We start from the raw sequence: 56,506 nt of genomic DNA, 5'->3' as shown, positions 1-56,506 counted from the left end.
AACGCGAATCGCTACGGTACGGTTGTCCAGGCCCCAGCACGGCGAGTTCGGCACGTAGAACTGTGCGCCGAAACGACGGTAGGAGTTGACGTTCGGGCAGAGGAAAGCCATCTGCGCCGGTAGGGTCTCGAGCACACCGCCGATCGCGTGACGCAGTGCGGCGTTCTGCTCGGGATCCTCGCTGGCAAAAATGTTCTTGCCGTCTTTGTCGAGAATCGAGATGTGGACGTGCAGACCATTACCCGCCTGGCCTGGGTAAGGCTTGGCCATGAAGGTGGTGTCCATTTCATGGTCGTAGGCGATGTTCTTGATCAGGCGCTTGAGCAGGACCGCGTAGTCGCAGGCCTTGATCGGGTCGGCCACGTGGTGCAGGTTCACTTCGAACTGCGCCGGGGCACTTTCCTTGACGATGGCGTCGGCCGGAATGCCTTGCTCTTTGGCACCTTCCAGAATGTCCTGGAGGCAGTCGACGTATTCGTCGAGGTCGTCGATCAGGTAGACCTGGGTCGAGTGCGGACGTTTGCCGGAAACCGGCGAGCGAGGTGGTTGCGGACGACCGTTCACGTTCTCCTGGTCGATCAGGTAGAACTCCAGTTCGAACGCGGCGCAGATGGTCAGGCCCATTTCGTCGAACTTGCGCACCACATTGGCCAGAACTTCACGCGGGTCGGCGAAGAATGGCTCGCCTTCGAGTTCGTGCATGGTCATCAACAGTTGCGCGGTCGGGCGCTTCTGCCATGGCTCGTTGCACAGGGTATCGGGGATTGGATAGCAGATTCGGTCAGCATCACCGATGTCCAGGCCCAGGCCGGTGCTTTCCACCGTCGAGCCGTTGATATCCAGAGCAAATAGAGAGGCCGGCAGGTTGATGCCTTTCTCGTAAACCTTGTGGAGGCTGGTGCGTTCGATGCGCTTGCCGCGCACCACACCATTCATATCCGCAATCAGAAGGTCAACGTACAGAACCTCAGGATGTTCCTTAAGGAACGCGTTCGCTTCGTTAAGCTGAACGGCACGCGGGGGTACCGACATGATGCAACACCTTTGTTGTTAAAAATATCAATCATTGATCTTTTCTGGTTTCAGTCAACCCGAACGGCATGCCGAAGTCAAGCGAGGCCTTTTTTGCCCTAAAAAAGCGCTCGTGTGGCTTTTTTGAGGCACTTTGGGGCGATTTTACTCCGCTGGACGTATTGGCGGCCGCGAGCTTGAGCGGGCCGTGTTGTATTTTTTACGGGGGTGTTGTGTAAAAAAATGAACAAGGCTAAGCTCGAATCAAACCCATAACAGCAATAATACCGGGGTGCTTCATGTCTCGCCTGCCGATAATCGGCGTCACCGACTGCTCAAGACAGCTCGGTCGGCATGTTTATCACATCAGTGATGACACGACCGTCCGTTCCGTGGTCTCGGCGCTTGCGGTGATCCTCCCATCCGCGACGGTTCAACCGTCCCCGTCCGATATTCTGGACGGTCGCGATGGCACCCCCATTACGGTTACTCCATTCAATATAGAACCGATTCACAATAGCGGCCTGACCATCGTTCGGGGCATCGCTCGTGATTCTGCACGCTCGGCTTCTGCGGCAGTGTTGGCAAACACCATAATCTGCCGCAGAAACGCTCTACAACGCGACGCCGATGCGTCAAACAACGCCTGACCTTAAAAGGGTCAGACAACTCAAGCCTAGAGGCATTTATGAGTAACAACCTCGACCAGCTCACCGATTGGTTGAAAAACCACAAGATCACAGAAGTCGAATGCATGATCGCCGACTTGACCGGGATTACCCGGGGCAAGATTTCGCCGACCAACAAATTCATCGCCGAAAAAGGCATGCGCCTGCCAGAAAGCGTTCTGCTGCAGACCGTGACCGGCGATTACGTCGAAGACGACATCTATTACGAACTGCTCGATCCGGCTGACATCGACATGGTCTGCAAGCCGGACGCCGACGCCGTCTACGTGGTGCCATGGGCCATCGAGCCGACCGCCATCGTTATCCACGATACCTACGACAAGCAAGGCAACCCGATCGAGCTGTCGCCGCGCAACGTACTCAAGAAAGTCCTGAAACTCTATTCCGACAAAGGCTGGCAGCCCATCGTGGCGCCGGAAATGGAGTTTTATCTGACCAAGCGCAGTGACGACCCGGATTACCCGCTGCAGCCGCCGATCGGCCGCTCCGGTCGCCCGGAAACCGGTCGCCAGTCGTTCTCCATTGAAGCTGCGAACGAATTCGATCCGCTGTTCGAAGACGTCTACGACTGGTGCGAGCTGCAGGACCTGGACCTCGACACGCTGATCCACGAGGACGGCACGGCGCAGATGGAAATCAACTTCCGTCACGGCGATGCCCTATCCCTGGCCGACCAGATCCTGGTGTTCAAGCGCACCATGCGCGAAGCCGCGCTCAAGCACGACGTGGCCGCGACCTTCATGGCCAAGCCGATGACCGGCGAGCCGGGCAGTGCCATGCACTTGCACCAGAGCATCATCGACATCGAGACCGGCAAGAACATCTTCTCCAATGAAGACGGGACCATGAGCCAGTTGTTCCTGCACCACATCGGTGGCTTGCAGAAACTCATTCCCGAACTGTTGCCGCTGTTCGCTCCGAACGTCAACTCGTTCCGCCGCTTCCTGCCCGATACCTCGGCGCCGGTGAACGTGGAGTGGGGCGAAGAGAACCGCACCGTGGGCCTGCGGGTTCCGGATGCCGGGCCGCAGAACCGTCGGGTGGAAAACCGCCTGCCGGGCGCCGATGCCAACCCGTACCTGGCGATTGCCGCGAGCCTGCTCTGCGGGTACATCGGCATGGTCGAAGGCCTGAATCCGAGTGCGCCTGTGGTAGGGCGTGGCTATGAACGCCGCAACCTGCGCCTGCCCCTGACCATCGAAGACGCGCTGGAACGCATGGAAAACAGCGCGACCATCGAGCGTTACCTTGGCAAAAATTTCATCACTGGCTACGTCGCGGTCAAGCGGGCCGAGCATGAAAACTTCAAGCGCGTGATCAGTTCGTGGGAAAGGGAATTCCTGCTCTTTGCCGTCTGATGCGCCGGGCGCCGCCGCAGTCGAGCGGCGCCTTCACCTGATTTTTTTTAGGAGATTCACATGACCAACAACAACCCGCAAACCCGTGAATGGCAAACCCTGAGCAACGATCACCACCTGGCTCCGTTCAGCGACTTCAAGCAGCTGAAAGAGAAAGGCCCGCGGATCATCACCAACGCCAAGGGCGTTTACCTCTGGGACAGCGAAGGCAACAAGATCCTCGACGGCATGGCCGGCCTGTGGTGTGTCGCAATTGGTTATGGTCGCGATGAACTGGCCGATGCCGCCAGCAAACAGATGCGCGAGCTGCCTTACTACAACCTGTTCTTCCAGACGGCGCACCCGCCGGTACTGGAACTGGCCAAAGCCATCGCCGACATCGCGCCGCAAGGCATGAACCATGTGTTCTTCACCGGTTCCGGCTCTGAAGGCAACGACACCATGCTGCGCATGGTTCGTCACTATTGGGCGATCAAGGGCCAGCCGAACAAGAAAGTCATCATCAGCCGCAAGAACGGCTATCACGGTTCCACCGTGGCCGGCGCGAGCCTGGGTGGCATGACGTACATGCATGAACAGGGCGACTTGCCGATCCCGGGCATCGTCCACATTGCCCAGCCGTACTGGTTCGCCGAAGGCGGCGACATGACCCCGGAAGAGTTCGGTGTGTGGGCGGCCAATCAGCTGGAAGAAAAGATTCTGGAAGTCGGTGTCGACAATGTCGGAGCCTTTATAGCCGAGCCGATCCAGGGTGCCGGTGGCGTGATCATTCCGCCAGACACCTACTGGCCGCGCATCAAGGAAATCCTCGCCAAGTACGACATCCTGTTCGTGGCTGACGAAGTGATTTGCGGTTTCGGTCGTACCGGCGAGTGGTTCGGCAGCGATTTCTACGGCCTCAAGCCAGACATGATGACCATCGCCAAAGGCCTGACCTCGGGCTACATCCCGATGGGCGGCCTGATCGTGCGTGACGAAGTGGTGGAAGTCCTGAACGAAGGCGGTGATTTCAACCACGGCTTCACTTACTCCGGTCACCCGGTGGCAGCTGCGGTGGCGCTGGAAAACATCCGCATCATGCGCGACGAGAAAATTATCGAGCGCGTTCATGCAGAAACGGCACCGTATTTGCAAAAGCGCCTGCGGGAACTGAACGATCACCCGCTGGTGGGTGAAGTTCGCGGGGTGGGTTTGTTGGGGGCCATCGAACTGGTCCAGGACAAGGCCACGCGCAAGCGTTACGAGGGCAAGGGCGTCGGCATGATCTGCCGCCAGTTCTGCTTCGACAACGGCCTGATCATGCGCGCCGTCGGCGACACCATGATCATCGCTCCGCCACTGGTGATTACACCGGCGGAAATCGATGAACTGGTGACCAAGGCTCGCAAGTGTCTTGACCTGACCCTGAGTGCATTGCAGGGCTAAGTGCTAGGCTCTGAGCGGAAGTCCGAAGTTCTGCATATGAAGTTGGAACTTTCGCTCAGAACTGTCAGAAAGCATGACCGTTTCCTTGAAAGACCGATGTGGATCTTGCCAGACTAGCCGCGGTTCCAGTTGCCCGGGTTCGGCCGCTGAACAAGTGGTTCAAAAAAGAAAAATTTGGAGCATTACGCATGAAGGCACTAGGTAAAAAGCTCGCTGGCAAGACTCTGCTTGCCATGTCCGTGATGGGTTTGATGGCGGGCGCGGTTCAGGCCGATGACAAAGTACTGCACGTGTACAACTGGTCCGACTACATCGCACCGGACACCGTCAAGAAGTTTGAAGACGAGTCGGGCATCAAGGTTGTCTATGACGTCTTCGACAGCAACGAAACCCTGGAAGCCAAGTTGCTGGCAGGCAAGTCCGGTTACGACATCGTTGTACCGTCGAACAACTTCCTGGCCAAGCAGATCAAGGCTGGCGTCTACCAGAAGCTGGACAAGTCCAAGCTGCCTAACTGGAAGAACCTGAACACCGACCTGCTCAAGGCCGTTTCCGTGAGCGACCCGGGCAACGAGCACGCCTTCCCGTACATGTGGGGTTCGATCGGTATCGGCTTCAACGCCGAGAAGGTCAAGGCAGCACTGGGTGCCGACGCACCGACCAACTCCTGGGATCTGCTGTTCAAACCTGAAAACGCCGCGAAGTTGAAATCCTGCGGTATCAGTTTCCTCGATTCGCCAACCGAGATGATCCCGGTGGCGTTGCACTATCTGGGCTATCCAACCGACAGTCAGGACAAGAAACAACTGGCCGAAGCCGAAGCGCTGTTCCTGAAAATCCGCCCTTCGGTAGGTTACTTCCACTCGTCCAAGTACATCTCTGACCTTGCCAACGGCAACATCTGTGTGGCCGTGGGTTACTCGGGTGACATCTACCAAGCCAAGTCCCGCGCGGAAGAAGCCGGTGACAAGGTGAAAGTCAGCTACAACATTCCGAAAGAAGGTGCCGGCAGCTTCTACGACATGGTCGCCATCCCTAAGGATGCCGAAAACGTCGAGGGCGCCTACAAGTTCATGACCTTCCTGCAGAAGCCGGAAATCATGGCTGAAATCACCAACGCCGTACGCTTCCCGAACGGTAACGCGGCCGCCACGCCGTTGGTTGATAAAGAAATCACTGCTGACCCAGGCATCTACCCGCCAGCGGACGTGCTGGCCAAGCTGTACGCGATTGCCGACTTGCCGGCCGCGACCCAGCGGATCATGACCCGCAGCTGGACCAAGATTAAATCGGGTAAATAAGTAAAACCCTGTAGGAGCGAGCTTGCTCGCGATGAACCTGAGAGCACCGCGGGGTGTCAGGCACCCCGCGTCATCGTTGACGACCATCGCGAGCGGGCTCGCTCCTACAAGGGTCTGTATAAAAGTTTTGCTGGAACGGTTTTTCGAGGGTAAGTTGCGCGCCGGTTTTGTTGCCGGGCAACCACGGTTGTCATGTAGCGCGGGGCAACTTGGGCCCAACTAATTTCAGAGGACCTCCACGTGCCTATTTTTTCTTTGTTACGCAATGCCATGCTGGTGGGCGCCGGGCTGACGATGGCCGTCAGTGTCCAGGCCGCCGGTACCGTGCATATTTATAACTGGTCGGACTACATCGGCGAGACCACCCTGGCGGACTTCCAGAAAGAGACCGGGATCAAGCCGGTTTATGACGTTTTCGATTCCAACGAAACCCTGGAAGGCAAGTTGCTGGCCGGGCGTACCGGCTACGACGTGGTCGTGCCGTCCAACCACTTCCTCGGCAAGCAGATCAAGGCCGGAGCTTTCCAGAAGCTCGACAAGTCGCAGCTGCCGAACTATTCGAACCTCGACCCGGTGCTGCTCAAGCGTCTGGAGCAGAACGATCCGGGCAACCTGTACGCCGTGCCGTACCTGTGGGGCACCAACGGCATCGGCTACAACGTCGACAAGGTCAAGGCTGTGCTGGGCGTCGATACGATTGATTCGTGGGGCGTGCTGTTCGAGCCGGAGAACATCAAGAAGCTGCAAAGCTGTGGCGTCGCGTTCCTCGATTCCGCCGATGAAATGATGCCGACAGTGCTCAACTACATGGGCCTGAACGCTAACAGCACTGATCCCAAGGATTACGAAAAGGCCACCGCCAAGTTGCTTGCCGTGCGCCCTTACGTGACCTACTTCCACTCATCCAAGTACATCGCGGATCTGGCCAACGGCGATATCTGCGTGGCGATCGGTTTCTCCGGCGACATCTTCCAGGCCAAAAACCGCGCCGAAGAAGCCAAGAAAGGTGTGAACATCGCCTACTCGATCCCGAAAGAAGGCGGCGCGCTCTGGTTCGACATGCTGGCGATTCCGAAGGACTCGGCCAACGTCAAGCAGGCTCACGCCTTCATCAACTATTTGCTCAAGCCTGAGGTCATCGCTCAGGTCAGTGATTACGTCGGCTACGCCAACCCGAACCCCGGGTCGGACAAGCTGATGGAACAGTCCATTCGCACCGATGAAGCGGTTTATCCGCCGCAAGAGGTACTCGACAAGACCTACGTGTCGGTCGAGTTACCGCCGAATATTCAACGTTTGATGACCCGCAGCTGGACCAAGGTCAAGTCGGGTAAATAGCTTCAAGGCTCAAACTATCCAAGGTTGGCTCACCTTGAGCGAACTGCACTCTTTTTTTTTGGGAGTTTCGTAAATGGCAGTTGCCTCCGGCGCCTATAAGAAAGCCCTCGAGGGCGACCAGCAACCTAAACAGGTGCTGGTCAAAATCGACCGGGTCACGAAGAAGTTCGACGAGACGATTGCCGTGGACGACGTGTCCCTGGAAATCAAGAAGGGTGAGATCTTCGCCCTGCTTGGCGGCTCGGGATCGGGCAAGTCCACATTGCTGCGCATGCTCGCAGGTTTCGAACGGCCCACGGAGGGGCGCATTTTCCTCGATGGCGTAGACATCACTGACATGCCGCCCTACGAGCGGCCGATCAACATGATGTTCCAGTCCTACGCCCTGTTCCCGCACATGACCGTGGCCCAGAACATCGCTTTCGGCCTCAAGCAGGATAAGATCCCGGCGGCTGAAGTCGACGCCCGCGTCGCCGAAATGCTCAAGCTGGTACAGATGAGCCAGTACGCCAAGCGCAAGCCGCATCAGTTGTCCGGTGGGCAGCGTCAGCGTGTGGCCCTGGCCCGTTCCCTGGCCAAGCGACCGAAGCTGTTGCTGCTCGACGAGCCGATGGGCGCACTGGACAAGAAACTGCGCTCGCAAATGCAGCTGGAGCTGGTGGAGATCATCGAGCGTGTCGGCGTAACCTGCGTCATGGTGACCCACGACCAGGAAGAGGCCATGACCATGGCCGAGCGTATCGCGATCATGCACCTGGGCTGGATCGCCCAGATCGGCAGCCCGATCGACATCTACGAAACCCCGACCAGCCGCCTGGTCTGTGAATTCATCGGTAACGTGAACATCTTCGAAGGCGAAGTGATCGACGATGCCGAAGGCCACGCGATCATTACCTGCAAAGACCTGGATCGTCAGATCTACGTCGGCCACGGCATCAGCACTTCGGTGCAGGACAAGTCGGTCACCTATGCGATCCGTCCTGAAAAACTGCTGGTCACCGCCGACATGCCGACCTGCCAGTACAACTGGTCCAGCGGCAAGGTGCACGACATCGCCTACCTGGGCGGGCACTCGGTGTTCTACGTCGAACTGCCAAGCGGCAAGCTGGTGCAGTCGTTCGTGGCCAACGCCGAACGTCGCGGGCAGCGTCCGACCTGGGGTGATCAGGTCTACGTGTACTGGGAAGACGACAGCGGCGTGGTGCTCCGCTCATGAACATGCGCAAATTCAAGCGTCGACTCAATCGAATAATTCCCGGTGGCCGTCAGATGGTCATCGGGGTTCCCTTCATCTGGCTGTTCCTGTTCTTCATGCTGCCGTTCTTCATTGTTTTGAAGATCAGTTTCGCCGAAGCGGACGTGGCCATTCCTCCCTACACCGAAATCTACAGCTACGCCGAGCAGAAGCTGCAGTTGCTGCTTAACCTGGGCAACTACGCGATGCTGGCCGGTGACGAGCTGTACATCGCCGCTTACCTCGGCTCGTTGAAGATGGCGCTGTTCAGCACCATCCTCTGCCTGCTGATCGGCTACCCGATGGCCTACGGCATCTCCGTTGCCCGCAAGGAAGTGCAGACGGTGCTGGTGCTGCTGATCATGATGCCGACCTGGACCGCGATCCTGATCCGCGTGTATGCGTGGATGGGCATCCTCAGCAACAACGGCCTGCTCAACGGTTTCCTGATGAGCATGGGCTTGATCGACGAGCCGCTGCAGATCCTCAACACCAACCTGGCGGTCTACATCGGTGTGGTTTATTCCTACCTGCCGTTCATGATCCTGCCGCTGTACGCCAACCTGGTGAAGCACGACCAGAGCCTGCTGGAAGCCGCGTCCGACCTGGGTTCGAGCACCTTCAACAGCTTCTGGAAAATCACCGTGCCGCTGTCGAAAAACGGCATCATCGCCGGCTGCATGCTGGTGTTCATCCCGGTGGTGGGTGAGTTCGTGATTCCGGAACTGCTTGGCGGCCCGGAAACCCTGATGATCGGTAAAGTGCTCTGGCAAGAGTTCTTCAACAACCGTGACTGGCCGGTGGCGTCTGCCCTGGCGGTGGTGATGCTGGCGATCCTGATTGTGCCGATCATCCTGTTCAACCGCAGTCAGGCCAAGGAAATGGAGGGTAAAGAATGAAGCGCTTCCGTTTCTCCAGCCTGATGCTGGTAGTGGGTCTGTTGTTCATCTACCTGCCGATGCTGATCCTGGTGATCTACTCGTTCAACGCCTCGAAACTGGTGACGGTGTGGGGCGGCTGGTCGATCAAGTGGTACGTCGGCCTGCTCGACAACTCGCAACTGATGGGGTCGGTGGTGCGCTCGCTGGAAATCGCCTGCTACACGGCGGTGGCGGCGGTGGCTCTGGGTACCCTGGCGGCGTTCGTGTTGACGCGTATTACCCGCTTCAAGGGCCGTACCCTGTTCGGTGGCCTGGTCACCGCGCCGCTGGTGATGCCTGAGGTGATCACCGGTCTGTCGCTGTTGCTGCTGTTCGTGGCCATGGCGCAGATGATCGGCTGGCCGCAGGAGCGCGGCATCGTCACCATCTGGATCGCCCACACCACGTTCTGTGCGGCCTATGTGGCGGTGGTGGTTTCGGCGCGCTTGCGCGAGCTGGACCTGTCCATCGAAGAGGCGGCCATGGACCTGGGCGCGAAACCGTGGAAGGTGTTCTTCCTGATCACCATCCCGATGATCGCGCCGTCATTGGCGGCCGGCGGCATGATGTCGTTCGCCCTGTCGCTGGATGACCTGGTGCTGGCGAGCTTCGTGTCGGGCCCGGGGTCCACGACCCTGCCGATGGAAGTGTTCTCGGCGGTACGTCTGGGCGTGAAGCCCGAGATCAACGCCGTGGCCAGTCTGATCCTGTTGGCGGTGTCGATCGTGACCTTCCTGGTCTGGTTCTTCAGCCGTCGCGCCGAAGAAAGCCGCAAGCGTGCGATCCAGCAAGCGATCGAAGAAGCTGCCGCTGATTCGTGGAAGCAACCGGACGTGCGTCGCGCGCAGGCACCGGAAGCGGCTTGAGCCTGATGCCAGGTTGACCACAACTTTGTGGCCAACCCGGTCCATATGTGGGAGCGGGCTTGCTCGCGAAGAGGGAGTGTCAGCCGACATCATAGTCGCCTGACACACTGCATTCGCGAGCAAGCCCGCTCCCACATTTGTTTATGCGATCCATGGGGATCGGCGAATGACCTCGACGAAATTCATCGGCTTGAATCCCGGTTCCTGATCCACCAGCACATCCGTCTTCACATTCCCGAACGTAGTCTGTGGACGATGACGCAAGCCATCGGCAAACGCGCAGATGATGCACTCCTTGAACCCCTCGCCCCGTGGATGCGCATGCACCACCGCTTCACGCTGCACGGTGGAGAACGCCGCGTAGTCCATGCCCAGCACGTCCATCTCGACTCCAGCCGTTACCAGTGCCACGGTGGGCCGCAAGTGCTGAGGAACGCCCGGTGTGGTGTGCAGGGCAATCGATAGCCAGACCTGTTCGATATCGTCGTCGCTCAGCCCGTAAGGCTTGAGAAATGCGGCTGCCGCATTGGCTCCATCGACTTCGAAGCGCTCGTTGTCGCTTCGGTGACCCTCCACCAGGCCCAGGTCGTGGAACATCGCGCCGACGTACAGCAACTCCGGGTTGTAGGCCAATTGCTTGCGCTCACCGCTCAGGGCGCCGAACAGGAATACCCGACGTGAGTGGTGGTAGAGCAGGTCCGATTCGATGTCACGGATGTATTCGGTGGTGGCCTTGGCCAGCGCGCTGTCGGGGATCCTGATGCCGGCGATGGTGGTGCTCATGGAGTTTTCCTCGTCGTGAACGCCTGGGTGGCGCTGAGGGTTTCAGTCTGTTCCGCCCCTCGAAACCGGACAATCGCGCCATGGCTGCGATCCCGGCCAATGAGCATGCATATCGCGCCAACCTCGCTTGTTGGAGCTGGATTGGCTAGGGTGCATGCAGCCCCTGTAGGAGCGAGCCTGCTCGCGATGGCGTTCAACGATGACGCTGGCTGCCTGAATGAACGCGGTGTCCTCACGTCCATCGCGAGCAAGCTCGCTCCTACAAAGGGACGGTGCAATCAGATCCAAAGGAGGCGATTCACGTCATGAGTAAAACCATCGCCATCGTGGTCTTCGCCGGCGTCCAGTCGCTGGATGTCACCGGGCCCATGGATGTGTTTTCCGAGGCCAATCGATTCCTTGCCCCGCAGGATCACTATCGGCTGGAGGTGATCGGCGTCGAGCACGGGATGATGGCGTGCTCCAACGGTTTGGCACTCAATGCCCATCGGCATTTCAGCGAAGCGCTCGAGGCGTACGACTTGTTGTTGGTGGCTGGCGGGCCGCAATTGCCGTTCATGAGTTTCGGCGTGGCGTTCGACACCTGGCTGCGCGGGGCCTGCGGGCGGGCGCAACGGTTTGGCTCGATCTGCAACGGCGCCTTCATGCTCGCACGGGCGGGGTTGCTGGAGGGGCGCACGGTCACCACGCATTGGCAGGACGCATCGGATCTGGCGGCGCTGTGTCCCTCGTCCCGGGTGGAAGCGGATCGTCTGTACGTTGAGGACGGCGATCTGTTCACCTCGGCCGGGGTCACAGCGGGGATCGATCTGTCGTTGTATCTATTGGGCCGGGATCACGGGCCGGAAGTGGCACTGAATGTCGCCAAGCGGCTGGTGGTGTTCACCCAGCGTTCGGGCGGACAGTCGCAGTTCAGCCCGTTCCTCACGCCCCACGCCGAACCGACTTCGGCGGTGGCGATGGTCCAGCATTACGTGCTGGCCAACCTGACGGGCGATTTAGCCATCGCTGACCTGGCCAATGCGGCCAACATGAGTGCGCGCAATTTTTCCCGGGTGTTTGCCAGGGAAGCGAAAATCACCCCGGCCGAGTTCGTCGAGCGCGCGCGGGTCGATGCGGCGCGGGTGATGCTCGAAAGCACGCGTGCGCCGCTCAAGACCGTGGCCTATCAGTGCGGTTTCCGCGATGCCCAGCACATGCGCAGTGTGTTCAATCGCAGATTGGGGGTGACGCCGCAGCAATTCAGGTTGAATTTTGCGGCGATGGTTTGAGCTGACATTTTTGTTGCCTGTGAGGGCCTCTTCGCGAGCAAGCCCGCTCCCACATGAGATCGCGTTCCAATGTGGGAGCGGGCTTGCTCGCGAAGAGGCCGGTCCAGCCAATGCAAAATTACTGAGCAGCCCGCGCCGGCAACAGCTTCAACGTACTGCGCGTATTGGCCGTGACTTCTTCATCATTGAGATGCGCCTGGAAATACATCCCTTCGATGTAGGCCTCGGCTTGATCATCATAGTGATTGTCGAACACTACACCGCTCTGGCCAACCGGGTTAACGGTCAGGCTGTGGGCCGGGTCGGCGAAGTCGATCAGGCGCCGGGTCGAAGGGCCGTAGGTGACGGGCCAGGGTGCCGGGCCAATCTTCGCCGAGAGGTTGTTCGGCACTTCATGGCTGCCGGGGGCGGCGAAGGGGCCGACGTTGAAGACCAGGTCCAGCGGCTTTTGTTGGCCCAGCGGATGACCATGGGTCAAGGTGTGCGCGCTACCCCACCGCCATTGCGAGGCGTCTGCGCCGAGGGTGCTCTTGAGGTGTGCGAGGCTGGCTTGCCAGGCGGCCTTCACCGTGTCGGCGCGGGCTTCCTTGCCGAGGGTGCTGCGGTTGTCCCACCACGGTGAATCGGCGCTGGCGGCCAGGCGGGGGAGTGCGGCGTCGATCACCCGGGTCGAAAGCAGCGTTTCGAAGAATTCGTTGCCCAGCTCATCGTGCATCGTCGCGTCAGCCAGATTGAACAGGAACTGGTTGAACAGCGTGGCGCTGGTGGAGTCGAGCGGGTAGTCGCCTTTCCACTGGGCCAGTTGCTCCACCAGTTTGAGTTCGGCGGGGTCGCTCAGCACTTCGCGCAACACCGGCAGCAGCGGCGCCAACAAGCGCGGGCCGTAGGCGGTGGTAGTGCCCAGCTGCAGTTTCTGGCTGTTTTCCAGGTCCCATTTCACGGCTTTGTCGCCGAGCTGGCGATTGAGCTGCTGACCACGATCGGCAAGGTTGTAATAGCCGGGAATCTCCATACCGGTCGGCGACACCGGCTGGAAGTTGGCCGATACGATGTAGCCCCGCGCCGGGTTTTCTTCCTGAGGGTTGGCGCTGAACGGGTAGAAGCCATCCTTGTCGGCCTCGGCGGTGCTGCCGTCGAGGATGAACCATGGGCATACACCCGCCGGACGTTTCGGCAGTTGCGCCGCCGCCCACCAGCCGATGTCACCCTTGGCATTGGCCCATACAACGTTCAGGCCCGGTGCCTGGATTTTTGCTGCGGCACTGCGGGCCTTGGCCAGGGTGTCGGCGCGGTTGAGCTGGTAGAAACCGTCCAGGATCGGGTTCTGGCTTTCGAGAAACGCCCACCACATTGCAATCGGTGTCTTGCCGACGCCGCTGCCCAAGGCATCGTTGACGATTGGGCCGTGGGGCGATTGACGCAGTACCAGCGTCACCGGTTCCTGGCCCTTGACCGCAATCTTCTGTTCGCTGGTGACCATGTCCACCCACTTGCCGCGATACCAGACCTGATTGGGGTTGTCCGGGTTGACCTTCTCGGCGATCAGGTCGAGGTCATCGTTCTGGAACATGGTGATGCTCCAGCCGAAGTCGTTGTTCATGCCCAGGGAGGCGAACGGCATCAAGGCCTGGTAGTGGCCGTAGAGTTCAAAGCCCGGCGCGGAGAGTTGGGCTTCGTACCACACCGACGGCGCGGAGAAACGGATATGCGGATCACCCGCCAGCAGAGGCTTGCCGCTTTGGGTCCGGCTGCCCGCGACGACCCAGGCGTTACTGCCCTCGAACTGGGGCAGGCCGTTGTCAGCCAAGGCCTGTTCGCTCAGGCGGGCGAGGGCGTTGAGGTCTTTCCAGTCGGCGCTGGCCAGGGAAGGTGCGGTCCCGTCGAGCACGCCTTTGGACTGCCAGTCGAGATCGAAAACGCTCAGGTAGTCAGGGCCCAGTTGATCGCGCACGAACGTCAGCAAGGGTTCGGTACGAAATGCTGCCGCAAAACTGTAGGCCATGTAACCGGCGATGCTGATGGTGTCCTGGGCGGTGAACGGGCGTTTTGGAATGCCCAGCACATCGAACTCCACGGGTTTGGCGTGGCTGTCCTGATACTGGTTAATGCCGTCCAGATAGGCCTGCATGGCGATGAAAGAGGGTGACTGTTTGTCGAGATTGGCGAAGTAGGTTTCGGCGCGTTCGCGAATGCGCAGGCTGCGCATCAGTTTGTCGGTGTCGAGCAGCTTCGGTCCGAGCACCTCGGCCAGTTCGCCACGGGCCAGACGACGCAGGACTTCCATCTGGAACAAGCGGTCCTGGGCATGCACGTAGCCGAGTGCGCGATACAGGTCGGTTTCGTTGTCGGCGCGAATATGCGGAACGCCGCGCTCGTCGTAGCGCACAGTGACTGAGCCTTGCAGGTGTTGCAGTTCCACCATGCCCTGGCGTGACGGCTGCTTACTGTAGAGGTACCAGCCGGCTCCGGCGGCCAGCACGACGATCAACAGCGCGAGAGCGGTCAAGCTGCGTTTCATGGGGACTCCTTGTTGTTATTGTGATTCCAGGTGCCACTGTGTAACACGACGCGCCGGTTTGGCGCATCGCCCGTAGGAGGGATTCGTATTGGCGTGTCTTTGCTTACTTCGCCGGATCGACAGGCCACGGGCAGTAACACCCCACGGCCAGTGTGTGCGTGGCGCTCACCGCTCGGCCTTCATCCAGCGCTTGCAGGATGGGTTCGATAAAGCTGTTGCCGGAGTTGCAGGTCAGGCCTTCGCTGTAGGGGCCGAAGTAGGCCAGTTTGCCGCTGCGGTCCCAGATCGCCACGGCCGGGCTGGCGGGGATCTGTTCGGAACCGTGCAGGACGTCGATGGTTTTCAGGCGGTTCAAGGTGCCCGGTAACTGGCCATGGCTACCGGGTTTTTGCACGGCGTAGAATTCCACGCCATGGGGTACATAGCGCTCGACCAGTTCGGTAAGGTGTTGCTGATTGCCGACGTTGCACGGGCAGGCCGGGTCCCAGAAATGCACCAGGCGGATGGCGCCAGGGCCTGCGAGGTCATCGGGAAGGCGCAGCGGATCACCCGAAAACATTGCCGTGTGCTCGCTGAACGCCCGCAGGTAACGCCCCTGGAACCAGTCGTAGGCCGCCCACAATACGCCGGCACACACCACGGCGAGCAGGCTGGCAAACAGGGTGGCGCGAAGGGGCGGGTGCATCGGTTCAGTCCTCGAAGGTCGGCTAGCTTGCCATGCTTGCCGCGACAGATGAATATCGCAGGCCTATAAAGTCCGTTTCACGCTCTGGAATCGTCCATGCCGGCCACTTTCGACCCCGATCTTCTACGTGCAAGCTTGCTGCCACTGGCGGCCGGACAGCCGTTGTCGGCTCAGGCGAAGGCCTACCAGCAGTTCTACGGGCTGGATTTTGCGCCGCGTCAGCTGCGCAGCGGTCTTGGGCGCTTCGAGGTCGATGGATACGAGCTGGTCAGCCAGTTCTGGTGGCCCGAGCGGGCGAAAGCGACGCTGTTTGTCATCCACGGCTTCTACGACCACACCGGGCTCTACCGGCATGTGATCGAGTGGGCACTGGACCAAGGCTTTGCGGTGATTGCCTGCGACCTGCCGGGGCATGGTTTGTCCAGTGGCGAGCGGGCGAGCATCAAGGATTTCGCCGAGTACCAGGACACGCTGCAGGGGTTGTTCAGCGAGGCGCAATCCCTCGATTTGCCGCAACCGTGGCACCTGTGCGGACAAAGTACTGGTGGGGCGATCGTGATCGATCATGTGTTGAATGCGGGGGCGAGCAGCCCGGCCCAGGGTCAGGTGATCCTGTTGGCACCGTTGGTGCGGCCGCGGGCGTGGGGTTGGTCGCAGCTGAGCTATTACTTGCTCAGGCCTTTCGTCAAAGCCATCGCCCGGCGCTTCAGCGAGAACTCCAACGACCCGGCCTTTCTGCCGTTCCTGCAAGCCGATCCATTGCAGCCGCTGCGTCTGCCGACGGCCTGGGTGGGCGCGCTGGCACGCTGGATCAAACGCGTTGAAGCGGCGCCGGTCAGCACCAGGCGGCCGCTGATCGTGCAGGGGCAGGCGGACATGACCGTGGATTGGGAACATAACCTTGAAGTGTTGCGGGGCAAGTTTGATAGGCCGCAGGTCCTGATGTTGCCTGAGGCGCGGCATCATCTGGCGAATGAAACACTGGTGATGCGGCAGGAGTATTTAGGGTTTTTGACCAAGCGGATCAAGGGTCGGAATCTTTAGTGACAGTTCCGGCCCCTTCGCGGGCAAGCCCGCTCCCACAGGTTTCGCGGTGATCACAAAATAGTGGGTTGACTCAAAACACTGTGGGAGCGGGCTTGCCCGCGATAGCGATCTGTCAGGCGCCGATAATCATTGGCTCAGGTTCGAATTGCTCTGCCCCACCGCCAACCCCGCGCGAATCGCCGCCAGTGCCGCCCGATAGTAAGCCTGGCCTTGCGTCGATTCGGCAAAGGTCGCGAACTCTTCCAGCTCGTCGTCCGACAGGTCGCGATAGACATACAGCAGCGTGTTGTTCAGGTCGCTGCCAATCTGGTCCATCAGGCGCTGGCGCTGGCCGTTGAGCATGCCCTGGGCCTGACCGGCACCGAGCAATCCCGGGATCATCGAACTCAGGCTGTCGGCGGCCACACCGGCAATCGCCAGACTGACTTCCGCGCCGGCCTCGCGAGCAGGCAGCGCTTGTGCCAGATGGCCGATGATCAGCAGGCGGCTGTCACTGGCCTGCATCTTTGGCAAGCCTTTGGCATTTTTCGCCAGTTGGTCGCGGCGTGTCGCCAGCAACTCGGCAGCGACGATTTTCTTGCCCAGAGGCGACTGGAAAAACGTCAGTGCAGGTTTTGGATCGGCGAGGTTCTTGCGCAATTGCGCTTCGGCGCGCTGGTCCACGGCCTGGGCGGAAAATCGCTGATTGCTGTTATTGACCAGAGCCTGATACACCGCCGGAGGCAGGCTGCCCTGATAGCGTTGCTGGGCAGCCGAGAGGGCGTCGTTGAAATGCGCGCGTTGTTGCGGCCAGCCGGCGACCTTGTACAACTGGTCGTGGCCGTCTGCCCAGGCGGGCAAAACGCAGAACATCAGCAGTGATAAAAGCAAACGGCGCATAGGGACTCCAGTCAGCAGGCGACTATTCTCCGTGTGGCATCCGTACTTGTCGAGAATTCGTATCAACCCGCTGCGCGGCTCTGTCGGATTTTCGGGCACAGGAATACTATGCGCGCCATGCAAATATCCTCTGATCACCCGCTGCTGTTACGAATCGTCGACGACCTGGCCGAGCATGGCTGGTCGCAGCAGAATATTTTCCTGCCTCAGGACCTGACCCGAGCGCTGGCGGCCGAGTGTCGCAAACGTGCTGCCGAGGGTGAACTGGCTCCGGCCGCCGTGGGCCGAGGGCCGTCGTCGGAGATCCGCGAAGGGATTCGTGGCGACCATATCCAATGGATCGACCCCGGCCAGGCCGAGGCTTGCGACAGCTATCTGAGTTTGATGGACAGCCTGCGCGAGGCGATCAATCGTGGTCTGTTTCTCGGCCTTGAGGATTTCGAAAGCCATTTTGCGATGTACCCGCCCGGGGCGTTCTACCTCAAGCATGTCGATCGCTTTCGCGATGACGACCGGCGCATGGTTTCAGCGGTGGTTTACCTCAATGATGGCTGGCTTCCCGAGCACGGCGGCCAGTTGCGCATGTACCTCGACAACGATCGCGTCCACGACGTGCAGCCTACCGGCGGCTGCCTGGTGGTGTTTCTTTCCGGAGAGGTTCCCCACGAAGTCCTGCCCGCGACCCGCGATCGTCTGTCGCTGACGGGCTGGTTCCGGCGGCGCGGCAACGAGCCGTTCTGATCATGCAGAAAATTCTCGTCAGCCGCTGCCTGTTGGGCCACCGCGTTCGTTACGACGGCGGGGCCAGCGGGCCGTTCGATCAGCTTCAGCAATGGCTCGACGAAGGTCGGATCGTACCGTTGTGCCCGGAGGTCGCCGGTGGTTTGCCAACGCCTCGGGCGGCAGCGGAAATTTCAGGCGGGCAGGGCGCACAAGTCCTCGATGGCCAGGCCGCGGTGATCACCACCGAGGGCGAGGATGTCAGTGCACAGTTTTTGTCGGGGGCGTATCAGGCGCTGGAACTGGTGCAAAAACACGGCATCCGCATTGCTGTCCTCAAGGCCAACAGCCCGTCCTGCGGCAACCTGCTGACCTATGACGGGACGTTCAGCGGGGTGAAGGTCGATGGCGAGGGCGTGACGGCGGCGCTGCTCAAGCGTCATGGCGTGCAGGTGTTCAGTGAGTTGGAACTGGCTGAAGCGGCTCAGGCATTGGCTGCGCAGGACTGACCAACACAACCCCCCTGTGGGAGCGGGCTTGCTCGCGAATGCGCCGGGTCAGTCGATATTAATCTTGTCTGACACACCGCCTTCGCGAGCAAGCCCGCTCCCACAAAGGATCTCACCCCTCATCAAGGTTTCGGCACTTCGCCCGCATCCGCCCCCAACCACTTCTGCTCCAGCGCGTGCATTCGCCCATCATCCTTGATTCGCTGCAGGGCGCTCTCCAGGCTGGCATGGAACGCCGGATTTCCCTTCTGAAAAGGAATCGCCAGGCTCACGACCGGGTTGGTTTTGGGCTTCTCTTCGGTCAACGACTGCACCAGCAGAATGGAACGCGGTTCTTCTTTTTGCGCGATCAATTGCGCACGGGCTTGAACGTAAGGTTCGCTGAAATCGAAACGATCCCTGAGATCCGGGGTCACTGCTATGTGGTTGATAGCGATGTCGTATTTGCCGCTTTCGACGCCGGTCAGCAGATCGCTGCCGTCGGTGACGACAAAGTCGGCCCGGACATCGAGTTCACTTGCCAGCAGTTGGCCCAGTTCGACTTCGAAGCCGGCGAGCTTGTCGCCATCCTTGAAGTTGAAAGGGGGAGTGTTGGCTTCAACGGCTATGCGCAACTCGCCCCGGTCGTTGACGTCATCAATCAGTTCGGCATGAGCCAAAGGGCTCAGAAGGGGTAGCAGGCAGATCAGGCCAGGCAGAAAGCGCATGGTCACTCCTTTGAATTTATTATCGCGACCCTCTGATTCAGGCTCGCTTTGCTAAGGTTGTCGAGTGCCTTCGACAACGAATGGCCATGAAGTTGTCATGGTCACGCGGATTTTACGAAAAAACTGGAGAAGAGAATGAAAACCTTTATGTCACGTGCTGCTTTGGCTGGCCTGTTGATGGGTGTTTCGGTGCTGGCCAGTGCTGCAACGCCGGCTCCGGAAGGCGCTAAAGTGTCGATCGTGTCTCCCAAGGACGGCGCGAATATTCCACAGACTGTCGTCGTCAAGTTCGCTGTCGAGAATATTGCCTTGGCACCGGCGGGCGATCCCACCAAGAACACCGGACATCACCATTTGCTGATCGATGTCGATGAGTTGCCAGCCGCCGGAGTACCGATCCCCAAAGACGCCAATCACCAGCATTTCGGGGCCGCGCAGACCCAGGCTGAAGTCACGCTCACGCCGGGCAAACACACCCTGCAGCTTGAACTGGGCGATAGCAACCACATGCCGTTCGATCCGCCGATCGTTTCCGAGAAGATCACCGTCAACGTCAAGTAACGTTATCGCGTCAATGAAAAAGGGAGCCCGAAGGCTCCCTTTTTTGGCTCAAGCCGCAATCAGAACAACACACGACTACGGATGGTGCCTTTGACGTGTTGCAGCTTCTCTTGCGCCAGGTCCGAGTACTCGGCGTCGACGTCGATCACCACGTAGCCGACCTTCTCGTTGGTCTGCAGGAACTGACCGGAGATGTTGATGCCATTTTCGGCGAAGACTTTGTTGATCTCGCTGAGTACACCCGGAATGTTTTCGTGGATGTGCAGCAGGCGGTGCTTGCCAGGGTGAGCCGGCAAGGCCACTTCCGGGAAGTTCACGGACGATACCGACGTACCGTTGTCGCTGTACTTGACCAGTTTTTCCGCGACTTCCAGACCGATGTTGGCCTGGGCTTCAGCGGTAGAGCCACCGATGTGCGGGGTCAGGATCACGTTGTCCAGGCCACGCAGCGGGCTTTCGAATTCTTCGTCGTTGGAGCGTGGCTCCACCGGGAATACGTCGATGGCCGCGCCGATCAGGTGCTTGTCCTTGATGGCAGCCGCCAGGTGGTCCAGTTCGACCACGGTACCGCGGGCGGCGTTGATCAGGATGCCGCCTTTCTTGATGGCGCGGATTTCTTTCTCGCCCATCATCCACTGGGTGGCGGCGGTTTCCGGTACGTGCAGCGAAACGATGTCGGACATCGCCAGCAGCTCGTGCAGGTTGCCTACCTGAGTGGCGTTACCCAATGGCAGCTTGGTGATGGTGTCGTAGAAGTACACCTGCATGCCCAGGCCTTCCGCCAGGACCGACAGTTGAGTACCGATCGAGCCGTAACCGACGATGCCCAGCTTCTTGCCACGGATCTCGAAGGAGTTGGCCGCGCTCTTGATCCAGCCGCCACGGTGGCAGGAAGCGTTCTTCTCAGGGATACCGCGCAGCAGCAGGATCGCTTCGGCCAGCACCAGCTCCGCTACGGAACGGGTGTTGGAGTAGGGCGCGTTGAACACCGCGATACCGCGTTCGCGGGCAGCGTCCAGGTCGACCTGGTTGGTGCCGATGCAGAAACAGCCGACCGCAACCAGCTTCTTCGCGTGATCGAAGATCTCTTCGGTCAGTTGAGTGCGCGAGCGAATGCCGATGAAGTGAGCGTCGGCGATCTTTTCCTTGAGCTGGGCTTCCGGCAGAGAACCCGTGAGGTACTCGATGCTGGTGTAGCCCGCCGCCTTGAGGACGTCGACAGCCGATTGGTGGACGCCTTCGAGAAGAAGGAACTTGATCTTGCTCTTATCGAGAGAAGTCTTGCTCATCTGCGTAAACCTGTATCCCGGAGAAAATTGGCAGGAAATGGTCAACAGACGCTGACCCGAGCGGCATGACAGCCGTCGCCGCAGAATAGCCGTTGGGCACTATGCTGCGGGGTCGGTATGCTAGCATATGCGCCCCGCTAAACACTCATTCCTGCGACGTGAAGCGTTCTCAGGATGACCATGAATTGTTCGAGAGTTCTGTCGATGACCAATCCTGCCCTGATTGAAGAGCTGAAGACCCTGGTTGAGCCTGGCAAGGTGCTGACCGATGCCGACTCCCTGAATGCTTACGGTAAGGATTGGACCAAGCATTTCGCCCCCGCTCCGACCGCCATCGTGTTCCCCAAGACCACCGAGCAGGTCCAGGCCATTGTCCTGTGGGCCAATAAACACAAGGTCGCGCTGGTGCCGTCCGGCGGTCGCACCGGCCTTTCCGCCGCAGCGGTAGCGGCCAATGGCGAAGTGGTCGTGTCGTTCGACTACATGAACCAGATCCTCGACGTGAACCTCACTGACCGCACCGCCGTGTGTCAGCCGGGCGTGGTCACCGAGCACCTGCAGAATGTGGCCGAAGAAAACGGTCTGTACTACCCGGTGGACTTCGCTTCGGCAGGATCGAGCCAGATTGGCGGCAATATCGGCACCAATGCCGGCGGGATCAAGGTGATTCGCTACGGAATGACCCGCAACTGGGTCGCTGGCATGAAGGTCGTCACCGGCAAGGGCGACGTGCTGGAACTGAACCGTGACCTGATCAAGAACGCCACCGGCTACGACATGCGCCAGCTGTTCATCGGGGCTGAAGGTACGCTCGGGTTCGTGGTCGAAGCGACCATGCGCCTCGATCGCGCGCCGAAAAACCTGACCGCAATGGTCCTCGGCACCGCCGATTTCGACTCGATCATGCCAGTGCTGCACGCCTTCCAGAGCAAACTCGACCTGACTGCCTTCGAATTCTTCTCCGACAAGGCCCTGGCCAAGGTCATGGCCCGTGGCGACGTGCCGGCGCCGTTCGAGTCCGACTGCCCGTTCTACGCGCTGCTGGAATTCGAAGCGACCACCGAAGAAGTGGCCAACCACGCCCTGGAAACCTTCGAGCACTGCGTCGAGCAGGGCTGGGTGCTGGACGGCGTGATGAGCCAGAGCGAAACCCAGCTGCAGAACCTGTGGAAGCTGCGCGAGTACATTTCCGAAACCATCTCCCACTGGACGCCGTACAAGAACGACATCTCGGTCACCGTATCGAAAGTCCCGGCATTCCTGAAGGAAATCGACGCGATCGTCGGCGAACACTACCCGGACTTCGAAATCGTCTGGTTCGGCCACATCGGCGACGGCAACCTGCACTTGAACATCCTCAAGCCGGATAACCTGAGCAAGGACGAGTTCTTCGCCAAGTGCGCCACGGTCAACAAGTGGGTGTTCGAAACCGTCGAGAAGTACAACGGTTCGATCTCCGCCGAGCACGGCGTGGGCATGACCAAGCGGGATTACCTGACTTACAGCCGTTCGCCGGTCGAGATCGAGTACATGAAAGCGGTCAAGGCAGTGTTCGACCCGAACGGCATCATGAACCCGGGCAAGATCTTCGCGGTTTGAGCTGCAAACCTTAGGCACCCTTGAAGGCAGGAGACGGTAAATGAGTTATCAGCACCAGTATGTCGACGGAACGCGTATTCATTTCCCGTTGGGGAAAGTGGTGTGCATCGGCCGCAACTACGCCGAACACGCCAAGGAACTGGATAACCCGGTGCCGACCGAGCCATTGCTGTTCATCAAGCCGGGCAGTTGCGTGGTGCCGCTGGAAGGCGGATTCAGCATTCCCACTGAGCGCGGCTCGGTGCACTACGAAGCGGAAATCGCGGTGTTGATCGGCAAGCCGTTGTCGACCAGACCGAGCCGTGAAGAAGTGCTCGACGCCATCTCCGGCTTCGCCCCGGCCCTGGACCTGACCCTGCGCGACAAGCAGGCCGAGCTGAAATCCAAGGGCCTGCCGTGGGAAATCGCCAAGTCCTTCGACGGTGCGGCGGTGATTGCTCCGTTCGTGTCCGGCAGCACCTTTGCCGACCTGACCGACATTGGCATCCGCCTGACCATCAACGGCGAAGTGCGCCAGGACGGCAACAGCAGCGCAATGCTCAACCCGATCGTGCCGATGATCCAGCACATGGCCGGCTGCTTTTCGTTGCAGGCCGGGGATGTGATCCTCACCGGCACGCCAGTGGGCGTTGGTCCGCTGAATGTCGGTGACGAGATCGTCCTGGAACTGCCGGGCGCCAGCCGCTTCACCAGCAGCGTTCGCTAGTTGTAGCGCCGCTGTACCTGTGGGAGCGGGCTTGCTCGCGAAGAGGGCGTGACAGTCGACATAAGTGTTGCCTGACACACCGCTTTCGCGAGCAGGCTCGCTCCCACATTGGTTTTGTCGTGGCCTGTAGATGACTCACCCTGTCATTTCCCGTTTTTTTCACATCCAGTCTGGATAATTTCAGGGCTATTGGCCTCTGAACCGGCCCCAAACTGTGCTATTACCCCTAGCCTGAATTTCTGGAACGCATTCCCCAATGGCCACTCCTCCGCTATCCGCGCTTAAACCTGCACGTCACTCTCGCTTCAGCCTGCGTTGGCACACCTGGCTGTTGCTGGTGGCCGTTGTCGCCTACGGCGTTGCATTTGCCATGCACTGGGATTCGCGGGGCGTGCTCTGGGTGAAAGAGCAATTCAAAAGCCCGGACGAGCGTCAGGCCAGTATCTGGCTGCCGGACTATCGGGCGGTGATCGATGCCAAGCCGTTGCCAGGCATGGAGAAGGACGAAGCATCGGACGTGGCCTATGACCCTCAGACCAAGACCCTGTTTTCGGTCATGGGCAAGAACCCCTTCCTGGTCGAGTTGAGCCTGCAGGGTGATGTGCTGCGCAAAATGCCATTGGTTGGCTGGAGCAACCCTGAGGGCGTCACCGTGCTGGGCGACGGCCGACTGGCCATTGTCGATGAGCGCGAGCATCTGATCGCTATCGTCAAGGTCGATGCCGACACCCGCGAACTGAACATCGCCGATTTCCCGAAATACGACCTCGGCCCTTCCAAAGACCAGAACAAAGCCTTTGAAGCTGTTACTTGGGATCCGCGCAATCAGCAACTGGTGCTGGGTGAAGAGCGCCCGCCGGCATTGTTTGCCTGGAAGGGTGACGGCAAGGTCCTGACCGGCGACAAGCTGAAGCTGGCCAGCCATGCACTGGACATGCGCAACCTGTCGGCGCTGGCCATCGATCCGCGGACCGGCCACATGCTGGCGCTGTCCGCCGACTCGCACCTGTTGCTGGAGCTGGACAAGAAGGGCGAGCAGGTCAGTTTCATCACCCTGTTGCGTGGCTTCAACGGCCTGAAAAACACCATTGCGCGTGCCGAAGGCGTAACCATGGATGAAGCGGGCACGCTGTACATAGTGAGTGAGCCGAACCTGTTTTATCGCTTCGAAAAACAGAGGTAATGCCTCTGTGTATGCGTAAAAGGCCCGCGGCCATTAAGCTTCAGTTCAGACGGGCGTGATATTTCATCCGCCTGTTTTGACCCTGAGTCCAACCGAATGCGTCGATTTGCCCGCCCCAAATCCCTGATTCTGATCCTGTCGGTGATCTCGCTGATCGCCGTGGTTGCGCTCGGCCAATACCTGCGTCTGTTCGAGCGTGCCTGGTTCAATCTGCATACGCTGTGGCAGCCGCTGAGTTCCCAGGCCATGGGCCTTGATCAATACCGGGTCGTGACCGAAGCGCAGGCGATCGATGGCCTGGCGGACAACGTTTCAGCGTTGACCTACGACCCGGTGCGCAAAAGCCTGTTCACCGTCACCAACAAACACAGCGAGCTGATCGAGTTGTCCCTCGACGGCAGGATTTTGCGCCGTGTGGCGCTGGTCGGTTTCGGCGATCCGGAGGCGGTGGAATTCATCAGTGAGGACATCTATGTGGTCACTGATGAAAGCCAGCAGCGGCTGATCAAGATTCGTCTGGAGCAGGACACCACTTTCGTCGATGCGGCAGACGCCGAGCAGATGACCATTGGCGTCCACATGGGCGGCAACAAGGGTTTCGAGGGCCTGGCTTACGATTCTGTGGGCAAGCGCCTGTTCGTCGCCAAGGAGCGCAACCCGATGCTGATCTACGAGGTGCACGGTTTCCCGCGCTTCAATCCTGAGGAATCCTACTCGATACATGTGATCAACGATCCCAAGCGTGATGCCGGGATGTTTGTGCGGGATCTTTCGAGCCTGCAATACGACGAGCGCAGCGGGCATTTGCTGGCACTGTCGGATGAGTCACGGTTGATTCTGGAACTGGATGTGAGCGGGCGTCCGCTGAGCACAATGTCATTGGGCAAGGGGCGCCAGGGCCTGCAAAACACCGTGCCGCAAGCGGAGGGGATCGCCGTGGACGACGACGGTACGTTGTACCTTGTCAGCGAGCCGAACCTGTTCTACGTGTTCAAGAAACCACAGCCCTGACAAACAACGCATAACCCTGTGGGAGCGGGCTTGCTCGCGAAGGCAATCTGTCAGTTGACATCTCTATCGACTGACACGGCCCCTTCGCGAGCAAGCCCGCTCCCACAGGTCATTCATCTGCTCAGAGAATTTGGGCAGTCTGGCTTATTCCGCGCGCAGGGTCTTCACACCTTCGCTGGTACCCAGCAACAACAGATCCGCCGGACGCGCCGCGAACAGACCATTGGTGACCACGCCGACGATCGCGTTGATCTGTGTCTCCAGCTCCACCGGGTTGGTGATCTGCATGTTGAACACGTCGAGGATGATGTTGCCGTTGTCGGTCAACACGCCTTCGCGGTAAACCGGGTCGCCACCGAGCTTCACCAGTTCGCGGGCCACATGGCTGCGGGCCATCGGGATGACTTCCACAGGTAGCGGGAAAGTACCGAGGATCGGCACCAGTTTGCTGGCATCGGCGATGCAGATGAATGTCTTGGCCACGGCCGCGACGATCTTCTCGCGGGTCAGCGCGGCGCCGCCGCCCTTGATCAGGTTCAGGTGCTCGTCGCTTTCATCGGCACCGTCGACATAGAACTCCAGGTCGCTGACGGTATTCAGTTCGTACACCGGAATCCCGTGGCCCTTGAGGCGCGCGGCGGTGGCTTCGGAGCTGGCGACGGCGCCATCGAATGCGCCTTTGTGCTGGGCCAGGGCATCGATGAAGCAGTTGGCGGTGGAGCCGGTGCCGACCCCGACGATGCTCTTGTCGTCGAGTTTCGGAAGGATGAAGTCGACGGCGGCCTGGGCCACTGCCTGTTTGAGTTGATCCTGGTTCATGCGGGCTCCGGAGTGCCGAGGAGGGAACGAAAGGCCGGCATTATAGGCTTCGGGGCGGGGAAGGTCATTGCCGGTGTGTCGAATGGTTCGTTGTGGCGAGGGGGTTTACCCCCGTTCGGCTGCGAAGCAGTCGTAAAACCGGCGAATACGGTACGCCTGAATATATGCAGGGGGAGCGCTGCGCACTCCAACGGGGGCAAGCCCCCTCGCCACAAGGTTTGTGTCAGTGCCTAAAACCACCGGTTTAGTGTGGTCGTGCGGCCGAAAGCCGGGTTAGACTCCTTGGTCCCGCCCAACCCGCTCAGTGATGCTTTCCGATGCTTGAACAGTACGTCAAAAAGATCCTCACCTCGCGCGTTTATGACGTTGCCGTAGAAACCCCGCTGCAGTCTGCCCGCCAGCTTTCCGAGCGGCTGGGCAACAGCATTTGGCTCAAGCGCGAAGACTTGCAGCCGGTGTTCTCCTTCAAGATTCGCGGCGCCTACAACAAATTGACCCAGTTGAGCGACGAGGAGCGCGCCCGCGGCGTAGTGACGGCTTCGGCGGGCAACCATGCGCAAGGCCTGGCCCTGGCGGCGAAGGTGCTGGGTGTGAAAGCGACCATCGTCATGCCAAAGACCACCCCGGAGATCAAAGTCGAAGGCGTGCGCTCGCGCGGCGGTAAAGTGGTGCTGCACGGCGATTCGTTCCCGGAAGCCCTGGCTTATTCGCTGAAACTGGTCGATGAAAAAGGCTACGTCTACATTCACCCGTACGACGATCCCCACACCATCGCCGGGCAGGGCACCGTGGCGATGGAGATTCTGCGCCAGCACCCGCAGCCACTGGATGCGATTTTCGTCCCGGTCGGCGGTGGCGGCCTGATTGCCGGCATTGCGGCGTACGTGAAGTACCTGCGCCCGGACATCAAGATCATCGGCGTCGAACCGGATGACTCCAATTGCCTGCAAGCCGCCATGGCGGCGGGCGAGCGTGTAGTGTTGCCGACCGTGGGCATCTTCGCCGACGGTGTTGCAGTGGCTCAGATCGGTCAGCACACCTTTGACATCTGCAAGGACCATGTCGATGAAGTGATCACCGTCAGCACCGACGAAATCTGTGCCGCCATCAAGGATATCTACGACGATACCCGCTCGATCACCGAACCTGCCGGCGCTTTGGGCGTGGCCGGGATCAAGAAGTATGTCGAGCAGCGCGGTGTCAGCGGCCAGACTTTCGTCGCCATCGACTCTGGAGCCAACGTCAACTTCGACCGCCTGCGCCACGTCGCCGAGCGCGCGGAACTGGGCGAGGGCCGTGAAGCCATCATCGCCGTGACCATTCCCGAGAAGCCGGGCAGTTTCAAGGCGTTCTGCGAAGCCATCGGCAAGCGCCAGATCACCGAGTTCAACTACCGCTACAACACCGGCAGCGAAGCGCACATCTTTGTCGGTGTGCAGACCCACCCGGAAAACGACCCGCGCAGCGCCCTGATCGCCAGCCTGAGCGAACAAGGTTTCCCGGTGCTGGACCTGACCGACAATGAACTGGCCAAGTTGCACATCCGCCACATGGTCGGCGGGCGTGCGGCGCATGTGGTCGACGAAGTGATCCTGCGTTTCGAATTCCCGGAGCGTCCGGGGGCGTTGTTCAACTTCCTCAACAAGCTCGGCGGGCGCTGGAACATCTCGATGTTCCATTACCGCAACCATGGCGCGGCGGATGGTCGGGTCGTCGCGGGCCTGCAAGTGCCGCACGACGAGCGTCACCTGGTGCCGGCGGCGCTGGAAGAAATCGGTTACCCGTACTGGGATGAAAGCGACAATCCGGCCTATCAGCTGTTTCTTGGCTGAGGGGCTACGCTGATGGGCAGGTCATAAGGAAATCGAACAATGGAAACGTTAACTGCCCTGAAAGCGGCGCACATGGTGGCAACGGTTGTACTGCTGGCCTGTGCGCTGGGTCTGGGAGTCTGGGTTTTGCTTGCGCGGCGCAAGGGTGATGCAACGGCGGGAAGCCGCACCCTGCAACGGCCACGTGTATTTGTCTGGCTGTTGATGGGGCTGGCGCTGCTGAGCATGCCGTTTACCGGCTGGTGGATGGTGCACCTGGTGGGCTGGCCGTTGGGACATACCTGGTTGCTGGCCTCCAGTGTGCTGTACACCGTGGCGGCACTGGCGTGGTTCTGGCTGCTGGTGCGGCTGAACAAGCTGCGCAAAGCGCCGGGTGGCGTGGGTAAGTTCACCTTTGCCCTGGCGTTGTTCAGTTTTGTCTGTTTTGTTGCCATTGCCGGGTTGATGGGCGCCAAGCCTGTTTAAGGCTTGAGACCGCGTCGACCCCTTCGCGAGCAAGCCCGCTCCCACATTTGATCGGCGTCGTTCACAAAGTCTGTGTTCACTGAATATCTAGTGTGGGAGCGGGCTTGCTCGCGAAAGCAATTTCAGCCGCGCAGACTGATCACCGGCCAGCCACGCTTCTCGGCCTCGGCCCGCAGGTTCGAATCAGGATCGACAGCGATCGGATTCGTCACCTGTTCCAGCAGCGGCAAATCATTCATCGAGTCGCTATAGAAGTAGCTGTCTTGCAGCGTAAACCCGGTTTCTTCCAGCCAGCGATTCAGCCGCGTCACCTTGCCTTCGCGGAAGCACGGAACATCGGTGCTGCGTCCGGTGTAGCGACCGTCGAGCATTTCGCATTCGGTGGCGATCAGGGTTTCGACGCCCAGGCGCTCGGCGATAGGCCCGGTGACGAAGCGGTTGGTGGCGGTGATGATCACCAGTTTGTCACCGGCGTCGCGGTGCTTGGCCAGCAGTTCGATGGCCTTGGGCAGCACGATCGGTTCGATGCAGTCGCGCATGTAGTCGCTGTGCCACTGATCCAGCGTGGCCATTTCGGTACGCCCGAGGACTTCCAGGCAGAAGTTCAGGTAAGCAGCGTTATCCAGTTTGCCGGCCAGGTAATCCTGGTAGAACTCATCGTTGCGTGCCTTGTAGGCGACGGCGTCGAGAAAGCCGCGCTCGCACAGGTAATCGCCCCAGGCGTGATCGCTGTCACCGCCCAGGAGGGTGTTGTCCAAATCGAATAAAGCCAGGCGCATTGCAGTTACCCGCTGAAAAGTCAGTAAAAAGGCGACAAGAATACGGTCTTTTCACAAGAGTGCACATAAGGTAGGAACCTTCGTTGCCGCCTTAACAACCTTTGTGGAACAATGCGGCGACATGCGTTTGCGAGGTTGTTGCCGTGATCGACCCCGATGGTTTTCGCCCCAATGTCGGGATCATTCTGACGAATGACGCCGGCCAGGTGCTATGGGCTCGCCGAATCAATCAAGATGCCTGGCAGTTTCCGCAGGGTGGAATCAACCCCGAAGAGACGCCGGAAGACGCCTTGTACCGCGAGCTGAACGAAGAAGTAGGCCTGGAGCGCGAAGATGTTGAAATTCTCGCCTGCACCCGGGGCTGGTTGCGCTATCGTTTGCCGCAACGTCTGGTACGTACCCACAGCCAACCGCTGTGCATCGGCCAGAAACAGAAATGGTTTCTCCTGCGCCTGATCTCAAACGAGCAGCGGGTGCGGATGGATTTGACCGGTAAACCGGAATTCGATGGCTGGCGCTGGGTCAGCTATTGGTATCCGTTGGGCCAGGTGGTGACATTCAAGCGCGAGGTGTATCGACGCGCTCTCAAAGAGCTTGCCCCGCGCCTTTTAGCGCGCGACTGACGACGGAGTTCGACCCCGAGCCATGCTCAATACGCTGCGCAAGATCGTCCAGGAAGTTAACTCCGCCAAGGATCTCAAGGCGGCGTTGGGGATTATTGTGTTGCGCGTCAAAGAGGCCATGGGCAGCCAGGTCTGCTCGGTCTACCTGCTTGACCCCGAGACCAACCGCTTCGTGCTGATGGCCACCGAGGGCTTGAACAAGCGCTCGATCGGCAAAGTCAGCATGGCACCCAACGAAGGTCTGGTTGGCCTGGTCGGTACGCGCGAAGAACCCCTGAACCTCGAAAACGCTGCGGACCACCCGCGCTACCGCTACTTCGCCGAGACCGGTGAAGAGCGCTTCGCCTCATTCCTCGGGGCGCCGATCATTCACCACCGCCGCGTCGTCGGCGTGTTGGTCATACAGCAAAAAGAACGTCGCCAGTTCGATGAAGGTGAAGAAGCCTTCCTCGTGACCATGAGCGCACAGCTCGCCGGTGTTATCGCCCACGCCGAAGCCACCGGCTCGATCCGTGGCCTCGGTCGTCAGGGCAAAGGCATCCAGGAAGCCAAGTTCGTCGGCGTACCGGGTTCGCCGGGTGCGGCAGTGGGTACGGCGGTGGTCATGCTGCCGCCGGCCGACCTGGATGTGGTGCCGGACAAGACCATCATCGACATCGACGCCGAACTCGGGCTGTTCAAGACCGCCATCGAAGGCGTGCGCGCCGACATGCGCGCGTTGTCGGCCAAGCTTGCCACGCAGTTGCGCCCGGAAGAACGGGCCCTGTTCGACGTCTACCTGATGATGCTCGACGATGCCGCGCTGGGCAGTGAAGTCACCACCGTGATCAAGACCGGTCAGTGGGCCCAGGGCGCGTTGCGCCAGGTGGTCACCGATCACGTCAACCGTTTCGAATTGATGGACGATGCCTACCTGCGTGAGCGCGCCTCGGACGTCAAGGACCTCGGCCGGCGCTTGCTGGCCTATTTGCAGGAAGAGCGCCAGCAAACCCTGGTCTACCCCGACAACACCATCCTGGTCAGCGAAGAACTGACGCCGGCAATGCTCGGCGAGGTGCCGGAAGGCAAGCTGGCAGGCCTGGTGTCGGTGCTCGGTTCCGGTAACTCCCACGTCGCCATCCTCGCCCGCGCCATGGGCATACCGACCGTGATGGGCCTGGTCGACCTGCCGTACTCCAAGGTCGACGGCATCCAGATGATCGTCGACGGCTACCACGGCGAGGTCTACACCAACCCGAGTGACGTGCTGCGCAAGCAGTTCGCCGAAGTGGTCGAGGAAGAGAAGCAACTGGCCCTCGGGCTGGATGCGCTGCGTGATCTGCCGTGTATCACGGTCGATGGCCACCGCATGCCGCTGTGGGTCAACACCGGCCTGCTGGCGGACGTTGCGCGGGCGCAGAAGCGCGGTGCCGAAGGCGTGGGCCTGTACCGCACCGAAGTGCCGTTCATGATCAACCAGCGTTTCCCGAGCGAAAAGGAACAACTGGCGATCTACCGCGAACAGCTGGCCGCGTTCCACCCGCAACCGGTGACCATGCGCACCCTGGACATCGGTGGCGACAAGTCGCTATCGTACTTCCCGATCAAGGAAGACAACCCGTTCCTCGGCTGGCGCGGCATTCGCGTTACCCTCGACCACCCGGAAATCTTCCTGGTGCAGACCCGTGCCATGCTCAAGGCCAGCGAAGGCTTGAACAACCTGCGCATTCTGCTGCCGATGATCTCCGGCATTCATGAGTTGGAAGAAGCGTTGCACCTGATCCATCGCGCCTGGGGCGAAGTGCGCGACGAAGGCTGCGACGTGCCGATGCCGCCGATTGGCGTGATGATCGAGATCCCCGCGGCGGTGTACCAGACCAAGGAGCTGGCGCGGCAGGTGGACTTCCTGTCGGTCGGCTCCAACGACCTGACCCAATACCTGTTGGCCGTGGACCGCAACAACCCGCGGGTTGCCGATCTTTACGACTACCTGCACCCGGCGGTGCTTCAGGCATTGCAGAACGTAGTGCGTGACGCCCATGCCGAAGGCAAACCGGTGAGCATCTGCGGTGAAATGGCCGGTGACCCGGCGGCGGCCGTGCTGTTGATGGCGATGGGTTTCGATAGCCTGTCGATGAACGCCACCAACTTGCCGAAGGTGAAGTGGATGCTGCGCCAGATCAACCTGAGCAAGGCCAAGGAATTGTTGGCCGAGCTGATGACCATCGACAACCCGCAGGTTATCCACAGCTCGTTGCAGCTGGCGCTGAAGAACCTCGGGTTGGCGCGGATGATCAATCCGGCGGCGATCAAGCCCCTATGAGCCTGTAGCGGCCTCTTCGCGAGCAAGCCCGCTCCCACACTGGATTTGTGAACAACGCAAATCCCCTGTGGGAGCGGGCTTGCTCGCGAAAGGGCCCGCACGAACAACGCAAAATTATATTCTGATCTCCACTTCCCCAAGATGCCCGCCATACGGCCCGAAACTGCGTTCGACGATATGTCGCGTGCCATCCGCCTGCATAATCAACGCCGTACTCGCCCGCGTCCCATAACTCTGGCTGGCAATGAACACACTCGACAGCAACGTCTCGGTTGCCAGCCCCACTCCGGTGTCCGGCAACTCGGCAAACGGCGCGGTCTGCGTATCGCTCAATAACGCCAGCAGTGCCTGAGGCTGCGGATCATCCAGCACCTCGCTCAAGGCTGCCCTGGCCTTGAGTAGCTTTGGCCACGGCGTATCCAGCCCGGCATTGGATAACCCGTAGACCCCCGGGGCCAGCATGACGGCTTCCGATTCCCGTTGATTGAAGTGCCAGAGCTCATGAGGATTGCCGATCAGCAGGTTAAATCCGCCATATTCCAGCGAACAGTCGACAACGTCGGCTAAATAGTCGTCAATTGGTATTTTCCCGGTGAGAAATCGCGCGACCAGTTCCCCACGAGACTTGCGCCCTGGCGGTCGATGGGGGTCGCGGATGTTGGTCAGCGCCGCAAATCGTCCGTTGGCACCGACACCGAGCCAGGTACCACCGGCCTCCAGGTCGCGTCCGGCGTACACCTGGGGTGCTTCGGGCCATGGCGCCAGAGGAAGGCTGGGGCGGGCGTAGAATTCATCGCGATTGGCCGCCACGACCAGCGGCTGGGCATGGCCCGGGCGCCAGGCAAAAACAATCAGGCACATAAGGGCGTCCTTGTGTGTTTTTTGCCCACTCTACGCAGACATCGCTCATCGATCCATCGCCTTGCACAGTGGAGCTTGAGGCTATGCATCCGTTACCATGCCGCTCCGGTTTTGGGGATGCGGGCGGGACAACCATGGAATTTCTGCTCTATCTGGCGCTCGGCGCCTGTGCAGGTGTGCTCGCCGGGCTGTTTGGCGTGGGTGGCGGGATCATCATCGTCCCGGTGCTGGTGTTCAGCTTCAAGGCCCAAGGCTTCGATCCATCGATCCTCACGCACTTGGCGGTGGGGACGTCCCTGGCGACGATCATCTTTACCTCGGTCAACGCGGTGCGCGAGCATCACCGCCGTGGCGCCGTGCTTTGGCCGATCTTCATGTGGATGACCGTCGGCATACTGATCGGTGCCGGGTTCGGCGCCTTGACGGCGGAAGCGATTTCCGGCCCCAACCTGCAGAAACTCATTGGTGTATTTGCCCTGGTGATCGCCGCTCAACTGGCACTGGACGTCAAACCCAAGGCCAGCCGAACCGTGCCGGGCAAACTCGGTCTGACCGTGGCCGGCAGCGTGATTGGCTGGGCCTCGGCGATTTTCGGCATTGGCGGCGGTTCGTTGACCGTGCCATTCCTGACCTGGCGCAGCGTACCGATGCAGCAAGCCGTGGCCACTTCATCGGCCTGCGGGCTGCCGATTGCCCTGGCCAGTGCATTAAGTTTCATGATTCTGGGCTGGCACGATCCGTTGCTTCCGGCCCATAGTCTCGGTTTTGTTTATTTGCCGGCGCTGCTGGGCATTGCCCTGACCAGCATGGTGTTCGCCCGTTTGGGCGCGCGACTGGCTCACAGGTTGTCGCCGAAGTTGCTGAAAAGGCTGTTTGCCGCTTTGCTGTTCTTTGTCGGCCTGAACTTTCTACTCTGAAGCATCTGCTCTGACGGGCAGCGCAATCCTGGCTTAATCCTGAGGTGGCAGCGTCGCCCGGGAATTTTTAAGATTTGAACTCTAACGAGGAGTCGCAATGCTGCCTTACCCGCAGATCGACCCGGTGGCCCTGGCCATCGGTCCGCTGAAAATCCACTGGTACGGCCTGATGTACCTGATCGGCATCGGCGGCGCCTGGCTGCTGGCCTCCCGCCGTTTGAACCGCTTCGACCCGACCTGGACCAAGGAGAAGCTCTCCGACATGGTGTTCTGGATGTCGATGGGGGTGATCGTCGGCGGACGCCTGGGTTATGTGCTGTTCTACGATCTGAGCGCCTATCTGGCCAACCCGACGCTGATTTTCGAAGTGTGGAAGGGCGGCATGTCGTTCCACGGCGGTTTCATCGGCGTGATGCTGGCGGCGTTGTGGTTCGGCAAGAAGAACAACAAGTCATTCTTCCAGCTGATGGATTTCGTTGCGCCGATGGTGCCGATTGGCCTGGGGGCCGGGCGTATCGGCAACTTCATCAACGCCGAGTTGTGGGGCAAGGCAACCGATGTGCCGTGGGCGATGGTCTTTCCGACCGATCCGGCGCAACTGGCACGTCACCCGTCGCAGCTGTACCAGTTCGCCCTCGAAGGTGTGGCGCTGTTCCTGATCCTCTGGCTGTTCTCGCGCAAACCGCGGCCGACCATGGCGGTATCGGGCATGTTCGCGCTGTTCTATGGCATCTTCCGTTTCATTGTCGAGTTCGTCCGCGTACCGGACGCCCAACTGGGCTATCTGGCCTGGAACTGGCTGACCATGGGCCAGGTGCTGTGCCTGCCAATGATCGTCGGCGGTCTGGTCCTGATCTGGCTGGCGTATCACCGCGCCCCGGCAACGCCAGCGGCAGCCGTATAAAATTCGAACCCCGCAGCGATGGCTGCGGGTTCAAGGACACAGGTAATTCATGAAGCAATATCTCGAACTGGTCGCCCACGTCATCAAGAACGGCACCAAGCAGGCCAACCGTACCGGCGTGAACACCATCAGTTTTCCCGGCGCGATGCTGCGTTACGACCTGCAGGAAGGTTTCCCGGCGATCACCACGCGCAAGATGGCCTTCAAATCGGCCATCGGCGAAATGTGCGGATTCCTGCGTGGCGTGAACAACGCTGCCGAATTCCGTGCCTTGGGCTGCAAGGTCTGGGACCAGAACGCCAACGAAAACGCCCAGTGGCTGGCCAACCCGTTCCGCCAGGGCGAAGACGACCTTGGCGAAATCTATGGTGTGCAATGGCGCAAATGGCCGGCGTACAAGCAGATTCCGCTCAGCAACCCGGCCGCCATCGAGCAGACCCTCAAGCAAGGTTATCGCCAGATTGCCGAAGGCGAAGAAAACGGCCAGGCCTATGTGGTGCTGTACAAGGCCATCGACCAGGTTCGCCAGTGCGTCGACACCATCATCAAGGACCCGGGCAGCCGTCGCATCCTGTTCCACGGCTGGAACTGCGCCCAGCTTGATGAAATGGCCTTGCCGCCGTGCCACCTGCTGTACCAGTTCCACCCGAATGTCGAGACCAGGGAGATCTCCTTGACCCTCTACATTCGCTCCAACGACCTGGGCCTGGGCACGCCGTTCAATCTCACCGAAGGCGCCGCGTTGCTGAGCCTGATCGGTCGCTTGACCGGCTACACGCCGCGCTGGTTCACCTATTTCATCGGTGATGCGCACGTCTACGAAAATCACCTGGACATGCTCAACGAACAGCTCAAGCGTGAACCGTTCCCGATGCCGAAACTGGTGATTTCCGACCGTGTGCCGGAGTTTGCCAAGACAGGCGTTTACCAGCCGGAGTGGCTGGAACTGGTCGAACCGGGCGACTTCTCGCTGGAAGGCTACGAGCACCACGCGCCAATGACCGCACCAATGGCGGTCTGAAGTACAACGCCTGAACCTGTGGGAGCGGGCTTGCTCGCGAAAGCGGTCGATCAGTCGACGTTAATGTTGAATGAACAACCGCTTTCGCGAGCAAGCCTGCTCCCACATTTGTTTTGTGGTGATCTCAGTGGCCGTGACTACGGCCGACATGGGAGTGCTCAGCCTCCGTCGCCACAACCCCGCCGCTCACTTCCAGCCGCTGCAAAATCCCGCATTGATCGATACCCGGCCTCTCGCCGCAGCGTTGGCGCAGGTCGAGCAGTTGTGCCTGCAAGGCCAGCAGGCCGTCGATCCGCGCCTTGACGTGGTGGATGTGCTCGTCGATCAGTGCGTTGACGCTTTCGCACTGGTCCTGCGGGCTGTCGCGAAATGCCAGCAGGCTGCGGATTTCCTCGAGGGTCATGTCGAGGGTGCGACAGTTGCGGATGAAGGTCAGGCGCTCGGCGTGGGCTTGGGTGTAGACGCGATAGTTGCCGTCACTGCGGGCCGGTTCCGGCAGAAGGTTCTCGCGCTCGTAGTAACGGATCGTCTCTACGGCGCAGTCCGTGAGTTTCGCCAATTCTCCAATCTTCATGACGACAATCTCCATAACTCCAAAATGGGTGCTTGACCCTATAGTGGCTACAGGGTCTTTACTGGGCAACAGGCACTCTTATGGACGCAACCAATGAGCGATTCTCAGCATACCCACAAACCTGTGGCCGAACATGAAATCGGCGTTAAGCTTCGACCCTTGCCCAAGCATGACCATGGCGGTCACGGCGACGCTTGCTGTTCATCAAAAACGGCAGCGCCTGCGCGGGTCACGCTGAGCGCATCGCCGACGGCGGGTGCCCGTCTGAGCAGCTTTCGCATCGAGGCGATGGACTGCCCGACCGAGCAGACGCTGATCCAGAACAAGCTAAGCAAGCTGACAGGCGTGCAGCAGCTGGAGTTCAATCTGATCAACCGGGTGCTCGGCGTGACCCACGATTTGCCAGGCACCGAGCCCATCATCGAGGCGATCAAGTCCCTGGGCATGCACGCCGAACCGCTGGAGCAGGGGGCTGAAACACCGGCAGCGAAACCCGACAGGAAACACTGGTGGCCATTGGCGTTGTCCGGTGTGGGTGCATTGCTGGCGGAAGTCATCCACTTCACCGCGACCGCGCCTGATTGGGTGGTCGCGGTCATTGCGCTGGTGTCCATCCTCAGCGGCGGTCTCGGCACCTATAAAAAGGGCTGGATCGCGCTCAAGAACTTCAATCTGAATATCAACGCGCTGATGAGCATTGCCGTCACCGGCGCCGTCCTGATCGGTCAGTGGCCGGAAGCGGCGATGGTGATGTTCCTGTTCACCGTGGCCGAGCTGATCGAGGCTCGCTCCCTGGATCGTGCGCGCAATGCCATCGGCGGGCTGATGCAGATGGCGCCGGAGCAGGCGACGGTGTTGCAGGCCGACGGCAGTTGGGTCGAGCAGGATGTCAAAATCATCGAAATCGGCGCGCGGGTGCGTGTGCGTCCCGGCGAACGTATTGGTCTGGACGGCGAGGTCCTGTCCGGGCGTTCGACCATCGATCAGGCGCCCATTACCGGGGAAAGCCTGCCGGTAGAGAAAACCGTCGGCGACAAAGTGTTCGCCGGTACCATCAATCAGGCCGGTTCCCTTGAGTACGCGGTCACTGCCGCTGCGGGTAATTCGACCCTGGCACGCATCATCCACGCCGTTGAACAGGCGCAGGGCGCGCGGGCGCCGACCCAGCGATTCGTCGATCAATTTTCGAAAATCTACACCCCGGTAGTGTTTGTTCTTGCGCTGGCCGTGGCGGTCATCCCACCGCTGTTCATGGGCGCGTTGTGGTTCGACTGGATTTACCGGGCGCTGGTGCTGCTGGTGGTGGCGTGCCCGTGCGCACTGGTGATTTCCACGCCGGTGACCATCGTCAGCGGCCTCGCAGCGGCGGCGCGCAAAGGGATCCTGGTCAAGGGCGGCGTCTATCTGGAGGGTGGTTACAAGCTCAACTACCTGGCCCTGGACAAGACCGGCACCATCACCCACGGCAAGCCGGTGCAGACCGATTACCTGTCGCTGGACCCGACCGCCGATGCTTCGGCGCCAGCCATTGCCGCCGCGCTGGCCGGGCGTTCGGATCATCCGGTTTCCCTGGCCATCGCCAAAGCGGCTGTGGATAACCAAAGCGCGACGCTGATTGTGGATAACTTCGAAGCCCTGGGCGGGCGCGGTGTGCGCGGCGAGATCAATGGCCAGCTCTACCATTTGGGCAACCATCGTCTGGTGGAGGATCTGGGCCTGTGCTCTCCGGCGCTGGAAGAAAAACTGTTTGCCCTGGAAAAGCAGGGCAAGTCGGTGGTGCTGCTGCTTGATTCGTCCGGTCCTTTGGCGCTGTTCGCTGTCGCCGATACGGTAAAGGCCTCCAGTCGCGAAGCCATCGAGCAACTGCATGACCTGGGCATCAAAACCCTGATGCTCACCGGCGACAACGTCCACACCGCGCAGGCCATTGCCGCGCAGGTCGGCATCGATGAAGCCAGGGGCGACCTGTTGCCAGGGGACAAATTGCAGTCTATCGAGGCCCTTTATGCCCAGGGGCACCGGGTTGGTATGGTCGGCGACGGCATCAACGACGCGCCTGCACTGGCGCGTTCCGAGATCGGTTTCGCCATGGCCGCTGCGGGCACCGATACTGCGATAGAAACCGCCGATGTCGCCCTGATGGACGATGATCTACGCAAGATCCCGGCATTCATTCGTCTGTCGCGGCAGACGTCGAGCATCCTCAAACAGAACATTGCCCTGGCATTGGTCATCAAGGCGATCTTTCTTGGGGTAACCTTCGCCGGGGTCGCTACCATGTGGATGGCAGTGTTCGCCGACATGGGCGTGAGTTTGCTGGTGGTGTTCAACGGTTTGCGCCTGCTGCGCAAGTAAAGAATGAGGGGCGGTTGTGCTGAGTGCCGAGCTGAAGGCGTTTTACATGGTGGCCCGCCTGGGCAGCATTACCCAGGCTGCCAAAAAGCTTGGCCTGAGCCAACCGACGGTGACGACGCAGATCCGCAACCTCGAGAGTCAGTATTCGGTCGAGCTGTTCTACCGTGGCGGTCGGCGTCTCAGCGTCAGCGAGGAGGGTGCGCGGCTGTTGCCGATGGTCAAGGTACTGATGCAGCAGGAAGCCGACATCGAGTTTTTCCTGCGTAACTGCGGCCAGGTCCAGGGCACATTGCGCATTGCCGCCACGGCGCCGTATTACATCCTCGACCTGGTGAAAACCTTTCGCGAGCGTTTGCCGCAGGTGGAGGTGTCGGTGGAAATCGGCAATTCCCAGCAAGTGCTCGAGGCGCTGGAAGATTACCGGGTCGATGTCGCGGCGTCGTCACAGTTGCTCGATGACGCGCGCCTGATTCGCCGGGTGCTCGGCAGCGATCCGCTGGTGCTGGCGGTGCATCGCAATCATCCACTGGCGGTTCATGATCACGTACCACTTGGCGCCCTGGCCGGGCATACCCTGCTGATGCGCGAACCGGGCTCGACCACCCGCCGCCTGACCGAAGAGTTGCTGGCCAGCGCCGGAGTGAGTTTCGGGCCGCTGCTGGAGATCGGCAGCCGCGAATCGATCCGCGAGGCGGTGCTGCGCAACATCGGCATCAGCATCATCGCCCGCCAGGAAGTACCCCATGATCCGCAACTGCGGGTGCTGACCATCGAGAATGCACCGCAAATCCCCGAATACCTGTATTGCCTCAAGGAACGCAAGGGCGCGCGGTTGCCGGCGGCGTTTCTCGGGTTGGCGCAGGAAATGGCCCCGGCCTGAATTCTGGGGTGCCTGTACCAGCCTCATCGCGAGCAAGCTCGCTCCCACAGTGGGTTTGAGGTGAAACACAAATTGTGTGAACACCCAAAATCCCTGTGGGAGCGAGCTTGCTCGCGATGGCGGCTGATCAGGCGACTCAAAACTTAACCCCAAATCCTTGAATACCACTATCGGCAGTTTTTGCCTTACTGCCACATGACGGACTCATTACAACCCTAGGATGGCCTTCATCTGCTAGATGAGGTCCGTCCATGAACAACTCGATCGCAACTGCCCTGACCAACCCCGGCGCCCCGATGAGGGTGCGCGGCGTACAGAAACGTTTCGGCGCTTTCACCGCGCTGGATAATGTTTCACTCGACGTGGCGGCCGGTGAGCTGGTGTGTCTGCTGGGTCCGTCGGGCTGTGGCAAGACCACCTTGCTGCGCTGTATCGCCGGCCTGGAAAAGCAGGACAGCGGCGAGTTGTACCTGGGTGATCGCGACGTTTCCCACCTGGCTCCCCAGGCGCGGGACTACGGCATTCTGTTCCAGTCCTACGCGTTGTTTCCCAATCTCACCGTCGAAGCGAACATTGCCTACGGCGTCGCCGGCAATGGTCGCGACCAGATTCGCCAGCGTGTCGGTCAGATGCTGGAACTGGTCGGCCTGAGCGGCAGCGAGAAAAAGTATCCCGGTCAGTTGTCCGGTGGCCAGCAGCAGCGGGTTGCACTGGCTCGCGCGCTGGCCCCGGCACCTTCGCTGTTGCTGCTCGACGAGCCGATGTCGGCCCTCGATGCCCGGGTGCGCGAGCATCTGTGCACCGAACTGCGCCAGCTGCAACGCAACCTCGGCATCACCACCCTGATGGTGACCCACAATCAGGACGAGGCCATGTTGATGGCCGACCGTATCGCCGTGATGAACAACGGCAAGGTCGAGCAGTACGCCACGCCGCAGGAAATCTACAACCGCCCGGCCACGCCGTTCGTGGCGGAGTTCGTCGGCCAGGGCAACTGGTTGCCGTTCCAGCGCAGCAGCGACAGCCACGCCCAGGTCGGCGGGATGAACATGCGCCTGGCCGAAGGCAGCGCCAAGACCGCCTCGGGCCGTTTGTTCTGCCGCCCCGAAGCGATCAACGTCAATCCGCTGGTGCACGAGGAAAACCTGTTCCCGGCCAAGGTTCGCGAGATCACCTTCCTCGGCAACCGCTGCCGCATGAGCTTCGAGCTCGATCATTTGCCGGGCCATGCGCTATTGGCGGAACTGGCACCGGAAGCCATGCCGCGCCTTGGCGCCCGGCAGATCATGGTCGCCTTGCCGCCGCGCAGCCTGCAGGTGTTTGCCTGATGAGCGCGAACATTGCGCTGCCGCTGCCACAACAGCAGGTTCGGCAGACTTCCCGTGCCGAGATCGGTGACCGGCTGTTCGTGGTCGGCGGCAAAGTGCTTCTGCTGGTGCTGTTGGGCGTTGCCGTATTGATGCCGTTGCTGGCGATCTTTTGGCGTGGTTTCAGCGCTGAAGCCGGGCAGGGTGGTGGTTGGGTTGCAGCGAAAGAACTGGTGACCAGCGAGAACTTCCACTGGTTGCTCGGCAACAGTCTGAAGGTTTCCCTCAGCGTCGCGGCGATTGTCGTACCCCTGGCTTATCTGTTTGCCTACGCGCTGCAACGCACCCTGATTGCGGGTAAAGGCCTCTGGCGTGGCATTTCCCTGCTGCCATTGATGGCGCCGTCGATGCTGCCCGGTATTGCGCTGGTCTACCTGTTTGGCAACCAGGGCATGCTGCGTGGCCTGCTCTCGGACAACATCTACGGCTTCTGGGGCATTGTTCTGGGTGAGGTGATCTACACCTTCCCGCACGCCTTGATGATTCTTCTGTCGGCCTTGTCCCTGGCGGATGCACGATTGTTCGATGCGGCTTCAAGCATGGGCGCCAGTCCGGCGAAAGCGTTCCGCAGCATCACCTGGCCGGCGACCCGTCAGGCGGTTTTCGCTGCGTTCTGCCTGGTGTTCACCCTGACCATCACCGATTTCGGTGTTCCGGTGGTGGTCGGCGGCGACTATCAAGTGCTGGCGCTGGAAGCCTATAAAGCCGTGGTCGGCCAACAGCAATTCGGCCGTGGTGCCTTGATCGGCATGGTGTTGTTGCTGCCGGCGCTGTTCAGCTTTGGTGTCGATGCCTGGTTGCGTCGCCGTCACGGCGACTCCATGAGCGGTCGTGCCCAGGTGTTCAAGCCTGCGCCATCGAAACTGCGCGACGCTTGCTACCTGGCCATCGTCCTGTTGATCAGCGCTGCGCTGCTGCTGGTGTTCGGCATGGCGGTGTTCTCGTCCCTGGTGAAATTCTGGCCGTACAACCTGTCGCTGTCGCTCAACCACTATCAGTTCAATGAAACCGCCGGCGGTGGCTGGCTGGCCTACGGCAACAGCTTGAAGATGGCCTTGGGCACGGCATTGATCGGCAGCCTGCTGATTTTCACCGGCGCCTACCTGATGGAAAAAACCAGGGGCCAGCGCGGCCTGAACCTGACCTTGCGCATGCTCAGCTTCGTACCGATGGCGGTGCCGGGCCTGGTGTTGGGGTTGGGTTACGTCTTCTTCTTCAACCTCACTGGCAACCCGCTGCACGGGCTGTACGGGACCATGACCCTGCTGATCGTCTGCACCATTGCGCACTATTTGACCACCGCGCAAATGACCGCCACCACCGCATTGCGTCAACTCGATGCCGAGTTCGAAGCCGCCGCGCTGTCGCTCAAGGCGCCGCTGTACCGCCACTACCTGCGCGTCACCGTGCCGATTTGCCTGCCGGCTTTGCTGGACATCGTGCGCTACCTGTTCGTCTCGGCCATGACCACCGTCTCGGCGGCGATCTTCCTCTACAGCCCCGACACCATCCTCGCGGCGGTGGCGGTACTGAACATGGACGACGCCGGCAACGTCGGCGGCGCGGCGGCGATGTCGACCCTGATTCTGTTCACCTCGGCGGGCGTGTCCCTGCTGCTGGCCGGGGCTTCGCGCGGTTTGCTGCGCCGCTCCCAGGCCTGGCGGCAGACCGCGCCCGGTCACTGATTCACACCCTCAACTCAAATACAGGAAAAGATCATGTTCAAGCCTATGGCCCTGGCCGCCGCTGTCCTCACCGCTTTCAGCCTGAACGCCTTTGCGGCGAAAACCGAGTTGACGGTGTACACCGCCCTCGAAGCTGAACAGCTGAAAACCTATAAAGAAGCCTTCGAAAAGGCCAACCCGGACGTCGAAATCAAATGGGTGCGCGATTCCACCGGCATCATCACGGCCAAGTTGCTCGCCGAAAAAGCCCGCCCGCAGGCTGACGCCGTGTGGGGCCTGGCGGCCTCCAGCCTGGCGATCCTCGATCAGCAAGGCATGCTGCAAAGCTATGCACCGAAGGACCTGGGCAAGATCGGCGCCAACTACCGTGACGCCGCCAACCCGCCAGCCTGGGTCGGCATGGATGTCTGGGCCGCGACCATTTGCTTCAACACAGTCGAAGCCGAAAAGCAGGGCCTGACCAAGCCCGTGAGCTGGCAAGACCTGACCAAGCCTGAGTACAAAGGCAAGATCGTCATGCCGAACCCGGCATCGTCCGGCACCGGCTTCCTTGACGTCAGCGCCTGGCTGCAAACCTTCGGCGAGAAGCAGGGCTGGGCCTACATGGACAGCCTGCACCAGAACATCGGCCAGTACGTTCACTCCGGCTCCAAGCCTTGCAAACTGGCGGCTGCGGGTGAATTCCCGATCGGTATTTCCTTCGAGTACCCGGCCGTTCAACTGAAACGCCAGGGCGCACCGCTGGACATCATCCTGCCGAAGGAAGGCCTGGGCTGGGAAATCGAAGCGACTGCCGTGATCAAGGGCACTGCCCACGAAGAGGCCGCGAAGAAACTGGCTGATTTCTCCGCCAGCCCCGAGGCGATGGAACTCTACAAAGAAAACTTCGCAGTGCTCGCCCAGCCTGGCATCGCCAAGCCGCAGACCGAACTGCCAGCCGACTACGAACAGCGCCTGATCAAGAACGACTTCGCCTGGGCCTCGAAGAACCGCGACGAGATCCTGACCGAATGGCGCAAGCGTTATGACGGCAAGTCCGAGAAAGTGGCGGCCAAGTAAGATCTTTATCGGCTGAAAGGGCCTCTTCGCGAGCAAGCCCGCTCCCACAGGGAAATGCATTCCAATGTGGGAGCGAGCCTGCTCGCGAAAGCGGTCTACCATTCACCACAAATCTCACTGATCGGGAGACTTCTGATGCACAGCCATGAACAAACCGTCGCCAAGGTCTTCGCTCTCTACGAACGCTTTGGCGACAGCGACTACATCGGCGAGCCGGTGTCGCAGATCGAGCACATGTCCCAGGCCGCCCAATGCGCGATGGCCGAAGGCTTCGACGACGAAGTCGTGTTGGCGGCGTTCTTCCACGATATCGGGCACATCTGCGCCGAGGGTGCCGAGAACATGGGCGGCTACGGCGTGGTCAGCCACGAACGGCTGGGCGCCGATTATTTGCGCAATGCCGGCTTCAGCGAACGCATGGCCCGGTTGGTGGAGTACCACGTCCAGGCCAAGCGTTATCTGACACTCAGGGAGCCTGGGTACTACGAACGCCTGAGCGAAGCCAGTCGCCGGACCCTGGAATATCAGGGGGGTGTGATGACCGAAGCCGAAGCCGATGCCTTCGAGCAGGACCCGTTGTGCAAAGTCAGTTTGCGCATGCGCCAGTGGGATGAACAGGCCAAGGAGATGCATGTGCCGGTGATTGATCTAGGGGTGTTGAAGCGCAAAGCCATCAGAGTCTTGTCTCTCGAAGCCTGCTGAAACGCCCTACAGGTAAATGAAACTGTTCGCGCAGAGAGTTCCGACGAGACGGGCTAGCTTGATCGGCCCTTCTTCAATGAGAAACTCCACCATGCGTTATTTGAAAGTGACTGCCCAGGACCGCAGCGCGAACGGCAAGGCCGACACCGTCCTCCTGCATTTTTTCGAGGAGAGTAGCGGGGCAGAGGACAGACTCATCCATAAAGCCTATGCGCTGGATATCACGGCTGATGGCAAGGTTGATTTCCAGGTCGGTGATGTAAACAACGATGGTAAGGAAAACACCAGGGACGAGCGGTTGCTCAAGTCGTTTGCCAACGCCTACTTGCAGCTCAAATGGTTCAACCGCGGCGAGACCTGGGATCGCTATCTGAAGATATTCACCGAAGATTTCGCCAACGACGGTTCTCCAGACACCGTGCGCCTGCACTTTCATGAAGGCGTCGGCAAACCGTCGGATCAAACTATTGTTTACACCGCGTCCGCCTATGACACCAACAACGACGGGAAGCTGGATTGGCTGATCCACTTCGATATGGATAACGACGGTGACCAGGATGCGGTGGATCAGCAGCGCGTCTCACAGCTCAGCACTGCGTATCTGCAATTCAACTGGCGCTGACGATCAGCAAGTTCACAACTGCTGCGCCAACACCTCAACCTGCTCCTGCCGCTCCGCCTGATTCAACTTCGCATGCGGATTCAACGACGACCACTGCGGATGCGCCCGAGCCTTGTTCAAAGCCTCGGGCAGTTTGCCTTCGCGCCAACTCTTTTCCTGAGGCGTGGCCACCTGGATGCTGTCCATCGCCGCATGCCCACGGGCGTTCAGCGCTTGCAGCAATTGCCGCTGGCGCAGCGCCAACAGGCGCAGCACGTTGTCATCCACCGTCAGTTCGCGCTGGCCCTTGATCTTGCCCAGCAAGCGGCTGCCATAACTGCGTGCGGTTTGCAGGGCGCCACCTGCGATGGCGCCGGCCAGTGCAGCGGCACCGAGCGTAATCCCACCCACCAGCAAATCGACCCCGGCCCCGGCAGCGGCGCCTGCGGCAATTCCACCACCGACGCGCACACCCAGTTGCTTGAGGGTTTCCGGGTTGAACAGGTCATCGCCCCAACGGCCATCGAGCAACGGCAAATCACTGGCCGCGGCATCCTGTGGGCGGAAGGCGTAGAGCTTGAGCAGGGCCTCGACGCAACGCTGCTCACGCTGGCGTACGGCTTTGCGCAATTCGCTGATCGCCTGTTGTTCCTGCTCGGCTTCACTGACCACGCTGCGCCGGCAAGCCGCGCAATCGATCAGCAACTCGGCAATCAATCGCTCCGCGCTTTGCTGGCGAGCCAGACGCTGGGCCTGCTGATCGGCGATCAGGCGCTCGAGTTGCGGCCTGGCAGCTTCCAGCAGCAGGGCGAGACTTTCATAGAGTCGACGCTCGCCGTCTTCCGGCGGCGCGACACTGTCGAAACGCACCAGGGCATGCAAGCCCAGACGCGCGAGCGCTTCACGCCAGGCCGGTTCGCGGTGGTTGGCGCTGCTGACGAAATTCAGCACCGGCAGCAAGGGTTTGCCGCAACTGGCCAACACTTCCAGCTCGTCGCGATACTTGGCCAGCACCGGCTCACGGGCGTCGATCACATAGAGACCGGCATCCGACGCCAGCAACTGGCGCAGCACCTTGGCTTCCTGTTCGAAGCGTTGCCGGGCTTCGCTGCCCTCCAGGAAACGCGCCAGGCGTGCCGGACCGTCGAGGCGTTCACCCGGGCGTTCCAGGCGTTCGAGGTAATCGAGCAGGGCGATGGCGTCTTCCAGGCCAGGGGTGTCGTAGAGGTCGAGCAGTGGCTCGCCGTCCACCGAAAGACGGGCACCTTCGACGTGCCGCGTGGTGCTGGGGCGATGGGACACCTCACCGAAGCCGACGTCGCGGGTCAGGGTGCGCAACAACGAGGTTTTACCGACGTTGGTGTGACCGACCACGGCGAGTTTCAGAGGCTGCTTCCTGGTGTCAGTCATGACCCGTCTCCAGCCAGTTCATCGGTGCACAATCGGCAAACGGCAACTCAAGCTGTTGCAGCGCCATGTGCCAGTCGCCCAGGCGCTCGGCGTCCAGCGCTTCACCGGGCGGCGCCTGCAACAACCAAACGCGGGAGGCGCTGGCGCTGCGGGCCAGTTCGGCAATCAAGGCCAGGCTGCCGCGATCCGGTGAACGCCGTGGATCGCAGGCGATGGCCAGGCGTGCCGGGGGAAAGCGGCTCAGTTGTTCGAGGAGTTTGTGCCGCGACTCGCGACTGTCGAGGATGCCGGCGTTGCTCACGCTTTTCGGCAATGACGGTGGCCACGGGCGTTGGTCGTCCAGTTCGATGGCGACCAACAGTGCACCGTTGCTTTGCTGCTCGGTCACACCGCTTTCCACGCGGTGCAGTTGCGCCGGTGCCGCATCGCTGACGCCGAGGCGCTCGCTGGTGGGCATCAAGCGTTCACGCAGTTGCGCGTAACCGGGCAGGTTCAAATCCAGGCGCAGCGCCGTTTGCCCTGTCTTCCAGCGCCACAGGCAAAACAGTGCGAGCAGCAGGCGCGGCAAAACGCCGTAGACCAGCAGTACGCCCACCAGCCAGGCGGCCCAGGCCTGGCGGGCGCTTTCGATGTTCAGTGCGGCATCGCCACTGGCGCGGATCATCTCCACGGTCGGCACGCTGAAGCCAAGCAGGGCCGGCAACGCACCCAGCGCCTGAGTGACGGCGATAAAGGTGTCGGCACCGAGGATCGTGGTTTCCCAGACAAAGCCGTAGCGCCGGGTCGCCATCAACATCAGCAGGATCACCAGCGCGCTGAGCATCGCCAGCAACCACAGGCTGTTGACCAGCACACCGATGGCCCAGCGATTGAGTTTCTGCCGTTGCAGTAACAGGAGCAGGGCGGGGGCCAACTGCGCGGCTTTGGCGTCCCGTGCGAGTTTTTCACTGAGCCATAGCCACAGGCGTCCGAGGCTGGCGCCGTGTTCGCCGACAAACACTAATCCCAGGGCCCAACTCAGCAACAGGACCAGATTGAGCCCGAGCAGGCTGCCCAAGGCCCAGAACACATTCACCGGGTGCAGGCCGTCGCCCATAGCCGCGAAGGCCAGGCCGGCGCCGCTGATCACGGCCAGTACCGCCAACACCAACAGCGCCAGCCGTGAGCCTTGCAGCCAGTGTTTGAGGGCTGCAGTCAGGCCATCGCGTTCAGCCAGCCACAGGGCGCGGCGTTGAATGCGCGTCGGCAAATCGCCGCCGGCGCTGCGGGCCAGTCGGTTGGCTTCCAGGTCTTCCAGGGGGCCTGCATGTTCTTCGCGCAGGCGGATGGTTTCTGTCAGCCAGAGGGTATTGAGTTCAGTCACGCGGCATCCCGTCGCTTAAATGAGCTGTGAGCATAACCGCTGTGGCGCTTATCGGCGAAAGCGAGGCTCTGGTATCCTCGCCGGCATGACTAAATCACTCCCCCTCAGCCTGATTGCAGCCCTCGGTGAAAACCGTGTGATCGGCGTCGACAACAGCATGCCCTGGCACTTGCCGGGGGACTTCAAATATTTCAAGGCCACCACCCTCGGCAAGCCGATCATCATGGGGCGCAAGACCTGGGATTCCCTCGGTCGTCCGCTGCCGGGCCGCCTGAACATCGTGGTCAGTCGCCAGGCGGATCTGCAGCTCGAAGGCGCGGAGGTTTATCCGTCGCTGGAAGCCGCCGTCGTTCGCGCCGAAGCATGGGCGAAGGAGCAGGGCGTCGATGAGTTGATGCTGATTGGCGGCGCGCAGTTGTATGCGCAAGGGCTGGCGCAGGCTGACCGGCTGTACCTGACCCGTGTGGCGCTGAGCCCGGAAGGGGATGCGTGGTTTCCGGAGTTTGATTTGAAGGAATGGAAACTGGTGTCGGATGTGCTGAATCCGGCGGAAGGTGACAAGCCGGCGTACACATTTGAGGTTTGGGAAAAAGCCTAAAAGCATCGCGAGCAGGCTCGCTCCCACAGTGGGCTTGAGGTGAAACACAGATTGTGTAAACACCCAAAATCCCTGTGGGAGCGAGCCTGCTCGCGATAGCGGTCTATCAGACGCTACTTAAGCCTGCGCCAACGCCGAATGCTCATCCGCATCCAGCAACTGTTTATCAGTCTGCTGCATCACCTGACTGGTGATCGCCCCGGCCGTCATCGAACCACTCACATTCAGCGCTGTACGCCCCATATCAATCAGCGGCTCGACCGAAATCAGCAACGCCACCAGTGACACCGGCAAGCCCATCGCCGGCAGTACGATCAACGCGGCAAAGGTCGCACCCCCACCGACACCGGCCACACCGGCCGAGCTCAGCGTCACAATCGCCACCAGCGTCGCGATCCACAATGGGTCCAGCGGGTTGATGCCCACGGTCGGCGCCACCATCACCGCCAACATCGCCGGGTACAGACCGGCACAGCCGTTCTGGCCAATGGTCGCGCCGAACGAAGCGGCGAAACTGGCGATGGACTGCGGGATGCCCAAACGGCTGGTCTGCGCTTCGATGCTCAGCGGAATCGTCGCTGCGCTGGAACGGCTGGTGAAGGCAAACGTCAGCACTGGCCAGATCTTGCGGAAGAACCGCAGCGGGTTGATCCCGGCGGCCGACACCAGCACGCCATGCACCACGAACATCAGGCCCAGGCCGATGTAGGACACCACCACGAAACTGCCGAGCTTGATGATGTCTTGCAGGTTGGAACCGGCGACCACTTTGGTCATCAGCGCCAACACGCCGTACGGGGTCAGCTTCATCACCAGGCGCACCAGACGCATCACCCAGGCTTGCAGGGTGTCGATGGCGTTGATCACTTTCTGACCTTTCTCGGCATCATCCTTGAGCAGTTGCAGCGCCGCGACCCCCAGGAACGCAGCGAAAATCACCACGCTGATGATCGACGTCGGCTTGGCCCGCGCCAGGTCTGCGAAGGGGTTTTGCGGAATGAACGACAGCAGCAGCTGAGGCACATTCAGGTCGGCGACCTTGCCGGCGTAATCGGTCTGGATGGTTTGCAGGCGCGCCATTTCCTGAGTGCCGGCCACCAGGCCTTCGGCGGTCAGGCCGAACAGGTTGGTCAGGCCGATGCCGATCAACGCCGCGATGGCCGTGGTGAACAGCAGCGTGCCGATGGTCAGGAAGCTGATCTTGCCCAACGACGACGCGTTGTGCAGGCGGGCCACGGCGCTGAGGATCGAGGCGAACACCAGCGGGATCACGATCATTTGCAGCAGCTGCACATAGCCGTTGCCCACCAGGTCGAACCAGCCGATCGAGGCTTTCAGCACTGGGTTGCCGGCACCGTAGACAGTGTGCAACGCCACACCGAACGCCACGCCCAACACCAGCGCGAGCAGGACTTTTTTCGCCAGGCTCCATGTCGTGTGGCGGGTTTGCGCCAGGCCGAAGAGCAGGGCGAGGAACACCAGCAGATTGAGGATCAGCGGCAGATTCATGAAGACTCCGATAAGACTTGTGCCGGTTGCACCCTTGGGCAACCGCGAACCGGCAAGCCTAACAGCTTGAAAACTAATGAATTAATATCAAAAACGTATGATATCCGTCGCTTTTGGAATAAGCGGATGTCGCTGTCAGAAATGCAACTGGCGCGAAAGGGACGCGGACGGTCGCTGACAGACGAGGACTGTCACACTTATTTGTTAGCGTCGATCTCTTTCACATTCAGGGAGAAACGCCAATGAAGTTCGCACCGAAATTACTCGCTGCAGCACTTTGCCTGGGCCTTGCCGGCCAGGTTTTCGCAACGGATCTGAAACACTGGCCAGCCGATCAGGCCAAGGCGCTGGACGCGATGATCGCCGCCAACGCCAACAAGGGTAACTACGCGGTGTTCGACATGGACAACACCAGTTACCGCTACGACCTCGAAGAGTCGTTGCTGCCGTTCATGGAGAACAAGGGCCTGATCACCCGCGACAAGCTCGATCCCTCCCTGAAACTGATGCCTTTCAAGGACACTGCCGACCACAAGGAAAGCCTGTTCAGCTACTACTACCGCCTCTGCGAGCTCGACGACATGGTTTGCTATCCATGGGTCGCCCAGGTCTTCTCCGGCTTTACCCTCAAGGAACTCAAGGGCTACGTCGACGAGATGATGGCGTCCGGCAAGCCGGTGCCGGCGACTTATTACGAAGGCGACGTGGTCAAGAAGCTCGACGTCAACCCGCCGAAAATCTTCACCGGCCAGCAAGAGCTGTACAACAAACTGATGGAGAACGGCATCGAGGTCTACGTGATGACCGCCGCCTCCGAAGAACTGGTGCGCATGGTCGCGGCCGATCCGAAGTACGGCTACAACGTCAAGCCGCAGAACGTGATCGGCGTGTCGTTGCTGCTCAAGGACCCGAAGACGGGCGAACTGACCACCGCGCGCAAGCAGATCACTGACGGCAAATATGACGAGAAGGCCAACCTCGGCCTCGAGCTGACCCCGTACCTGTGGACCCCGGCAACCTGGATGGCCGGCAAGCAGGCGGCGATCCTGACCTACATCGATCAGTGGAAAAAACCGGTGCTGGTGGGCGGCGATACCCCGAGCAGCGACGGCTACATGCTGTTCCACAGTGTTGACGTGGCCAAGGGCGGCATCCACCTGTGGGTCAACCGCAAGGACAAGTACATGACCCAGATCCAGGGCATGATGGCCAAGAACGCCGCGGCCCAGGCCAAGGAAGGCTTGACGGTGACTGCCGACAAGAACTGGGTGGTCGTGAAGCCTGAAGAAATTCAATAAGACCGAGTCGCCCCCATCGCGAGCAAGCTCGCTCCCACAAAGATCTCGGGTGAAACACAGACTGTGTGAACACCGTAGATCCCCTGTGGGAGCGAGCTTGCTCGCGATGAGGCCAGTCGGTGCAATGAAAGCCTTTGTCTGATCGACATCTCCTGACAGTCACAACCTACGCATTCTTGCGTAAGGGACTACGACTACGCCAGAATCCGCCGGCTTGTGCGCCTGGGGGGCGGCTTCTATCGTTTCCGCGTCACTGAACATCAGTGATCGGGGTTGGTAGCCCGTGTTCACCTCGGCGCATTGCGCCACCCTTTGCAGGGTTCGTTTCTGTCTCTGCTCATATGGTGGCCATGCGCAGGGCATCTTCGGACGCGCCGGGTTCCTGGTGACCGGTCTACCAACCTGCGTATGGCCGCCACCCTTCGTTTGGTAGCGAGGGTGATGGCTCCTTTTTCTCACCCGGAGTTCCATCAAATGTTGAAAGTTACTCCCGATCCTCCCGATTGCGACAACCTCTCCGCCCGCATCAACGCCACCCCGCGTAAACCCAGCCAAACATTCGTCATCGCACCGGGCCTCGACACCGAAACCCTGTTGGCCCACGCCTGCGAATCCCTCGCCTCGGCCAATGTCATGGCCAGCGATTTCGCCGGACTGCTCGAAGGCTCTCAACGCAGCACGATGCTGGGGATCGCCCAGGTCATCATGCTGGGCGAACTGGCGGTGAACCAGGCGCTCGATAACCTCGATCCGCAGGAATAATGGAAACGCAGTTAACTGTAGGAGCGAGCTTGCTCGCGATGGTCGTTAACGATGACGCGTTCTTTCTGGTTTAACGTGTCGTCCTTGCTTCCATCGCGAGCAAGCTCGCTCCTACAGTGGATCTGTGAAAACAAAAATGCCCCGCACTTGGCGGGGCATTTTTTGAGTATTCCCAATGTAGTGTGGGAATACTCATGTGGCGAGGGGGCTTGCCCCCGTTGGGTTGCGAAGCGACCCCCTGGGGCTTCAGGCCAATCGAGTCGTCAGGATTTACGACTGCTTCGCAGCCGAACGGGGGCAAGCCCCCTCGCCACAGACTTACAGCCCGTCAAGCATCGCCTTGTTACGCACCGCACCCTTGTCGGCGCTGGTCGCCAGCAGGGCGTAGGCTTTCAGTGCGGTGGTCACTTTACGTGGACGCACTTCCACCGGCTTCCAGCCTTTCTTGTCCTGCTCGACCCGGCGTGCGGCCAGTTCTTCGTCGCTGACCAACAGGTTGATCGAGCGGTTCGGAATGTCGATCAGCACCTTGTCGCCGTCCTGCACCAGGCCGATTGCGCCGCCGGCAGCCGCTTCAGGCGAAGCGTGGCCGATGGACAGGCCCGAGGTGCCGCCGGAGAAACGGCCGTCGGTGAGCAGGGCGCAGGCTTTGCCCAGGCCTTTGGATTTCAGGTACGAAGTCGGGTAGAGCATTTCCTGCATGCCCGGGCCGCCTTTCGGGCCTTCGTAGCGAATGATGACGATGTCGCCTTCCTTCACTTCGTCGGCAAGGATGCCGCGTACGGCGCTGTCCTGGCTTTCGAAGATCTTTGCGTTGCCTTCGAAGACGTGGATCGACTCGTCGACGCCAGCGGTTTTCACCACGCAGCCGTCCAGGGCGATGTTGCCGTAGAGAACAGCCAGGCCGCCTTCTTTCGAGTAAGCGTGCTCGACACTGCGGATGCAGCCGTTTTCACGGTCGTCGTCCAGGGTTTCCCAACGGGTCGACTGGCTGAACGCGGTTTGCGTCGGGATACCCGCCGGACCGGCCTTGAAGAAGTGGTGAACCGCTTCGTCGTTGGTCTGGGTGATGTCCCACTTGGCGATGGCTTCTTCCATGCTGCGGCTGTGCACGGTCGGCAGCTGGGTGTGCAGCAGGCCGCCACGGGCCAGCGAACCGAGGATGCTGAAGATACCGCCAGCGCGGTGCACGTCTTCCATGTGGTACTTCTGGATGTTCGGCGCGACCTTGCACAGTTGCGGCACGTGGCGGGACAGACGGTCGATGTCGCGCAGGTCGAAATCGATCTCGGCTTCCTGGGCGGCGGCCAGCAAGTGCAGGATGGTGTTGGTGGAACCGCCCATGGCGATGTCCAGGGTCATGGCGTTTTCGAAGGCCTGGAAGTTGGCGATGTTGCGCGGCAACACCGACTCGTCGTTCTCGCCGTAGTAACGCTTGCACAGCTCGACGATGGTGCGGCCGGCCTGCAGGAACAGCTGCTCGCGGTCGCTGTGGGTGGCCAGGGTCGAACCGTTGCCCGGCAAGGCCAGGCCCAGCGCTTCAACCAGGCAGTTCATCGAGTTGGCGGTGAACATGCCGGAGCACGAACCGCAGGTCGGGCAGGCGCTGCGCTCGTACTCGGCGACTTTCTCGTCAGAAGCGCTGGAGTCGGCGGCGATCACCATGGCGTCGACCAGATCGAGGCCGTGGGAGGCGAGTTTGGTCTTGCCGGCTTCCATCGGGCCGCCGGAGACGAAGATCACCGGGATGTTCAGGCGCAGGGCGGCCATCAGCATGCCAGGGGTGATCTTGTCGCAGTTGGAAATGCACACGATGGCGTCGGCGCAGTGGGCGTTGACCATGTACTCGACGGAGTCGGCGATGATCTCGCGGCTCGGCAGCGAATACAGCATGCCGTCGTGGCCCATGGCGATGCCGTCATCGACAGCGATGGTGTTGAATTCCTTGGCCACGCCGCCAGCGCGTTCGATCTCGCGGGCGACCAGTTGCCCCAGGTCCTTGAGGTGCACGTGGCCCGGTACGAACTGGGTGAACGAGTTGGCAATGGCGATGATCGGCTTCTTGAAGTCGTCATCTTTCATCCCCGTGGCGCGCCACAGTGCGCGGGCGCCGGCCATGTTACGGCCGTGGGTGGATGTTTTCGAGCGGTAATCAGGCATGAAGCACTCCGGGCGGCAAATCAGGTATCAAAAGGGAAGTGAGCTTCTATTGACGTCTGGAACACTCAGAAATGGCCGCGTGTCCGGAAGTTGCCGATAACTTTGCGGGATCGCCGCGCGCTTCAGCTTGAGCTCATAAACCCGCCGGGGATGACTGGCGATGAATGTTCGCGATTCTACACGGCTGGCGGCTGGAGGGAATGCCTGCAAACCTGGAGGTAGCATTCACAAGACGTGCGGGCGCGTTTTCTGTAGGAGCGAGCTTGCTCGCGATGAGCCTGAGAACGCCGCGGGGTACCAGGTTTCCCGCGTTATCGTTGACGACCATCGCGAGCAGGCTCGCTCCTACAGTGATTTGTGCATCAGAGCCAGATGGCGTCCCAGAGTGGGTAGCCGCCGATATGGTCGACGAGGCCTGCGCGTAGGGGGTTGGTGATGATGTATCGGGCAATGGCTTTCAGATCTTCCTCGCGACGCAGGGCTCGGTCGAAGTAGCCCTTTTGCCATACAGGAGCATGTAGGTCCCGTTGCTGATTGATGAGGCGTGTGCAGCGAGATTTGGTGGCTTGCACCAGTTTCGGTAAATCACCGTTGTGCAATTCAATCAGCCAGTGGAAGTGATCCGGCATGACTACCCAGGCTATAGACGTGGCATGGCAGGCTTCCTGAGCCCTTCTGAACTCGTGCACCAAAAAGCGGCCAGTGCGCCAATCCTGGAAGAATGGTTGTCGTTCATGGGTGACAGCGGTCAGGTGATAGATGCGACCGGATTGCGAGTGCCGACCTGTGCGTAATCGATGGGCTTTCGGCGTGTTGGACATTCCGTTGTCCTCTTCGGTGATGGGAAGAGAAAACGGTAGGCGTGGTGTGGGAAGTTGTCGCTTCGGCAGTGGATCAGGATGTGTCCTGCACCTGTAGGAGCGAGCCTGCTCGCGATGAAATCAAAGACGCTGCGGGGTATCAGGTTCCCCGCGTTATCGTTGACGACCATCGCGAGCAAGCTCGCTCCTACAGTCAGTGCCCTATCCGGGCATTCGTCAGCAACCCCCAAAGGCTGAGGGTGATGAAACCAACAGCAATGGTCATCAGCAAATTGTCCCCGGTTTGTGCGAGCGCAGCGCTGCTGACCGCGGCGGTGATGAACATAATGCTATTGCCTGCAGATGCTGCCGTTCCGGCGCTGCTTGAGAACAGCAACATGGCTGCGGAAATTGCGGCAGGTCGCACAAGGGTGACCGCCAGAGCACTGATTAGCATCGGTATGAGCAGGGTGATAGTTGTCATCACCTCATAATTGACGATCAATGCTAACAACACACCGGCGGCACCCAGCAATCCGAGCCCGATGTTGATTTGTAGTGTGAGGGAGATGCGTTTCTGCACGGCGCCGGCAATTACTCCACCAAGGAAATAGGCCAACCCATACAACATAAGCACCAGCGCGTACTGGTATTCGGATAACTTGAACTCATCCATGAAAATCAGCGGCGTCACGCTGATCAATGCGAAGTAACAGGCAAACACTAACGCGGCAATCCACCAGTAGCGGATGAAGTCTCGATTTCCAACAATGGATTTCAGCGTACGCAGAACGGAAACCGGTGTTCTTTGATGGCTGACTGCTTTGGATGGCAGTATTACTTGGGCATGGATAAACATGCCGAGCGCCATGAGCGCAAAACCATAAAAACTTCCCTGCCAATCGAACGTGGTTTGCAACCATGATCCCAATAACGGCGACAGTGCAACAAAGGAGCCGCTCAGTGTCATGTAATAAATTCGCACTCGGGCCCGATCCTGTTCTTCGAACAAGTCCTCCACCAGTGCATGACCCAGTACAAAGAAACCACACCCGATTGCCTGGATGGCGCGAAATAGCAGGAAGCCCGGATAGTCTGTAGCCAGCACGCACCCTATCGAGCCGAGCGTAGAAACAACGATGCACCCAAGAAGAACTTCCTTGCGGCCACACTTATCCGAGAGCGGGCCAGTTATTAATTGAGAAATCGCAAAAACCAGCGTGAACAGGCTGGTGGATAGGGCGATTTCT

The 56,506-nt window shown here is 60.3% G+C and carries 51 protein-coding genes and 1 pseudogene (2 of these 52 running past the window's edge); 34 read left to right on the top strand and 18 right to left on the bottom strand.

Annotated elements, in window-relative coordinates; genetic code table 11:
• Positions 1–1,032, bottom strand: the 5' portion of a protein-coding gene (locus tag ACXX83_RS23515; protein ID WP_015097275.1) for a glutamine synthetase family protein. It extends 345 nt beyond the left edge of the window; 1,032 of the gene's 1,377 nt are visible here — the first part of the coding sequence; it begins with the start codon at positions 1,030–1,032; its stop codon lies beyond the left edge, outside the window.
• A 278-nt stretch (positions 1,033–1,310) separates the two neighbouring features.
• Between ACXX83_RS23515 and ACXX83_RS23510 the strand changes: the two genes are divergently transcribed.
• The 4 genes from ACXX83_RS23510 to ACXX83_RS23495 all read left to right on the top strand — a co-directional run bounded on the left by ACXX83_RS23510 (position 1,311) and on the right by ACXX83_RS23495 (position 5,784).
• On the top strand, positions 1,311–1,661 hold the full coding sequence (locus ACXX83_RS23510; RefSeq protein WP_083884603.1) for a hypothetical protein: 351 nt from the start codon (positions 1,311–1,313) through the stop codon (positions 1,659–1,661).
• 38 nt (positions 1,662–1,699) lie between these two features.
• Complete coding sequence (locus ACXX83_RS23505; protein WP_015097274.1) at positions 1,700–3,058, top strand: glutamine synthetase family protein; 1,359 nt, start codon at positions 1,700–1,702, stop codon at positions 3,056–3,058.
• A gap of 60 nt (positions 3,059–3,118) precedes the next feature.
• Positions 3,119–4,483, top strand: coding sequence for an aspartate aminotransferase family protein (locus ACXX83_RS23500; protein WP_458549736.1), 1,365 nt, complete (start codon positions 3,119–3,121; stop codon positions 4,481–4,483).
• 188 nt (positions 4,484–4,671) lie between these two features.
• Entirely contained in the window at positions 4,672–5,784 is a 1,113-nt protein-coding gene (locus ACXX83_RS23495) for a polyamine ABC transporter substrate-binding protein (protein ID WP_015097272.1), read from the top strand.
• Between the two features lie 3 nt (positions 5,785–5,787).
• On the opposite strand, the pseudogene ACXX83_RS23490 reads toward ACXX83_RS23495, so the two are convergent.
• A pseudogene (locus tag ACXX83_RS23490) lies at positions 5,788–5,871 on the bottom strand (outer membrane lipoprotein carrier protein LolA); the annotation flags it as partial.
• Positions 5,872–6,024: 153 nt separating this feature from the next.
• Here ACXX83_RS23490 and ACXX83_RS23485 point away from each other — a divergent pair.
• From ACXX83_RS23485 to ACXX83_RS23470, 4 genes are all read left to right on the top strand, one after another.
• On the top strand, positions 6,025–7,122 hold the full coding sequence (locus ACXX83_RS23485) for a polyamine ABC transporter substrate-binding protein (RefSeq protein WP_458549735.1): 1,098 nt from the start codon (positions 6,025–6,027) through the stop codon (positions 7,120–7,122).
• 73 nt (positions 7,123–7,195) lie between these two features.
• The gene (locus ACXX83_RS23480; protein WP_008048747.1) at positions 7,196–8,338 is read left to right on the top strand and encodes an ABC transporter ATP-binding protein; all 1,143 of its coding nucleotides are present in this window, start codon (positions 7,196–7,198) and stop codon (positions 8,336–8,338) included.
• A 35-nt stretch (positions 8,339–8,373) separates the two neighbouring features.
• A complete protein-coding gene (locus ACXX83_RS23475) occupies positions 8,374–9,255 on the top strand; it encodes an ABC transporter permease subunit (protein ID WP_191624904.1) in 882 nt (293 codons plus the stop codon).
• Positions 9,252–10,142, top strand: a complete 891-nt coding sequence (locus ACXX83_RS23470; protein WP_015097268.1) for an ABC transporter permease subunit — start codon at positions 9,252–9,254, stop codon at positions 10,140–10,142. Before ACXX83_RS23475 ends, ACXX83_RS23470 begins: the two co-directional genes overlap by 4 nt.
• A 141-nt stretch (positions 10,143–10,283) precedes the next feature.
• Here ACXX83_RS23470 and ACXX83_RS23465 read toward each other — a convergent pair whose 3' ends face one another.
• Entirely contained in the window at positions 10,284–10,925 is a 642-nt protein-coding gene (locus ACXX83_RS23465) for an HD domain-containing protein (RefSeq protein WP_458549734.1), read from the bottom strand.
• A 305-nt stretch (positions 10,926–11,230) separates the two neighbouring features.
• Here ACXX83_RS23465 and ACXX83_RS23460 point away from each other — a divergent pair, with 305 nt between their 5' ends.
• Positions 11,231–12,196: a GlxA family transcriptional regulator gene (locus tag ACXX83_RS23460; RefSeq protein ID WP_458549733.1), complete on the top strand. Its 966-nt coding sequence runs from the start codon at positions 11,231–11,233 to the stop codon at positions 12,194–12,196.
• Positions 12,197–12,314: 118 nt separating this feature from the next.
• Here ACXX83_RS23460 and ACXX83_RS23455 read toward each other — a convergent pair whose 3' ends face one another.
• Both ACXX83_RS23455 and ACXX83_RS23450 read right to left on the bottom strand, forming a co-directional pair.
• Positions 12,315–14,714 carry a penicillin acylase family protein gene (locus ACXX83_RS23455; RefSeq protein ID WP_458549732.1) on the bottom strand — a complete coding sequence of 800 codons (2,400 nt, stop codon included), beginning with the start codon at positions 14,712–14,714 and terminating at the stop codon, positions 12,315–12,317.
• Positions 14,715–14,817: 103 nt separating this feature from the next.
• Positions 14,818–15,399 (bottom strand): DUF6436 domain-containing protein, encoded by a 582-nt coding sequence (locus tag ACXX83_RS23450; protein ID WP_458549731.1) that lies wholly within the window; start codon positions 15,397–15,399, stop codon positions 14,818–14,820.
• A 96-nt stretch (positions 15,400–15,495) separates the two neighbouring features.
• Here ACXX83_RS23450 and bipL point away from each other — a divergent pair, with 96 nt between their 5' ends.
• On the top strand, positions 15,496–16,443 hold the full coding sequence (bipL, locus tag ACXX83_RS23445) for a phospholipase BipL (protein ID WP_458549730.1): 948 nt from the start codon (positions 15,496–15,498) through the stop codon (positions 16,441–16,443).
• A gap of 129 nt (positions 16,444–16,572) precedes the next feature.
• Here the strand turns inward: bipL and ACXX83_RS23440 are convergent, their stop codons facing one another.
• Complete coding sequence (locus tag ACXX83_RS23440; RefSeq protein WP_458549729.1) at positions 16,573–17,325, bottom strand: DUF2059 domain-containing protein; 753 nt, start codon at positions 17,323–17,325, stop codon at positions 16,573–16,575.
• 108 nt (positions 17,326–17,433) lie between these two features.
• Here ACXX83_RS23440 and ACXX83_RS23435 point away from each other — a divergent pair, with 108 nt between their 5' ends.
• Both ACXX83_RS23435 and ACXX83_RS23430 read left to right on the top strand, forming a co-directional pair.
• A complete protein-coding gene (locus tag ACXX83_RS23435) occupies positions 17,434–18,066 on the top strand; it encodes a 2OG-Fe(II) oxygenase (RefSeq protein WP_458549728.1) in 633 nt (210 codons plus the stop codon).
• Positions 18,067–18,068: 2 nt separating this feature from the next.
• Positions 18,069–18,554 carry a 2-thiouracil desulfurase family protein gene (locus ACXX83_RS23430; protein WP_458549727.1) on the top strand — a complete coding sequence of 162 codons (486 nt, stop codon included), beginning with the start codon at positions 18,069–18,071 and terminating at the stop codon, positions 18,552–18,554.
• Positions 18,555–18,676: 122 nt separating this feature from the next.
• Here the strand turns inward: ACXX83_RS23430 and ACXX83_RS23425 are convergent, their stop codons facing one another.
• Positions 18,677–19,261, bottom strand: a complete 585-nt coding sequence (locus tag ACXX83_RS23425; RefSeq protein ID WP_458549726.1) for a transporter substrate-binding domain-containing protein — start codon at positions 19,259–19,261, stop codon at positions 18,677–18,679.
• A gap of 135 nt (positions 19,262–19,396) precedes the next feature.
• On the opposite strand from ACXX83_RS23425, the gene ACXX83_RS23420 reads away from it, so the two are divergent.
• Positions 19,397–19,822 (top strand): DUF4399 domain-containing protein, encoded by a 426-nt coding sequence (locus ACXX83_RS23420; protein WP_015097257.1) that lies wholly within the window; start codon positions 19,397–19,399, stop codon positions 19,820–19,822.
• A 59-nt stretch (positions 19,823–19,881) separates the two neighbouring features.
• On the opposite strand, the gene serA is transcribed toward ACXX83_RS23420, so the two are convergent.
• Entirely contained in the window at positions 19,882–21,111 is a 1,230-nt protein-coding gene (gene serA, locus ACXX83_RS23415) for a phosphoglycerate dehydrogenase (RefSeq protein WP_007976393.1), read from the bottom strand.
• Between the two features lie 204 nt (positions 21,112–21,315).
• Between serA and ACXX83_RS23410 the strand changes: the two genes are divergently transcribed.
• From ACXX83_RS23410 to ACXX83_RS23395, 4 genes are all read left to right on the top strand, one after another.
• A complete protein-coding gene (locus ACXX83_RS23410) occupies positions 21,316–22,710 on the top strand; it encodes a D-2-hydroxyglutarate dehydrogenase (protein WP_032829505.1) in 1,395 nt (464 codons plus the stop codon).
• 40 nt (positions 22,711–22,750) lie between these two features.
• Complete coding sequence (locus ACXX83_RS23405; RefSeq protein WP_015097256.1) at positions 22,751–23,416, top strand: fumarylacetoacetate hydrolase family protein; 666 nt, start codon at positions 22,751–22,753, stop codon at positions 23,414–23,416.
• 256 nt (positions 23,417–23,672) lie between these two features.
• Entirely contained in the window at positions 23,673–24,599 is a 927-nt protein-coding gene (locus tag ACXX83_RS23400) for an SdiA-regulated domain-containing protein (RefSeq protein WP_458549725.1), read from the top strand.
• 96 nt (positions 24,600–24,695) lie between these two features.
• The gene (locus tag ACXX83_RS23395) at positions 24,696–25,610 is read left to right on the top strand and encodes an SdiA-regulated domain-containing protein (protein WP_458549724.1); all 915 of its coding nucleotides are present in this window, start codon (positions 24,696–24,698) and stop codon (positions 25,608–25,610) included.
• 144 nt (positions 25,611–25,754) lie between these two features.
• On the opposite strand, the gene rpiA is transcribed toward ACXX83_RS23395, so the two are convergent.
• Complete coding sequence (gene rpiA, locus ACXX83_RS23390; RefSeq protein ID WP_458549723.1) at positions 25,755–26,429, bottom strand: ribose-5-phosphate isomerase RpiA; 675 nt, start codon at positions 26,427–26,429, stop codon at positions 25,755–25,757.
• 317 nt (positions 26,430–26,746) lie between these two features.
• Here rpiA and ilvA point away from each other — a divergent pair, with 317 nt between their 5' ends.
• Together ilvA and ACXX83_RS23380 are read left to right on the top strand one after the other, a co-directional pair.
• Positions 26,747–28,261: a threonine ammonia-lyase, biosynthetic gene (ilvA, locus tag ACXX83_RS23385; RefSeq protein WP_007976404.1), complete on the top strand. Its 1,515-nt coding sequence runs from the start codon at positions 26,747–26,749 to the stop codon at positions 28,259–28,261.
• A 39-nt stretch (positions 28,262–28,300) separates the two neighbouring features.
• Entirely contained in the window at positions 28,301–28,726 is a 426-nt protein-coding gene (locus ACXX83_RS23380; RefSeq protein ID WP_015097252.1) for a DUF2269 domain-containing protein, read from the top strand.
• Positions 28,727–28,848: 122 nt separating this feature from the next.
• Here the strand turns inward: ACXX83_RS23380 and ACXX83_RS23375 are convergent, their stop codons facing one another.
• Positions 28,849–29,505, bottom strand: coding sequence for a histidinol-phosphatase (locus tag ACXX83_RS23375; RefSeq protein ID WP_458549722.1), 657 nt, complete (start codon positions 29,503–29,505; stop codon positions 28,849–28,851).
• Between the two features lie 143 nt (positions 29,506–29,648).
• On the opposite strand from ACXX83_RS23375, the gene ACXX83_RS23370 reads away from it, so the two are divergent.
• Together ACXX83_RS23370 and ptsP are read left to right on the top strand one after the other, a co-directional pair.
• The gene (locus ACXX83_RS23370; RefSeq protein WP_003229203.1) at positions 29,649–30,128 is read left to right on the top strand and encodes an RNA pyrophosphohydrolase; all 480 of its coding nucleotides are present in this window, start codon (positions 29,649–29,651) and stop codon (positions 30,126–30,128) included.
• 22 nt (positions 30,129–30,150) lie between these two features.
• Positions 30,151–32,430 (top strand): phosphoenolpyruvate--protein phosphotransferase, encoded by a 2,280-nt coding sequence (gene ptsP, locus ACXX83_RS23365; RefSeq protein WP_458373745.1) that lies wholly within the window; start codon positions 30,151–30,153, stop codon positions 32,428–32,430.
• 114 nt (positions 32,431–32,544) lie between these two features.
• Here ptsP and ACXX83_RS23360 read toward each other — a convergent pair whose 3' ends face one another.
• A complete protein-coding gene (locus tag ACXX83_RS23360; protein ID WP_458549721.1) occupies positions 32,545–33,291 on the bottom strand; it encodes an NRDE family protein in 747 nt (248 codons plus the stop codon).
• Between the two features lie 134 nt (positions 33,292–33,425).
• On the opposite strand from ACXX83_RS23360, the gene ACXX83_RS23355 reads away from it, so the two are divergent.
• From ACXX83_RS23355 to ACXX83_RS23345, 3 genes are all read left to right on the top strand, one after another.
• A complete protein-coding gene (locus ACXX83_RS23355; RefSeq protein ID WP_217836642.1) occupies positions 33,426–34,208 on the top strand; it encodes a sulfite exporter TauE/SafE family protein in 783 nt (260 codons plus the stop codon).
• Positions 34,209–34,305: 97 nt separating this feature from the next.
• Positions 34,306–35,112: a prolipoprotein diacylglyceryl transferase gene (gene lgt / locus ACXX83_RS23350; RefSeq protein ID WP_015097247.1), complete on the top strand. Its 807-nt coding sequence runs from the start codon at positions 34,306–34,308 to the stop codon at positions 35,110–35,112.
• Between the two features lie 49 nt (positions 35,113–35,161).
• Entirely contained in the window at positions 35,162–36,133 is a 972-nt protein-coding gene (locus tag ACXX83_RS23345) for a thymidylate synthase (RefSeq protein WP_015097246.1), read from the top strand.
• Positions 36,134–36,257: 124 nt separating this feature from the next.
• Here ACXX83_RS23345 and cadR read toward each other — a convergent pair whose 3' ends face one another.
• Positions 36,258–36,707 (bottom strand): Cd(II)/Pb(II)-responsive transcriptional regulator, encoded by a 450-nt coding sequence (cadR, locus tag ACXX83_RS23340; RefSeq protein ID WP_217836640.1) that lies wholly within the window; start codon positions 36,705–36,707, stop codon positions 36,258–36,260.
• 93 nt (positions 36,708–36,800) lie between these two features.
• Here cadR and ACXX83_RS23335 point away from each other — a divergent pair, with 93 nt between their 5' ends.
• From ACXX83_RS23335 to ACXX83_RS23305, 7 genes are all read left to right on the top strand, one after another.
• Entirely contained in the window at positions 36,801–39,062 is a 2,262-nt protein-coding gene (locus tag ACXX83_RS23335; protein WP_458549720.1) for a heavy metal translocating P-type ATPase, read from the top strand.
• A 16-nt stretch (positions 39,063–39,078) separates the two neighbouring features.
• On the top strand, positions 39,079–39,942 hold the full coding sequence (locus ACXX83_RS23330) for a LysR family transcriptional regulator (RefSeq protein WP_458549719.1): 864 nt from the start codon (positions 39,079–39,081) through the stop codon (positions 39,940–39,942).
• A 251-nt stretch (positions 39,943–40,193) separates the two neighbouring features.
• Entirely contained in the window at positions 40,194–41,270 is a 1,077-nt protein-coding gene (locus tag ACXX83_RS23325) for a putative 2-aminoethylphosphonate ABC transporter ATP-binding protein (protein WP_458549718.1), read from the top strand.
• Positions 41,270–42,994, top strand: coding sequence for a putative 2-aminoethylphosphonate ABC transporter permease subunit (locus ACXX83_RS23320; RefSeq protein ID WP_217836637.1), 1,725 nt, complete (start codon positions 41,270–41,272; stop codon positions 42,992–42,994). Before ACXX83_RS23325 ends, ACXX83_RS23320 begins: the two co-directional genes overlap by 1 nt.
• A gap of 33 nt (positions 42,995–43,027) precedes the next feature.
• Positions 43,028–44,053 (top strand): putative 2-aminoethylphosphonate ABC transporter substrate-binding protein, encoded by a 1,026-nt coding sequence (locus tag ACXX83_RS23315; RefSeq protein ID WP_458549717.1) that lies wholly within the window; start codon positions 43,028–43,030, stop codon positions 44,051–44,053.
• A 135-nt stretch (positions 44,054–44,188) separates the two neighbouring features.
• Complete coding sequence (locus tag ACXX83_RS23310; protein ID WP_217836636.1) at positions 44,189–44,755, top strand: phosphonate degradation HD-domain oxygenase; 567 nt, start codon at positions 44,189–44,191, stop codon at positions 44,753–44,755.
• A 91-nt stretch (positions 44,756–44,846) separates the two neighbouring features.
• Positions 44,847–45,377: a hypothetical protein gene (locus ACXX83_RS23305; RefSeq protein ID WP_217836635.1), complete on the top strand. Its 531-nt coding sequence runs from the start codon at positions 44,847–44,849 to the stop codon at positions 45,375–45,377.
• Between the two features lie 12 nt (positions 45,378–45,389).
• Here ACXX83_RS23305 and ACXX83_RS23300 read toward each other — a convergent pair whose 3' ends face one another.
• Both ACXX83_RS23300 and ACXX83_RS23295 read right to left on the bottom strand, forming a co-directional pair.
• Complete coding sequence (locus tag ACXX83_RS23300) at positions 45,390–46,766, bottom strand: GTPase/DUF3482 domain-containing protein (protein ID WP_458549716.1); 1,377 nt, start codon at positions 46,764–46,766, stop codon at positions 45,390–45,392.
• Entirely contained in the window at positions 46,759–48,129 is a 1,371-nt protein-coding gene (locus ACXX83_RS23295) for a DUF2868 domain-containing protein (protein ID WP_458549715.1), read from the bottom strand. The genes ACXX83_RS23300 and ACXX83_RS23295 overlap by 8 nt, the downstream gene beginning before the upstream one ends.
• A gap of 85 nt (positions 48,130–48,214) precedes the next feature.
• On the opposite strand from ACXX83_RS23295, the gene ACXX83_RS23290 reads away from it, so the two are divergent.
• Positions 48,215–48,727 (top strand): dihydrofolate reductase, encoded by a 513-nt coding sequence (locus tag ACXX83_RS23290; RefSeq protein ID WP_458549714.1) that lies wholly within the window; start codon positions 48,215–48,217, stop codon positions 48,725–48,727.
• A 117-nt stretch (positions 48,728–48,844) separates the two neighbouring features.
• Here ACXX83_RS23290 and ACXX83_RS23285 read toward each other — a convergent pair whose 3' ends face one another.
• Positions 48,845–50,236: an L-cystine transporter gene (locus ACXX83_RS23285; protein WP_458549713.1), complete on the bottom strand. Its 1,392-nt coding sequence runs from the start codon at positions 50,234–50,236 to the stop codon at positions 48,845–48,847.
• 242 nt (positions 50,237–50,478) lie between these two features.
• On the opposite strand from ACXX83_RS23285, the gene ACXX83_RS23280 reads away from it, so the two are divergent.
• Complete coding sequence (locus tag ACXX83_RS23280; protein WP_015097233.1) at positions 50,479–51,534, top strand: HAD family hydrolase; 1,056 nt, start codon at positions 50,479–50,481, stop codon at positions 51,532–51,534.
• 474 nt (positions 51,535–52,008) lie between these two features.
• Entirely contained in the window at positions 52,009–52,296 is a 288-nt protein-coding gene (locus ACXX83_RS23275) for a DUF6124 family protein (RefSeq protein ID WP_102699986.1), read from the top strand.
• 318 nt (positions 52,297–52,614) lie between these two features.
• On the opposite strand, the gene ilvD is transcribed toward ACXX83_RS23275, so the two are convergent.
• The 3 genes from ilvD to ACXX83_RS23260 all read right to left on the bottom strand — a co-directional run.
• Positions 52,615–54,456, bottom strand: a complete 1,842-nt coding sequence (ilvD, locus tag ACXX83_RS23270; protein ID WP_458549712.1) for a dihydroxy-acid dehydratase — start codon at positions 54,454–54,456, stop codon at positions 52,615–52,617.
• 362 nt (positions 54,457–54,818) lie between these two features.
• The gene (locus tag ACXX83_RS23265; protein ID WP_458549711.1) at positions 54,819–55,277 is read right to left on the bottom strand and encodes an REP-associated tyrosine transposase; all 459 of its coding nucleotides are present in this window, start codon (positions 55,275–55,277) and stop codon (positions 54,819–54,821) included.
• Positions 55,278–55,470: 193 nt separating this feature from the next.
• Positions 55,471–56,506, bottom strand: partial view of an MFS transporter gene (locus ACXX83_RS23260; RefSeq protein ID WP_458549710.1) — the 3' portion only. The gene runs 161 nt beyond the window's last position; only the last 1,036 of its 1,197 coding nucleotides appear in the window; its start codon lies off the right edge, out of view; it ends in the stop codon at positions 55,471–55,473.

This window comes from Pseudomonas sp. GNP012 (assembly GCF_054343835.1).
The sequence above is the reverse complement of the archived record's forward strand: the minus strand, read 5'-3'. Positions and strand labels throughout refer to the sequence as shown.

What these genes read in the sequence shown, in the direction of transcription:
- serA (WP_007976393.1), bottom strand. Translation starts at nt 21,111, where the DNA reads ATGAGCAAGACTTCTCTCGATAAGAGCAAGATCAAGTTCCTTCTTCTC.
- ACXX83_RS23335 (WP_458549720.1), top strand. Translation starts at nt 36,801, where the DNA reads ATGAGCGATTCTCAGCATACCCACAAACCTGTGGCCGAACATGAAATC.
- ACXX83_RS23395 (WP_458549724.1), top strand. Translation starts at nt 24,696, where the DNA reads ATGCGTCGATTTGCCCGCCCCAAATCCCTGATTCTGATCCTGTCGGTG.
- ACXX83_RS23325 (WP_458549718.1), top strand. Translation starts at nt 40,194, where the DNA reads ATGAACAACTCGATCGCAACTGCCCTGACCAACCCCGGCGCCCCGATG.
- ACXX83_RS23495 (WP_015097272.1), top strand. Translation starts at nt 4,672, where the DNA reads ATGAAGGCACTAGGTAAAAAGCTCGCTGGCAAGACTCTGCTTGCCATG.
- ACXX83_RS23360 (WP_458549721.1), bottom strand. Translation starts at nt 33,291, where the DNA reads ATGTGCCTGATTGTTTTTGCCTGGCGCCCGGGCCATGCCCAGCCGCTG.
- ACXX83_RS23455 (WP_458549732.1), bottom strand. Translation starts at nt 14,714, where the DNA reads ATGAAACGCAGCTTGACCGCTCTCGCGCTGTTGATCGTCGTGCTGGCC.
- rpiA (WP_458549723.1), bottom strand. Translation starts at nt 26,429, where the DNA reads ATGAACCAGGATCAACTCAAACAGGCAGTGGCCCAGGCCGCCGTCGAC.
- ACXX83_RS23305 (WP_217836635.1), top strand. Translation starts at nt 44,847, where the DNA reads ATGCGTTATTTGAAAGTGACTGCCCAGGACCGCAGCGCGAACGGCAAG.
- ACXX83_RS23275 (WP_102699986.1), top strand. Translation starts at nt 52,009, where the DNA reads ATGTTGAAAGTTACTCCCGATCCTCCCGATTGCGACAACCTCTCCGCC.
- ACXX83_RS23450 (WP_458549731.1), bottom strand. Translation starts at nt 15,399, where the DNA reads ATGCACCCGCCCCTTCGCGCCACCCTGTTTGCCAGCCTGCTCGCCGTG.
- ACXX83_RS23345 (WP_015097246.1), top strand. Translation starts at nt 35,162, where the DNA reads ATGAAGCAATATCTCGAACTGGTCGCCCACGTCATCAAGAACGGCACC.
- ACXX83_RS23310 (WP_217836636.1), top strand. Translation starts at nt 44,189, where the DNA reads ATGCACAGCCATGAACAAACCGTCGCCAAGGTCTTCGCTCTCTACGAA.
- ACXX83_RS23380 (WP_015097252.1), top strand. Translation starts at nt 28,301, where the DNA reads ATGGAAACGTTAACTGCCCTGAAAGCGGCGCACATGGTGGCAACGGTT.
- ACXX83_RS23505 (WP_015097274.1), top strand. Translation starts at nt 1,700, where the DNA reads ATGAGTAACAACCTCGACCAGCTCACCGATTGGTTGAAAAACCACAAG.
- ACXX83_RS23300 (WP_458549716.1), bottom strand. Translation starts at nt 46,766, where the DNA reads ATGACTGACACCAGGAAGCAGCCTCTGAAACTCGCCGTGGTCGGTCAC.
- ACXX83_RS23375 (WP_458549722.1), bottom strand. Translation starts at nt 29,505, where the DNA reads ATGCGCCTGGCTTTATTCGATTTGGACAACACCCTCCTGGGCGGTGAC.
- ACXX83_RS23280 (WP_015097233.1), top strand. Translation starts at nt 50,479, where the DNA reads ATGAAGTTCGCACCGAAATTACTCGCTGCAGCACTTTGCCTGGGCCTT.
- ptsP (WP_458373745.1), top strand. Translation starts at nt 30,151, where the DNA reads ATGCTCAATACGCTGCGCAAGATCGTCCAGGAAGTTAACTCCGCCAAG.
- ACXX83_RS23355 (WP_217836642.1), top strand. Translation starts at nt 33,426, where the DNA reads ATGGAATTTCTGCTCTATCTGGCGCTCGGCGCCTGTGCAGGTGTGCTC.
- ACXX83_RS23425 (WP_458549726.1), bottom strand. Translation starts at nt 19,261, where the DNA reads ATGCGCTTTCTGCCTGGCCTGATCTGCCTGCTACCCCTTCTGAGCCCT.
- bipL (WP_458549730.1), top strand. Translation starts at nt 15,496, where the DNA reads ATGCCGGCCACTTTCGACCCCGATCTTCTACGTGCAAGCTTGCTGCCA.
- ACXX83_RS23285 (WP_458549713.1), bottom strand. Translation starts at nt 50,236, where the DNA reads ATGAATCTGCCGCTGATCCTCAATCTGCTGGTGTTCCTCGCCCTGCTC.
- ACXX83_RS23315 (WP_458549717.1), top strand. Translation starts at nt 43,028, where the DNA reads ATGTTCAAGCCTATGGCCCTGGCCGCCGCTGTCCTCACCGCTTTCAGC.
- ACXX83_RS23430 (WP_458549727.1), top strand. Translation starts at nt 18,069, where the DNA reads ATGCAGAAAATTCTCGTCAGCCGCTGCCTGTTGGGCCACCGCGTTCGT.
- ACXX83_RS23440 (WP_458549729.1), bottom strand. Translation starts at nt 17,325, where the DNA reads ATGCGCCGTTTGCTTTTATCACTGCTGATGTTCTGCGTTTTGCCCGCC.
- ACXX83_RS23410 (WP_032829505.1), top strand. Translation starts at nt 21,316, where the DNA reads ATGACCAATCCTGCCCTGATTGAAGAGCTGAAGACCCTGGTTGAGCCT.
- ACXX83_RS23435 (WP_458549728.1), top strand. Translation starts at nt 17,434, where the DNA reads ATGCGCGCCATGCAAATATCCTCTGATCACCCGCTGCTGTTACGAATC.
- ACXX83_RS23320 (WP_217836637.1), top strand. Translation starts at nt 41,270, where the DNA reads ATGAGCGCGAACATTGCGCTGCCGCTGCCACAACAGCAGGTTCGGCAG.
- ACXX83_RS23465 (WP_458549734.1), bottom strand. Translation starts at nt 10,925, where the DNA reads ATGAGCACCACCATCGCCGGCATCAGGATCCCCGACAGCGCGCTGGCC.
- ilvD (WP_458549712.1), bottom strand. Translation starts at nt 54,456, where the DNA reads ATGCCTGATTACCGCTCGAAAACATCCACCCACGGCCGTAACATGGCC.
- ACXX83_RS23400 (WP_458549725.1), top strand. Translation starts at nt 23,673, where the DNA reads ATGGCCACTCCTCCGCTATCCGCGCTTAAACCTGCACGTCACTCTCGC.
- ACXX83_RS23470 (WP_015097268.1), top strand. Translation starts at nt 9,252, where the DNA reads ATGAAGCGCTTCCGTTTCTCCAGCCTGATGCTGGTAGTGGGTCTGTTG.
- ACXX83_RS23510 (WP_083884603.1), top strand. Translation starts at nt 1,311, where the DNA reads ATGTCTCGCCTGCCGATAATCGGCGTCACCGACTGCTCAAGACAGCTC.
- ACXX83_RS23460 (WP_458549733.1), top strand. Translation starts at nt 11,231, where the DNA reads ATGAGTAAAACCATCGCCATCGTGGTCTTCGCCGGCGTCCAGTCGCTG.
- cadR (WP_217836640.1), bottom strand. Translation starts at nt 36,707, where the DNA reads ATGAAGATTGGAGAATTGGCGAAACTCACGGACTGCGCCGTAGAGACG.
- ACXX83_RS23290 (WP_458549714.1), top strand. Translation starts at nt 48,215, where the DNA reads ATGACTAAATCACTCCCCCTCAGCCTGATTGCAGCCCTCGGTGAAAAC.
- ACXX83_RS23480 (WP_008048747.1), top strand. Translation starts at nt 7,196, where the DNA reads ATGGCAGTTGCCTCCGGCGCCTATAAGAAAGCCCTCGAGGGCGACCAG.
- ACXX83_RS23265 (WP_458549711.1), bottom strand. Translation starts at nt 55,277, where the DNA reads ATGTCCAACACGCCGAAAGCCCATCGATTACGCACAGGTCGGCACTCG.
- ACXX83_RS23500 (WP_458549736.1), top strand. Translation starts at nt 3,119, where the DNA reads ATGACCAACAACAACCCGCAAACCCGTGAATGGCAAACCCTGAGCAAC.
- ACXX83_RS23420 (WP_015097257.1), top strand. Translation starts at nt 19,397, where the DNA reads ATGAAAACCTTTATGTCACGTGCTGCTTTGGCTGGCCTGTTGATGGGT.
- lgt (WP_015097247.1), top strand. Translation starts at nt 34,306, where the DNA reads ATGCTGCCTTACCCGCAGATCGACCCGGTGGCCCTGGCCATCGGTCCG.
- ACXX83_RS23405 (WP_015097256.1), top strand. Translation starts at nt 22,751, where the DNA reads ATGAGTTATCAGCACCAGTATGTCGACGGAACGCGTATTCATTTCCCG.
- ilvA (WP_007976404.1), top strand. Translation starts at nt 26,747, where the DNA reads ATGCTTGAACAGTACGTCAAAAAGATCCTCACCTCGCGCGTTTATGAC.